The organism is Nonomuraea endophytica (assembly GCF_014203235.1).
Taxonomy (GTDB): domain Bacteria; phylum Actinomycetota; class Actinomycetes; order Streptosporangiales; family Streptosporangiaceae; genus Nonomuraea; species Nonomuraea endophytica.
Map to the genome: position 1 here is coordinate 1 of NZ_JACHIN010000031.1, position 47,038 is coordinate 47,038.

Below are 47,038 nucleotides of genomic sequence, written 5' to 3' on the forward strand. Positions count from 1 at the left end.
GCGGGCGTACGAGATCTTCCAGAAGAAGCAGGACGGCGCCATCAAGATCCTCCTCAACCCCTAAGGCAGGAACCATGCTGCGACAGGCAGCCGCGTGTGCTCGGGCGGTCGAATCCGATCAGCTGCCCGGCCTGCATCTTGGCCAGTTCGTCGGCGTTCATCTGCCCGTATCCCGGGAACGACGTCATGGCGCTGCTGAACCGGGCCGGGTCCGCGAGCACTCGGCGAACGTCCTCGTAGTGGCAGATCACGTACGCGGGCCCGCCGAACGGCGTCTTCACCTGCACGACACCCTCGCTGTCGCGAGCATGTGCAGCGGCAATTCCGGGGCTTGCGTCATCATCTGTCCTTTCGTTCGGTGATCGTGTCGGACCGTCAGGCGCGAGTCTTGGCCAGCAGGTCGATGACCTCGGCGGTGGTGGCGCTCTGGCCGAGGAGTGGGAAGATCCGTTCGATGCTGTGGCGATGCGCCTCGGCGTCCCGATCGGCTAGGGCGTCCGTCACCAGCGTGACGTTGTAGCCGTGTTCGTAGGCGGCGCGGGCGGTGGACTCCACGCCGATGCTGGTGGCGATCCCGGCCAGCACGACCTGTGTGACGCCGCGGCGGCGTAGCTGCAGGTCGAGGTCGGTGCCGTAGAAGGCGCTCCAGGTGCGCTTGGTCACGGTGATGTCGCCGGGGTGGCCGGTCAGGTCATCGACGATGGCGTCCCAGCCCGCGGGCAGGAGGGCGGGTGGGCGCGGGATCTCGGTGCGTCCTGGCGCGGCGTCTGATCCGTCCTCGTTGGCCGTGAGCCGGACCAGGACAACCGGAGCGTCGTGGTGGTGAAAGGCGTCAGCCAGTTCGACCGCACGGGCCACCACCTCTGAGCCGGTGTAGGGGGTGGTGGGGAGGCCGACGACGAGGTTCTGCAGGTCGATGAGGACGAGTGCGGTCGTTGTGTCGATCGCGGTGACGGGCATGCGTGAGCCCCTTTCTGAGGATGTCGTTCGACGAGGCAGCCATGGAGTTTCCGAGGGTGAGGCTCAGAGGAGCCCTTGCTCTCGGGGCCCCGGGTGGTGGACTTCCGAGCGCAAGGGCAAGGTCGGCTCAGGGCTGGGTGTCGAGCCACTCCTGGAAGGTGGGGCCGGCGAGCTTGGCGTGCGGGCTGGGAAGGAACCCGCCGTTGGCGGCGATCTCGGCATCGGGCATGCCGGAGCCGTCGACCCCGACGACCTTGATGCCTCGGCGGGCGCCGAGGAGCTGGGCCGCCTCGGCCATGATCTCCTTTCGCGGGCCGGCGATCTCGGGGATCGGTGTTCCTGGGGCGGGCGCGCCGGGGTCGGTGGCCAGGTCGACCAGTTCTTCGGCCACGGTGCGGCAGGCCACGAGCTGGGTGGGCAGGGCCGGGAGGTAGGCGACGTCGCCCTGCTGCCAGTCCAGGAGCTGGCCGACGAACTCATGGAACTGCGCGGCCCGCAGGATGCGGACGGGGAGCGGGCCGGACAGGAGGAGTTCCTCGTGCACCTTCTTGGCGGCGAGGAAACCGGCGGTGGCCTTGTCGGCGCCGATGATGGACGCCATCGCGATCCGGGCGGCCCCCGCCTTCTGGCCGTACTCGTGCAGATTGCGGGCCGACGTGCGGAAGAACTCCGTCGCGGCGTCCTGGTCGGAGGAGTGCCAGGAGGCGACGTCGATGATGACCTCGGCCCCGGTGAGGGCCTCACCGAGGCCCTCACCGGTGATGACGTCCACGCCGGTGGCGCGAGACATCGGCACGACGTGGTGTCCCCGCTCGGTCAGGACGTCGACGACGTGGCGGCCCAGCCGCCCGGTCGCTCCCGCCACCGCGAACGTGGTGCTGCTCATGCTGTTGTGCCTTTCTTACGCGCTGTAGTTCTGGCCGGGGGGCATGCCGGGGATCGGCTTGGCGATGAGAGCGGCGGGGGTGAAGAAGCCGATGTGGGCGATCGCCATGATGAGCGTCCAGAGCGCCTTGTCGTCGTAGTGCGCCGACGCCCTGGCGTACAGCTCGTCGGGGACGCGCTCCCCGGACGGGTTCGGGGTGAGGACCGCCTCCACCAGCTCCAGCGCGACCCGTTCGGCGTCGGTGAAGTAGGTGGCGTCCCGCCAAGTGGCTACGGCGGTGATGCGCTCCTCTGACTCCCCGATCCTGCGGAGGCTGCCGGTTTCCCGGATGGTGAAGTACGTGCTGCCGAGGAGCTGCCCGGCGCGCAGCTGCAGCAGATGGATGGTGGTCTGCGAAATCGCGCCGTTCTGGAGGGCCTTGTGCAGACCTTCGCCGACTTGCGCCATCTCGGGGAGGAAGGGGAGGGGATTGGGCATGCGCGACCGCTGGCCGGTCGTCGTGGGTGTGGACATGGGAAGACTTCTCTCAACTCGTCGTCGTGCCGTACGGATCGTTCGCGCGGCGTCCTGACGACCACGAGACGTCGGCGCCCCGATCCCTGTAACAGCGCGGCCATGTGACATAGGCCACCTACCGTGGGTGTTACAAAGCGGCGGGGATCCACGTCTTGTGCGTGTGGCAGTGCTGAGAACGAACCGGCAGGAGCGGGGCATGACCGAGTGGAGCGAACAAAGTGCGGACCCAGCCGAGCCGCTCGATCGTGCCGACCACGTTGACTCCGTGGACTCCGCCACCCAGGCGTTCGTCGCCCACCGCAACCTGCTGTTCACCGTCGCCTACGAGATGCTCGGCTCGGCCGCTGACGCCGAAGACGTCCTGCAGGAGACCTGGCTGCGATGGGTGGGCGTCGATCTCGGCACCGTGCGGAAGGACCGCGCCTACCTGGTGCGGATCGTCACCCGGCAGGCGCTGGACCGGCTACGTGTGCTCGGCCGGCGCAAAGAGGCCTACGTCGGGCCATGGCTGCCCGAGCCGCTGCTGACCGCGCCGGATGTGGCCGAGGACGTCGAGCTCGCTGAGAGTGTCTCGATGGCGATGCTGCTGGTGCTGGAGACGCTGCAGCCGATCGAGCGGGCGGTGTTCGTGCTGCGCGAGGTGTTTGATCTGGACTACGACGAGATCGCCGAAGCCGTCGACAAGAGCCCGAACGCGGTACGCCAGATCGCCTACCGGGCGCGGGCACATGTCGCCGCCCGCCGACCCCGCGGCATCGCCTCCCCGGCCGAGACCCGAGCCGCGCTCCAAGCGTTCCAGCGAGCGGTCGAAACCGGCGAGCTACAGAGCCTGCTCGACGTCCTCGCGCCGGACGTCGTCGCCCTGAGCGACGGCGGCGGAGTCAGGCACGCGCTGCTGCGCCCCGTCGTGGGGATCGACAACGTCGCTCGCCTGCTGGCCATCGGCTGGTGGAAACGCGACGCGAAACGCTCGGCCGAGCTGGTTCAGATCAATGGCGGCCCCGGGCTGCTCGTACGAGTCGACGGGGAGATCGACGGAGTGGTGGCGGTGCGTGTGGAGAACGGCCTCGTCACCGGCGCCTACCACGTGCGTAATCCCGAGAAGTTGTCGCGTGTGGAGCGGGAGACCGCCGTGACCCGCTGAGCTTTGCCAGACCGGCAGCGCGGGAACATCGCGAAGTCGGCAAGACCGAGGAGCAACAACGACAACGTAAGCGTGGCGCGATACGCCTCCGTGCCAGCGAACCTCACGACATGATTGGCCAACCCCCACTGGCCTGTGCTCCTCCTATACCGTCGCGGTCCAGGTCGTTGCCCCGTTATCAACCTTGGCGGACTGCAAGGCTGACATCACGGCCGAGATCCGCAGAACGGCGCTGGCCGAATTGGTGGTGATCGGCCAGGCCAGGACGTCGTGACGCCGCCGCCAGCACAGAGGCGGCCGCGCTGTTGCTGTCGGCCGCCTCCATCGCCGCCCGCCGCCCCGATGGGCGGCTGTCGCCGCGCTCGATCAACACCATCGTCGGCGAGATCGGCCGCCTGCACGACGCTCAGATGCCCGACCCCGAGCGCAAGCTCGGCACCCTGCGCCCGCACGACGCCCGTCGTACCTTCGCCTACCAGCTCTCCCAAGCCTCTGGCCACAACCGGGCTGAACTGGAGCGCCGCCTCGGCCACGCCAACGACCGCTACCTGGGCCTGTACACCAACCCACCCGACAACATCGCAGCCACCTACGTCGAAAACCTCTGACCGGCAGAGGAAACGGGATCCAACAGCCACTCACTGACTTACTTGGTCTGTCCGCCTTGAGGTGCTACGTCCGCCACGTTGCCTCCCGCGACCCTGAACGCCCCCAACGCCAACGAACATGGACCGCGTCTCCGCAGGTCAGCGTTATCTGTTGGAAATTTCCCCGGGACTAAGGACACCCCCCACCACCGTCCTCATCAAGGTCGCGCTCGGCGCGCTGCTGACCATCTCGGCGCTGGCAACCGTCGCGATCTTGTGGCCGGAAGGACGCCGTTCGGCCGTGCACGACCTCGGATTCGTCCAAGCCGGGCGCGCCGGCATCAGGCTCGCCCTCGCTCTCATCGACCAGGTTGGACCAGATCCCAGCCCACCCGGGCCCTCCAGCGCGTCCTCAAAGGCGCACCACTGGCCGCGCGAGGCGCAGGTCACGTTCCCCGGAACGCGTCTCTCACGGACGTCGCACGCCCTGTGGGCCTTGCCTAACTTGGGGTGCCTTCTGGCTCCTGCCGCTCTGCCGCGGGGGTTGGGGAGGATGAGTCATCGGCGTAAGGTGGTGGCTGTTCGGGGTCGGTGTCCAGGTCGCCGTTCTCTGCGCGGGTCATTAGAGCGATCGCCTGTTCCCGGTCGTAGGTGCCGGACAGCCAGGACAACACCCATCGGCCACCCGGTTCAGCCTTGGCGACCTGCTTGCAGCTGTCGCTGATGATCCACTCCCCATCGAACCGCAACGTCATGGCCCCAGGCTAGACACCGCTGAACGAAACGCGAGGCGACGAAAGCCGCCCACCGGACCCCGCCTGGCGCCATGAGGGACGTTCATCTAACGACCGCATGCCGAACGCGGCAGACAACCTCCGCAGGGAAGCCGATTCAGCCTGCATGTCCGTGTCTCGCGTTCATCTGGCCGTTCATTTTCCGCTCGTGTTCATCAACATCCGACAGCACGTTTGGTGAACGGAGGTGTGATCATCGTGGCGCTCATCGGCCTGGTCCGGGTCAGCACCGATAAGCAGAACGCCCAGCGCCAGTACGACGCCCTCGATGCGATCTGCCTGAGGGTGTCCGAGGAGGAGGTCAACGGCAAGCTCGCCACCGGTGACCCGGCCCGCGCTGCCGCAGTCGCTGTCGCGTATCCGCGTCGGCGACGTGCTCATAGAACCTCATGCGAGCTCTTCGTGGGTGATCCTGTGCTCTCCTGGAGTTCTACGCCTCTCGCCTGTGTGAAGGAGCGCGCGTGCAGACGATGTCCCCCGCCGTGGAACGGCTCGTCCGGCTCATGCTGCTGCTGCCCTCTGACCCTCACGAGCCGCTATGGAGGAGCGTCACCGACGACTGCGGAGACCTTCCCACCGTCATGTCGATCCCCGGCTGGGTCCGCGACAGCGCCAAGATGTGGCCCGATGGCGCCCCCCGCACTCTGGCTGAAATGGTCCTCACCGTGTTCGGCAATCCGAGCGACATCACTCTCCGTCTGCTGTCGCAGGCAGTCGGAGCCACGACCCCCCGCACCAAAGCTCGCGCCGAGACCGGAGCCGGCACCGCGTGGGCCACTCGCGTCCGTGAGGCCGCCATAGACGTGCTGGCCGAGGCTCCCTCACGGGAAGAAGTGCTGGAGCGAGCAGAATCCGAGTGGGGTTAGGGCACCTGGGCGCGAATACAGCCTGGCCTATCTGGTCCTGGTCGGTCACAGGGCAGGGCACTTCTGCCTGGATTCGTTCATTGTGAAGAGGTGACCACCTCTCCTTCCGCGGGCGGCCCCGAACGGTGTGGGTGCCGAAAATTCATTCATGCAGGTCGCAGGCTCGATGGGCGATCACGCGCTTCCAATCGAGGGGTCGCGTGAGCTGTATCGAAACGGCATGATGATCTCTCGTGCTGCTGCGCTTGACCTACCTCGCCGTGACGAACACCCTCTCGTTCATAACACTGCTGCCGATGACCGATCATGACAAGGAGATCGAGATCCTGGTGCTGCGGCACCAGTTGACGGTGCTGCAGCGGCAGGTGAGCAGGCCCGCGTTCACCCCGGAGGATCGGTTTCTGCTCTCAGGCCTGCTCCACATGTGCCAAGAGACAGGCTCCGGCATCTCGCCTTGCTGATCCGTCCTGCCACCATCCTGCGCTGGCACCGTGACCTGCTCAAACGCCGTCACGCTACGGTCAGCGCACCCCGGCGGCCAGGACGTCCGCGCACCCTCCGATCCATCCGCGCCCTGGTGCTGCGGCTGGCCCGGGAGAACCCCTCCTGGGGCTACCGGCGCATCCACGGCGAACTGGCCGCGCTCGGCATCAAGGTCGCCGCCTCCACCGTGTGGGAAATCCTGCAAGAACACGGCATCGCTCCGTCACCCGAACGCACCCACACCACCTGGGCGACCTTTCTACGCGATCAAGCAGGCGCGCTGCTGGCGAGCGACTTCTTCGAAGTGCGCACCCTGACCGGGGCGAGACTCTATGTCTTCGCCGTCATCGAGCACGCCACCCGGCGCATCCACATCCTCGGCGCCACCGCCCACCCCACCGGCCAATGGGTCACCCAACTCGGCCGCAACCTCCTCATGGACCTACACGAGGCGGGAATCACAGCCATGTTCCTCATCCGCGACCGGGACGCGAAATTCACCACGACCTTCGACGCAGTGCTGGCCGACGCCGGAATCCAAGTCGTCGCCACAGGTATCCGCATCCCGCGCATGAACTCCATCATGGAGCGCTGGATCCAGACCTGCCGCCGTGAAATGCTGGACCGCACCCTGATCTGAACCAGCATCACCTCCTTCACACACTGCGAGAATTCGAGACGTTCTACAACGAACATCGACCTCACCGGCCCCTTAGACAGGCAGCGCCGCTCCGACCTCTGCCCGAACCGAGCACCATCCCAGCCGAGATCAGCCGCCTGGATATCCGCCGACATGATCGACTCGGCGGCATCCTCAGGGAATACGCACATGCGGCTTGACCTGCGCGGATGAATAATCGGCACCCGCAGCGCTACCCGCGTCCTGTGCCATGATCGTCGAGATCGGAACACTCGCCTCGGCGATCCTTCTCCTCGCCGGGGTTTGAGCTTGCCCTTCATCACTGCGCGCCAGGATGAGAAGGGCCCCGTTTGGGCTCATCCGGCGCAATAGAGGGCAAGATCAAGTTCCCGAGGAGGAGGAAGGGTGCGTGTCCGCGGTGGGAGCGTTGCGCACCGACGCGCATCCTGTTCGGCGCGCACAGCACCATGCAGGACTCCGCGTACGCGGCCCGCCGCCTGTCCAAGGTCCTGCCCTCGGCCGAGGTGGAGCTGGCGCCAGGCACTGGACACTCGATCGCGCTGTTCCGGGATCCTCCGCCACGCGGGCCCGCGTCGCCCTGCGAGGTCCGACCGCGCAGGCACAACCAGGCCCCGCTTCTTAAAAACTAATTCTCAAAATAGTTAGATTTCGAGACGGCGATAGACGGTGGCACGGGAGACGCCGAAGCGGGCTGCTATCTCCTCGACGGCGAGACCATCGGCGTAAAGGGAACGCGCCTGCGTCAGCTGCTCTTCGGTGAGCGCGGCAGGGCGCCCGCCGTTCCGTCCCCGGGCGCGGCCGCGCGGCCTGGGCGGGCCCGGTTCGCCAAGGAGCGCCCGAGCCCCGTCGAGGATCAGACCTCGCAGCCGTTCGGCGGGTTCGTCGCGGAACAGCACCACGGGGTCGGCCAGCCCGGCGACCACCTGGGAGGCGCGCACCCGCTGCGCCAGGTCGCCCCCAGGACCGGCCACCAGCTCGTTGGCCAGGGCGATCGCGGCGCGGAAGCGGTCGGCCACCGGAGCCTGCACCAGCAGCGTCATGTCCTTGACCAGCATGGTGAGTGTGCTGCGGTGACGCAGGTGGACGTCGACGTAGCCCTCGATCGCCCGCCACCGCACCTCGTCCGCGCCGCCGCCCCCGGACTCGGCCTCGGCCAGCACCCGCTCCAGCTCATCCAGCAGCGGCAGCGTGACGCGGCGAAGGATCTCGTCCTTGGAGTCGAAGTGGTAGTAGAGGGCGGCCTTGGTGATACCGACACGGTCGGCGATTGCCTGCATGGAGGTGGCGCGGTAGCCGCGGGCGGCGAACAGATCGCTCGCAGCGTCCAAGATCCGCTGAGATGTCATGAAGCTCACTTACCCATGGTCAGTTGGTTCGCTATATTGCTAACCAGCAGTCAGTCTAGTGCGCTGGAGATGATCCGTATGCGGACCAAGGTGTCCTTCACCGCTGCCGACGTCCGGATCCGGGCGGTCGGCGTGCGTGGTGCTCTGCCACGGCTTCAGCGGGACGATGGACCGGCTCGTCGACGTCATCCGCGCAGGCCGTACCCGGAGAACTCGCCGTGACCGCGACCCGGAAGCCGACCAGCACATCCAGACGCTCACAGAAGCTGTGGCAGAACAGCGTCGCTGCTGCGGATGATGCGCTACCGGCCCGCGGAAACCGCGGCACGCTTGGCCTGGTCTGCGTCGCCGCCGAAGATCAGGAGACGCCGCTGGAGACCAGCCGACCGCCCGCCTAAAGGCGAACGGCGCGCCTACCCGGGCACCCATTTCACCTTTTACACCGACCCGGCGTTAGGCCGACCAGATCGATTGGCTGATGGAGAAAGGAAACACATGAGTGAGCAATCAGGTCCGGCCCCACGCAGCCTGACCACGCGGGAACTGGAACAACTCCTGGAAGACCAGCAGTTCGGCGTGCTCGCCACCGTCAAGCGCAACGGCCACCCGGCCATGTCGACGGTGTTGTACCGATGGAGTGCCGCCGAACAGGTCATCCGGATCTCCACCACCGCCGACCGCCTCAAGGCCCGCCAGATCCGCAACGACCCGCGCGTCGCCCTGCACGTACGCGGAGACAACGTGTGGTCGTTCGCCGTCGCGGAGGGCGAGGCCCAGGTGACCGACCAGCCGGAGGAGTTGCTGAGGTTCGCCGGCCAGGTGGATGACGCAGCGGCCTTCCTGGAACAACAAGCACGCGAGCAGCGGGTGATCATCAAAATACCCGTCTCCCGCCTGTACGGCACCGCCCTGGACATCACCCCGGCACCATGACACATCACCTCACAAGGACGTCGCACGTGTTTCGCATGCCGTTGATCGCCCTGCTGGGGGCATGGCCGCTCATCGCCCTGCCTGCCCCGGCCACCGCCACCACGCACAACTGGACAAGGGGGTGGGCGGCCGCCGTACAACATCCCAGCCAGAGCGAGTGGATCTCCAACTGGGCCTACGCGGGGTTCAGGAACCACTCCGTGCGCCAGGTCGTCCGCGTCGGTGCGGGAGGCTCCAGCCTGCGGCTGCGACTGTCCAACGTGTACGGCACAGCCCCCCTCCGGCTGACCGGCGCGAGCATCGGCAAGTCGGCAGGCGGCGCGACGGTGCGGCCGACAACGATGCGGACGGTCACGTTCGGCAGATCCGCGTCCGTGACCATCCCCACGGGCGGGCACGCGACGGCCGACCCGGTAGACCTCCGGGTAAGGGCCGGCGAGCACATGACGGTGACCCTCTATCTCAAGGACTCCACCGGCCCGGCGACCAACCACAACCTCGCGATCGCCACCTCCTACCGGGCCACGGGCGACCACCTGCGCAACCCCGGTGCGGCCCCGTTCACCGAGCGGAGCACCTCCTGGTATTACCTCGCCGGACTGGACGTCTCCACCCGCCGCCCGGCGAAGAGCGAGACGATCGTGGCCTTCGGTGATTCGATCACCGACGGCCAGGCCGCGACCACGGACGCCGACCGCCGCTACCCCGACGTACTCGCCCAGCGGCTGAAGCGCGCAGGCCGCTCGGAAGTGGTGCTGAACAGCGGCATCGGCGGCAACCGGGTACTCAACGACTCGGCGTGCCTCGGCGAGAGCTTCCTCAACCGGTTCCGGCGCGACGCTCTCGACCATCCCAGAGTACGAACCGTGATCACCATGGGTGGCATCAACGACATCATGCACGGCGACACCACACCATCGACCTGCACGACGCCGAACCCGAAAGCGACCGGCGAAGCCCTGATCAACGGCTATCGACAGCTGATCCGCACCGCCCACGCCGAGGGCGTGAAAGTCATCGGCGGGACCATCCCGCCCTTCAAGGACTCCCCGCTCTTCACCGACCGCGGCGAGTCGGTACGCGACGCTGTCAACCAGTGGATACGCAGCGGCGGCGAGTTCGACGGCATCGTGGACTTCGACCGCGCACTGGCCGACCCGGCCGACACCGACCGCATCCGCCCCGCCTACGACAGCGGAGACCGACTCCACCCGAACGACGCCGGGTACCGGGCCATGGCCGAGGCGGTCAACCTCGCCGCCCTCTGATCCCGCGGCATCGGGCGCCGTTGGACATCTTCAGCGACAGAGATATATCGGACTACTGCATTCAGTATGTAAGATCACGAACGAAGTGGAGGGGAGTACTCCTTCGCGGCCGCGTCGTCATCACGGACCCGCCACCGGGGCCCGGCGCGGTCGGTCCGCGACATCGCGGGCGGAGAAGACCTCCGACGGACGTGCCAACGCCAAGTCGGAGGAGCTTTCATGCCCCCACCCTTGCCCGTGCCCGCCTGGCTGTGGGCCGCCACCATCGCCACCCTGCTCGGACTGATCCTGCTCGATCTGATCATCGTCAACAGGAGACCACACAAGGTCACGATCGCCGAGTCCGCGCGGTGGATCGCCTTCTACATCGGCTGTGCCGTCGCCTTCGGCGCGGCCGTGTGGATCTTCGGCGGTGACGATCACGCGGCTTCCTACATCACCGGCTACATCACCGAGTACACGCTGAGCGTGGACAACCTGTTCATCTTCATGCTCATCATGGCGAACTTCGCCGTGCCCGCCATTCACCAGCACCGCGTGCTGCTCATCGGGATCATGATGGCGCTGGTCATGCGCGGTGTCTTCATCGCCGTAGGCGCGCAGGCCGTACAGCAATTCAGCTGGGTGTTCTGGCTCTTCGGCGGCATTCTCATCTACACCGCGTGGAAGTTCGCCTTCGACAGCAAGGACGAGGAGGAGTACGACCCCAACGGCGGCGTCGTCCGGCTGGTGCGCAGGCTGTTCCCGGTCACCGACGACTACCACGGCTCACGGCTGACCATCAAGCAGGACGGCCGCCGCCTGCTGACCCCGATGTTCATCGTCATCATCGCCATCGGCGGCGCGGATCTGGTCTTCGCGGTCGACTCGATCCCCGCGATCTTCGGCATCACCCAGGACGCCTACCTGGTCTTCGCGGCCAACGCGTTCGCGCTGATGGGGCTCAGGCAGCTGTACTTCCTGCTCGGCGGCCTCGTGGAGAAACTCGTCTATCTCACGTACGGCCTGGCCGTCATCCTCGCCTTCATCGGCGTGAAACTCGTCCTGCACGCCCTGCACGAGAACGAACTGCCGTTCATCAACGGCGGCGAACACGTCACCTGGGTCCCCGAAATCAACAACTGGATATCGCTGGCCGTCATCGTCACCGTGCTCGCCGTCACAACAGTGGCCAGCCTGGCCAAGTCCAGGCGCGACACCCGCCGGACAACCGAGCCGCCCGTGGCCGAACACGCCGACCAGCCGCGCGACTGACCGAGAAGCTGGCTCGCCGGTCGGCGGCGAGCCAGCCTCGGACATGGCCGGGCATCGTTAGCGTCTGTGGGCGGGGCGCTGACTCCGGCACAGGCTTGTCATCGGTTGCTGGTCACTTCCCGGCACACGCTGCCGCTGGCTGGCAGGCGATCGGAGTGATCGTGACCGAGGTGCTGGGGTGATCTCCTCAGCGCGGCTCGGCGGCTCCGTCGGGGTCGCTGTGGTGCTGGTCGGCCAGGGCGGTGATTCCTGCTGCGGCAGCGGCGGCGAGGTCGGTGACCATCGCGTCGTCGACGGGCAGGTTGGTGATGTACAGGGCGGCCGCGAGGGAGCCGGCCAGCAGCAGGTGGGCGATCGCGAGGTTGACGGGCCCGGCCAGCTCGCCGCGGGCCACGGCCCGTTCGATGATGCGGGCAAAGGCGGCGTGTTCGGCGGCCAGGTAGGTGTCCTGGAACCGAGTCACCAGTTCGGCATTGACGGCAAGTTCGCTAATCAGGGCCGGTACCAGATATCGGGCCTCCGGAGCGGCCATGAGGACATAAAACGTGCGGGCCAGCGCCAGCAGGTCCCCGTGCAGAGAGCCGGTGTCGGCCACCGGAGGCAGCTGCTGCCCGTGCACGTTGGCGACGAACGCCATCTCGGCCTTGGAGGCGTAGCGGCGGTAGATCGTCGCCTTGCCCACCCCGGCGCGCGCCGCAACCTGGTCGACGGTCAGGTCTAGGTAGCCGACCTCCTCGATCAGGTCACGGGTGGTCTGCAGGATCTTGTGATCCACGCTCACGTCTCGGGGGCGTCCACCCCGTTGCCTTCTCGCTGCCATACGTGCATGATACCGATACGCGAGTATCGAAATTGCTGTTTCGGAACTGACGTTCAGTAATGGAGTTGCCGCCATGTCCAGGAGACTTCCCGGCACCGAGCACACCGACCGCCCGTGGCGGATCCACCAGATCACGCCCGACTTTCTGGTGGAGGACGTGTGGGCGTTCCGCACGCCCGGCGCCGGGCCGGACGACTTCCCCGCCATGCTCGCCGCGCTGCGGGCCGCCGGCGGGCCCAAGGAGGCACCGCCGCTGGTCCGGTGCCTGTTCGCGGTGCGCTCGAAGCTGGCTGCCCTGTTCGGCTGGGATGCTCCCCCGCAGAGCGCAGACGGGCGGGTGCGATCACTGCGCGAGCGCCTGCCGCCCGACCTACGCCAGGCTCCGCTCTGCCAAGACGTCGACGGCATCCCGTTCACCACCCTCTACCAGCTCGGCGACGAGTCAGCACAGGAACTGGCGATCAAAACCCTGCACACCGTCTGCCACCTCGGGTGGGTCCCCGCAGACAACGGCGACTACGAGCTGCGGATGGCGGCCCTGGTCAAACCCAACGGCCTGTTCGGACGGCTGTACATGGCCGGAATCAAGCCGTTCCGGTACCTGGTCGTCTACCCGACGATGACCCGGCAATGGGAACGCGCGTGGCGGGACCACGCTCGCGCACACAACCTCTGACCGAGTCACGCGCCTCCGCCAAGAGAACGGAGAGTCCCAATGATCAAGTGGGCTGGTTGGCTCATGGCGCTAATCGGGGCCGCGCACACATTCCTCGCCCTGACGGTGGAGGAAGCCGCGCGCCACGCCGACGCGTGGTTCAGCGGGGAGCTCTGGGGGGAGGACCTCTCCGCGATGAGCCCGGCCAACAGCGGGTACTGGTTGAGTCTGGCCAGCTTCGGCATCCCCCTCATGGTGGTCGGCCTGATGGTGCTGTGGCTGGACCGCCGCGGCATTGTGCCACCGCCGTTCATCGCGTGGACGCTGGGGATCTGGACCGCGGTCTGCGCCGTGATCCTGGGACCCTCGCCCTGGCCGATCGTCCTGCTCGCCAACGTCCTGCTACTGGTCGGAGCCCGTCGCGCCGCCCGCCAGGACAACCCTGCGCCCCAGGCCGGGCCTCAAGGAGCGTAGCTACATGCTGATCAAGGACCAGGGACGCATGGGGCCAGCTGCTCGGCGTCCATCATGGCCCGCCACTCCGCGCGCTCGTCGGCCTGGTGGGGTGGGGCTGGTTGTCGACCAGGCGGCAGCTCACTGGCCCGGTCCAGGACGCGGGCGGCGATGGCGAGCAGCCCTCGGTAGGGTTGCGGGTGTCAGGGGTCGATCTCGCGTAGGACGGCGTCGGGCTGGGTGCGATCTTGGTGGTTGCGCCGGGGGCGGTGCCCATCGGAGATCAGGCCGGTGACGGCGGCGTCCTTGGTGGCGGGGCGGCGGCCGCGGGCCGGGCGGTTGTCGCAGAGGCACCCTTGGGGGTCATCAAGATCATGGCCAAGTACAGCTAGCGCTTGAGGTAGGCGAGGACGGCCAGGACGCGGCGGTTGTGGTCGGCCGACGCGGTGATCCGGAGCTTGCCGAAGATGCTCGCGGTGTGCTTGGCCACCGCGCTCTCACTGACGTGCAGGCGTGCGGCGATGGCCGTGTTCGACCGTCCCTCGGCCATCAGTTCCAGCACCTCGCGCTCGCGGGGCGTCAAAGAGGCGATCATGCCGCGGGCGTCGCTGCGTGAGAGCAGCTTGGTGATGACCTTCGGGTCCATGACCGTGCCGCCGGCCGCGACCCTGCGGACCGCGTCGACGAACTGATCGGTGTTGGTGACCCTGTCCTTGAGCAGGTAACCGATGGCGCCGTCGCCGTCGGCCAGGAGCTCGTGGGCGTAGAGCTGGTCGACGTCCCGGAGTGCAGCAGGCGCTCGATCGGGCCGTGACCAAAACCGGCCTTCCCGGCATCCTCGCGTCGGTCCGCGACGGCGATGATCAGTGGTTCGGTACGGCGGGCGTGGCCGATACCCGAACCGGTCGCAAGCGCCTGCCCCAAGAGCGCTTCCGCATCGGCAGTATCACCAAGACCTTTACCGCCACCGTCGTGCTGCAACTGGAGGCCGAAGGCAAGCTCAGCCTGGACGACACGGTGGAAGAGTGGCTGCCCGGCCTGGTCCGCGGCAACGGCAACGACGGCCGACAGATCACCATCAAGCAGCTGCTCAACATGACCAGCGGCCTGTTCAACCACCTCAACGACAAGAAGATGCTGGCCCGTCTGGCCGGCCCCGGCTTCCTCAAACACCGCTACGACCGCTACCAGCCGCAGCAGTTGGTGAAGATCGGCACCGCCAACGCGCCCGACTTCAAGCCGGGCCAGGGCTGGACCTACACCAACACAGGCTTCGTCCTCGCCGCGATGATCGTCGAGAAGGCGACCGGCAGGACCTACGCCGAACAGGTCGCACAACGGATCATCCGCCCACTCCGCCTGACCGGCACCCACGTACCCGGAGGCAACGAGGTGCGGATCCGCGGTCCCCACGCGCGGCACTACTCCACGCTGTACTCCCAGGAGCCGAAGCCCACGACCTACGACGTGACCGACCTGAACCCCTCCGCCGGCTGGGCGGCAGGCAACATGGTCTCCACCGCCGCCGACCTCGACCGGTTCTTCACCGCGCTGCTCAAGGGCCGGCTCCTGCCGAAGGCCCAGCAGCGCCAGATGTTCGCCACCAACCCGGTTCCCGAGGGAAAGTGGATACCCAACACCACCTACGGCCTCGGCATGTCGTCGGTGAAACTGTCATGCGGCACGACGGTCTGGGGAATGGGCGGTGCGCTCGTAGGTTCGTGGTCATACGCGTACGGCACCCGCGACGCCACACGCATGCTCGTCCAGAACGTCAACGGCGACTGGAACAACCCCATCGCCGCATTCACCGACGTCCTCGAAGCCGAATTCTGCGCCACCGGATCCCCCTCCTCACCGCAGGAGTAACTCTGCGCGGACGTCCCTTCCCCGGGTAAGCAACAGTTCTTGAGTTGAGGACGCTGGATCAGCCGGGACAATGCCGCGAGCCAGAGCCGGTCGGCACGACCCCATCGCGGCACCTGGTTCTCGTGACGGAGCACCGGCAGCTCAGCCTCTCTCTGGACGCATCAGAGCGGACCAGCACCGCCACAAGCCGCATAAGCACCGAACCACCCGGTAGATCAGCGACAACAGCACCCCGCGATGGGGACAGCCGCCGATCTGATCGCGCAGCAGAATGCCAGCTCAGAGCCCGAAGCCATGTTTTCGAGCGGGACACCATTTCTGCGACAGAACCCGGAGAATCTGGTCGGCGTGAAGGGCACCGGCAGCGTGCTCGTGTCCGGGGACTCACCAGGGGATGACGTCGTCCAGCGAGTCCGGGCCGCGGAAAACGCCGGTGGGCCCATTGGCGGGGATCGTCGCGAGCAGGGTCGCGACAACGGCACCGTCGGCAGTGGTGCGGTCCCCGCGAGGGAAGGTCGCGGCGGCGTTCTGGTCGGTGGGCACCAGGCCCGGGCTGACGGCGTTGACCTTGATGCCCGCGGCGCGGAGCGAATTGGCATAGATCAGCGTCAGGGCGTTGAGGGCTGCTTTGGACGAACTGTAGGCGAGGAACGCCCGGGCCGAGAGCGGGCTCGTCGGGTCGCTCATGAGCGTGAGCGACCCGAGACCGCTGGACATGTTGACGATCCGCGGATTGGGAGAACGGCGGAGCAGCGGAACACAGGCTGATGTGACCGTGACGACGCCGAAGACGTTGACCTCGTAGGTCTCGCGGAGGTGCGCGGCCGTGATGTCGGTGCTCTGGAGACCCCACTCGACCATGACGCCGGCGTTGTTGATGAGCACGTCCAGCCGTCCCGTCTCGGCCTCGATCCGGTCGACGGCGGCCTCGACGGACCCTGGATCGGTCACATCGAGCTGCACGAACCGGATATCCAGGCCACCGGTCCCGCTGGGATCGGCGGCTGGCTCGCCTGTCTGCCTTCCGCCGCAGACCGCGGCCTGCTCCGTTTGGAGTTCCTGGACGGCCGAGTGGCCGAGCCCTGGATTGCGGGCGCCGAGGAACACGGTCAAGCCCTGCTGGGCGAGGCTATAGACGATCTGTCGGCCGATGCCTTTGTTGCCGCCGGTGACAAGGGCGACTTCATTCGCGTTCATGCCCCCACCCCAGCGGCCGGAGCGCCGAAAGGCGAAGACCGATTGGGTGCCGCCCCATACCCTGCTGGTATGCCCGAGCCGGAAATCCGCGAACTGCGCTACTTCTGTGCCGCTGCCGAGGAGCTGAACATCACGCGTGCCGCTGAGCGGCTCGGTATCGCTCAGCCGCCTTTGTCCAGGGCGATACGCCAACTGGAGCGCAGGCTCGGTGTCGCCCTCTTCGATCGCACCCGGCACCGGCTGGCGCTGACCCAGGCTGGTGAGACCCTGGCCAAGGAAGCGGCCGTCGTCCTCGGAACCCTCGATGCCGCGGTGCGCAGGACACAGCGTGCGGGCCGTCCCCGCCGCGGCCTCCTGGTCACCGCCAAGCCGGGGGTGGCCACGGAGTTGCTGCACCGGATCTGCGAACGGTCCGGTGCGGAGCCGGACGCGCCGGAGCTCCGGGTCGTGGTGAGCGGATTCGGCGAACAAGCCGACATGGTTCGCGACGGGCGCGCGGACGTGGCGATCGCGGGGTGCTTCAACGGCCACGGCCTTGACACCGAACTGCTGCGGACCGAACCGCGCATCGCGGCCCTGGCCTCCGGACATGAGCTCGCAACGCGCGAGGTCCTCAGCACCGCCGACCTGATCACCGAGCCGGCGCCCCAATGGAGTGACTCAACCGTCGTCGACCACGACTACTGGCTGGGAAACCCGGATCGGCCGGCTGGCGGCCCTGTCGTGCGGGACACCGCCCAGTTGCTGGAGGTGATCGCCCTGGGCCAGGCCGTCGCGCTGGTGCCGGCTTCGCTGGCCGCCAGGAACGTGCGCCCCGACGTGACCTACCGCCCGGTGCGCGACGCGGCGCCGTACCGGACCCTGGCCCTCTGGCCGGCCGACAGCCGGTCACCCTCGATCGCGTGGTTCGTCAAGACGGCCCTGGAAGGCGCCCGCTGACACAGCCCTCCCCCGCAGCCCAGCTCTCAGGCGCACCGACCGCACTCGTACTGGGCCGACAGCTCGCGGTGGGTTACGCGGGGCTGTGGCGGTGACAGTCAGCGCGGGATGGGCGTGAGCGGCTATCAGGAGTGGGCCCATCAGCTGTGGGAGGCCTGGGACCGCCACCCGTGGCTGCCCGGCGCCACCATCGGCGAGCGGATCATGGGTCCGAAAGAGATCGGCTGGACCGAGGTCGCGGTCGCCGCCCTGGCCGAGACCGGGCTGAACGGAAGCGAGCAGATGGACGCGGTCCTCCTGCTCAGCGGCCACGTCCCCAACACCCGATCCGTCACCTCGGCCGGCACCCAGCCCTGGACCAGGCAGCGGCAGCTCAGCCCCGCCCTCAGTGTCATGCTCGACCAGGCCGGCGACCGCTTTCCCGCGCTGAGCGCCGCCATCGCATCCGCCGGGCCCTCAACCCCCTGCGGAAGCTGTGAGTTCGGCCTCCAACGCCGCCTCGACGGCCTGGAAGTCCTCATCACCCAACGCACACGCTGACCGAACAAACCCTCCCCGCGCGGGCCACCCGCGGAAGGCCGGAAAGCGTGCCCCGCCCAGCCCAGCTCTTCTCACCCGCCGCGAGGTCCAATCGCTGGCGCATCAGGCGGGCGGCGTTCCTGCTGGTCACGACGGCAGCGGAAGGCTGCCACGCCTGACATCAAAAATCTATGCTCGCCGCAGTAGACATTCGCTGCCACTGACGCTAACGTTTCTCCTATCGCAAGGACGGATCGACCGGGCAGCAGAGTACCGGCACCACGATGAACTGCCCGGAGAGCACAACGAAGGACAGGTTGACGGCAGAAGGTCGGACGGGACGGGCCAGCGCAGTGGTTAGGGGCCCTGACCGTGGACGCGCTGCCACAGGTGAAGTTGGACAGTAGGTCGCGAAAATAGAGATGAAGGGAGCGTTGAACGCCATCGGGATCGCCCGTTGCCGGCTGAGTCTCGCCGCTCGGGTACCGCAGTTCCACAGAAGGAAGGTGGTCTACGGTCACACACCGCGATCCCCGCATCGCCGCCGGACAGTTCGGCGGACGCGGAAACAAGTGACCGGCCAGAAGGCCGGGAGATGGTGTTGAACTCTTCGGGGCCCCGGCGCGAGATGCGCCGGGGCCCCCTGTGCGCGTCTGGGAAAGGAATGTATGGATCAACGTCGCTCAGTTGCCGACGGCGACACGCTCGCTCACGGCAAGACCGCCGACCCGGCCGGATCCACGGCCGAAGACCGGTTCGAGAATGAGGATTACCCCGCCTACAGCATGGGCGCGGCCGCTGACATGCTCGGTGTCACGCCCGCATTCCTGCGGGCTCTGGGCGCTGCCCACCTGATCGAACCGCTGCGCTCCAGCGGCGGGCACCGCCGCTACTCCCGCTACCAGCTGCGCCTGGCCGCGCGCGCCCGGGAACTCGTCGACCAGGGCACTCCCGTGGAAGCCGCCTGCCGCATCATCATCTTGGAAGACCAGCTCGCCGAGGCGCTACGCATCAACCAGGAACGCGAACACCCGGCCGGACCCTGACCTCGCAGCGCAAGAAGACAAGAGGAAGTCGCCCGGGCCTATGACCGCCACGGTGAGCACGTCCATCGCGTCGACGCCAGGGGCTGATCATCCGGTTGGGCATCCCGCTTGTGCTGGGGGTGACTACCCACGCTGCTTTGACGGTGACCGTGTGGGCTCGGCCTGTTGGGCTTGCTCGGCGGCGGCCAGTTGGCGGCGCAGGTGCCGGACCTCCTCTTCCAGTTGCAGGATGCGGCGGATGGCGATGAGGGTCATACCCTCATCGGTCATCCGGGTGACGTGCTGGACGGTCGTGATGTCGTTGCGGGAGTAGCGCCGCTGGCCGCCGGCGGATCGGCTGGGGGTGACCACGTCGTGCTGGTCCAGGCGGCGCAGGTAGGCCTGCTGGAGTTGGAGCATGTCGGCGACCTGGCCCAGGGAGTAGAGCGGGGCGTGTTCGTCGTCGAAGGGCAGAGTCATCCGGTGGCCTTCCTAGAAGGGCGGGGCGGGCCGCGGGGACCGCGCGGTGTTCGTGCCGTGGCCCGCCCCTGCCGCGGATCAGGCCTTGATCGCCTTGCCGTCAGTGCGGGTGATCTCGACCTTGCGGGGCTTGGCCCGCTCGAGGACGGGGATGCGGACGGCGAGCACGCCGTTGTGGTAGCCGGCGTCGATCTTGTCGCTGTCGAGATGCTCGGACAGGTAGACGCGCCGGGTGAAGGTGCCCATCGGCCGCTCGCGGACGAACAGCCGCTCGTTGTCGGCGACCTCCTCCTCGCGGCGGGCGCTGACCGACAGGACGCCGCGGTCGACGGTGACCTCGATGGAGTCGGGGTCGATGCCGGGCAGGTCGAAGCGGAGCACGACATCGTCGTCGCGGCGCAGCCCGTCCATCGCCATGGCCGTGCCGTTGGTGTCGCCGAAGGTCTGGCGGGTCAGCCGGTTGAATTGGCGTTCGAACTCCTGGAAGAACGGATCGATCGAGGTCAAAAGCATCAGAGGCCTCCTTCGCGAGACGGTAACCTGCACTTCCAATTGCAGGTTAGTTGCGATGGCGAGTCTATGCAACCGGAAGGCTCGAACCTATCGTCGATGTTGCGGCAGCGGCAGGTTCCCGACAATCCCCGCGCCAGGGACCGGCGAGTCCAGGGCGGGAGGGACCAGGGGAGCCTGGCGTTCGCTGCCGGGACAGGGTCGCATGCGCTGGGCCGCGTGACCCTGTTTCGCTGTCCAGACCGGGGCGGCCGGAAGGGGTGGCTGCCGGGACGGGCAGGAGCGCCGGGAACGGAAAGGACTGGCGTTCCGGGAGCGCTGCCCTCCTCAATCCGCCCGGCGACGCCATCAGTGTTATCACGGGGGCTGCGCGCAGATGGCGCAGGCGGACACCCAGGTGCGGCGGGGCCCGCCTCGACATGAGCGAGTACCAGGAGCGGCACACGGTCAGCCGCCTGGTCGGCGCCCCTCCCGGCTACACCGGGTACGAGGAGGGCGGCCGGCTCACGGAGGCGGTGCGGCGCCAGCCGTACTCGGTGATCGTCTTTGACGAGGTGGAGAAGGCGCACGCGGACGTGCAACACGTTCCTGCAGGTTCCGGACGACGGACGGGCAGGGCCGCAACACCGTGATCATCATGACCTCGAACATCGGCTCCCAGTACCTGCTCGACGGGTCACCTCCGACGGCGAGATCAAGCCCGAAGCCCACGACCGGGTCATGAACGAGCTGCGCTCGCACTTCCGGGCCGAGTTCCTCAACAGGGTGCTGTTCAAGCCGCTGACCGAGGCCCAGATCGAGCGCATCGTGGACTTGATGTTCAACACCGAGGACTCCGTGCCGGGCACTGGACAGTGCGCCGGTATTGCTCGGCGATCCGCCTTGGGTCACGGATTCGGCACAGGCGGGCTGGATCCCGTCATCGTCAAGAGGTGACGACCTCCCCTCCCCCAGGCCGCTCCTCACCGAGCTCTTCCCCGCCGTACCCGGCGCGTCAGCGTCCGGCCCCACGGCCGAGGGAGAGCGTTCGGTGGTCATCGACGGTGACAACCCGGGCACCGTCATCACCGACGATGTCCACTTGCACCCGGTTGCCTCTCCGGTGAAGGCGCTGGCGGGGTTGCCGGACTTCACCGGGCCGTGGCGAGATCCTGGCCCGGCTGCGAGACCGGGGGGACGGCGGTGGCGGGCATGGCCGCGGTGGGCAAGACCGCCCAGGCGTTGGTGGCCGCCCACCACGCCCGGCGCAAAGGCTGGTTCGCCGGTGGGGTGTTTTCCTGGATCTGCACGGCTGCACCCCCCGGCGCGCGAGCCGGTCGCAGCGGGGCAGTTGCTGCGCGCGATGGGCCTGCGCGGTGAGGAACTCCCGGCGACCGGGAAGGAGTTGCTGGCGGTGTATCGGTCGGTGCTGGCCGGGCTTGGCGACGAGGGTCGGGGGGCTGGTGGTGGCCGAGAACGCCGTCCGGGTGCCGCGGCATCAACCGGCTCAAGCGCCACCGCGCGATCGCAACTCGCTTCGACAAGCTCGCCGATCGCTGCGGAGCGACCATCCACATCGCAACCATCAACGACTGGCTCATTTGCCTTTGACACAGGCCCTAGCTCCGGCCCGATGGTCGGCCGCAACGCCCAAAGCAGTATCACGGACTGTGATGCCTTCCACTGACATCTCGTAACGCCCAACAGTTATCGAGTACGCGGACATAGCGTTGAGCGACAGGAGAGTGTCAGCGAGTCGCGATACCCATGTCAGTAGCAGACAGGTGGACGAAGAGGCTCCATGTACAACGGCATTGAGAGCATCACCCGCGCCGCCAGAATGTGACTGGCCGGAAATCAGGGTCTGTGCAGATGCTGCAAATGAGCCGTCCCGCAGCGACGATGTACGCGTGAGCAAGCGCACGCGGAGATTCGGTCGGCGCTCCACAGTCGCCGTGATCGCCTTCTTCGTCGTTGGCGTGCTCGTGCTGTTGGTGTGGCGTTCCTATTCGCCGGAGGAGGCAGTCAACCTCGCGGACTTCGCCGCGGTGGCGTTGGCCGGGGCCACCGCGGTGGCTGCGGTCCTGGCCTGGGCACTGCGCTGGGGTGGTGCGCCCGCTTCCTTACCCGCCGAGGTCGGCAAGGCTGCCGATGTGCTGGCCGGGCTGGTGGAGCGTCAATGGCGCGAGGAGGCCAGAAACCGTCTTCTCGATGACCCGGCGCCCATCTCCGTACGCTGGAAGCTGGCCAGTGACCCGACAGTAATGAGCAGTCCTCGTCTGATTGGCGGCGAACAGGAGTCTGACCTTGATGTGAGCAGTGACGACATCGCCCGCTTGGGGGCTGCCTTCCGATCTCTCGCCCGCCGCCGGATCGTCATAGCGGGCGGCGCGGGAATGGGGAAGACCACGCTCGCCGTCCAGTTGCTGCTGCATCTTCTCGCCACCCGCCCGACGGACGAAGCATCTGCCGGGCCGGGGCAGATCGTGCCGGTGCCGGTGCTGTTCCCGGTCTCCGGCTGGGACGTTGAAGCCCATCCCCGGCTCCAGAGCTGGCTTGCCGCCCGGCTGCATCTGGACTATCCGGCGCTTCGCGCGCCGGAACTCGGTACGAGCGCCGCTGAGCTTGTCCACGGTGGGCACATCCTGCCTGTCTTGGATGGCCTTGATGAGGTGTCGGCGCCGATGCGAGTCCGGATCATCGAGGCACTCAACAGCTCGCTCGGTGAGGGCGACGGGATGATCCTCACCAGCCGCCGCATCGAGTTCACAGCCGCGGTCCGTGATGCGGGGCGCCCGCTCACCGGTGCCGCGGTCATCGTCGCCAGGCCGCTGTCGCGAGCTGCCGCCGCCGATTACTTGGCGGCCTGCCTGCCCGATCATCCACCGCCAGCCTGGACCGAGGTGCTTGCCGCGCTGCGTGCGGGCTCCGTGCCCGCCCTGGCTGAGTTGTCTGGAACGCCCATGTGGTTGTGGTTGGTCCGTACGGTGTTCATGGCTCCCGGCGCGGACCCCCGGCCGCTGGCCGGCCTTCTGGGGCAGGACGCCACGGCGTTGCGCGCCCATCTGCTCGACCGGCTCATCCCGGCGCTCATCAAGACGCGCCCGCCAGACGACGCCGGCTCCGACCAGTTTCGGCCCCGCCGCCGGTGGGATCCTGATCGCACTCGCGATCACCTGTCCTATCTCGCCGGCGTGCTGCATGGCCGCAGTACCTACGACCTGGCTTGGTGGCGGTTGTCCTCTGATACGACGCCTGATGACGAGCGACGCCGTGTGGCCGGTCGCATCAAGCTCGTCGCCGGCTTCGCGGTCGGCCTCCCGGTGGGGCTGGCGTTCGGGCTGCCGGTCGGCCTGGCGGTGGGACTGGTGGCCGGACTGGCGCTCGCCTGGTGGCTCTCGGCCAGGTTCGCTCCAGGGCGTCGCCGCAAGCTCATCGCCGCGATCGTGGCAGGGATCACTTTTCTCCTCCCAGTCAGCCTTCCGATCGGGCTTGCGCTCAGTCTGGAAGCCGGCTTTCCGGTGGGGCTCATGGGGGAATTGTCCATCGGACTCACGGTGGGGCTCGTCGGCGCGCTGGCGATCAGGTTCGCCTCGGCGGCCTGGGTCAAAGTCGCCGCGGCGATCGCCACCTGGCTCACGTTGTCGTTCGGCGCAATCTTCGCAGGTGATGCTGGGGGCGCCGTGATAGCCGGGCTCGTGGGCGGGCTCGTGACCTTGGCCGCCCCGCACGTTCAGCGGTGGTTCGACCAGCCACCCGGGTACGCCGACCTCCGGCTTTCCGGTCGGATGACCGCCCTCGCCCGACGTCTGCGCATGGCGCTCGCGTTCATCGTCCTGTTCCCCTTCATGATCGCACTCATGCTCAAGATCGCTTACGTACTCACCGACGGGCGCCTGCTCACGGCCCAGGACGGGATCGTAAGCGCGGCAACGGTCTCGTTCGCGGCGCTGCTGTGGGCAGGTGCGGGGACCGGCCTGCTCGCCAAGGCGACGATCGAGTGGCTGGAACAACCAGCGTCCCGTGCCAAGGCCACCTCCCCGCTGGCGATGTGGAAGTCCGACCGCAGTCTCACCCTGCTGCGGACAACAGCCGCAATGCTCCTGGGCGGACTGGCGTTCGGGCTCCTGGAGGCCGCTGTGGGAGGGGTCAAGGAGGGCGTCACGGACGGGCTTGCGCCCGGGCTCGCAGTGGGGCTGGTGCTCGGACTCAGGCAGGGCAAGCACCATGCCTGGCTGATCTGCAAGATCACCAATTGGCGGCTGGCCTGGACGGGGCACCTTCCTCGTGACCTGATGGCGTTCCTGGACGACGCCCACCGTCTTGGCCTGTTGCGCACCGCGGGGCCGGTGTATCAGTTCCGCCACGCCGTGCTGCACGACTACCTCGCTGCCTCTGCGGTGAATTCGTCGCGGTAGGTGATCCGCGCTGCTGACCATGTAGCCGCCGGTGATCTGGACCTCTTGCTCATATCGGTTTCTCGATGCCCGTCGTCATCTGTCAAGACGAGCGCGGTGAAGGGGGTCACTCTGAGGAAAGAACGCTGGATGGTAGGCGTGCCCACGTCGCCGATCTGCGTTTGCTGACATCATTGAGCCGTGTTCGTGACCGGCTTACGCCACCTCAAGATCTGGGTCACCGACCTGACCCGCAGCCGAGCCTTCTATGAGCAGGTCTTCGGCCTGGAGCATGCGATGAGCTTCGAAGACAGCGACGGCGTGGTTCGCGGCATGTCGTTCCGCATCCCGGGCGTGGACTTCGAGCTGGCCATCCGCGAGAACCCGGAACTGGCGAAGGCCCTGTACGACGCCGATCCGTTCGCGCTGGCCACCACCCGCGAGGGACTGCAGCAGTGGGTCGAGCACCTCGACCGGCTGGGCATCTGGCACCCGCCGATCGTCCGGGCCTCACGCGGCTGGGCCTGCGGCTTCCGTGATCCGGACGGGATCCAGATCAGGTTGTATGCCTACGACGAACAGGTGGCGCAGACCGCCGGAGAACAGGTGCGCTCCGGAGACCTCCCTCAGGCCTGACCGAGAGACCAGCCCTCTCACGTGTACGAGGCACCCGCTGGGCGAGGGACCAGAACGAAGGCGTCGCACCCGGCTACTCGGCCGGCTTGGCTGACGATCGCCATTTGCCTCACTGGCGGGCACCTGACTCGTTACGTTTCGGTTCGAGCGCTTGTGACGCCACCCTCGCCGCGGGACTTCGATCGTGCCGGAATCTGACCGAACGTGTGGGTGAATACCGCCGGAGCCAGCGGTGTCACCGGGTTCGCGCCCAAGACGATCACCTCGTGGCTGGCCCGCGATAAGCCCGTCAAGGCGCCGTTTCCGCAGCCGCGCCGGATCTTGTACCGGCTGTACCGGCCGCTGTCGACGCGGGAGCGCTGGTTGCGCGACTACACCGGTGAGCAGCCGCGCGACCCGGGGGCCCTAGCGCTTCGTGACGGATCCTGCCCTTGCCGACCGGTCAGAGGGCACGCGGGGTGTTGCACCAACGGAAGGTGCCGCCCCCGCCGCCGAGGACCCCGGCGAGCTCGCCGAGTTCGTCGGCCGGGCCAAGCGCTCCTACCAGCAGTCCTGGCAGGGAGCGGGCCGAGCTGGGCTTCCGCGTGCACCGCCTGGCCGAGGCGCACAGCACGTCCTGGCCGCCTTCAGCATTCCCCGCCTGGGACCGGGACGAGCCCGTACCCGCCCGACCATGCGGTGGCCGACCATCCCGATTCGACCTCGACCTCTACAAACGGCGAAACGTCGTCGAACGCCGCTTCAACCGGCTCAAGCAGTTCCGCAGCCTTTGGCCACCCGCTACGACAAGATCGCGACTTCCTGCACCGCAGTGGTCACCGTCGCGTCGCTCCTGCTCCGGCTGTGATCATTTGAAGACGCTGCCTAGGTGGAGGCGGTGGTGGATGACGTCGTGGGCGACGTCGAGGATGGGGCGGTCGTTGGTGTAGGCGTAGGCGCGTAGGCGGGCCAGGGCGTCGGTGAGGGAGACGCCAAGGCGGTAGCTGAGGGCGCCGGTTGCCTGGTGGATCAGAGCGCGGTGCAGGGGTAGCGGGTCGTTGCTGCCGATGTCGTGGACACCGTCGGGGGTGAGGAGGATGACGGTGGCGGCCTCGGCGAGGGCGAGGGCATCGGTCATCTGGGCGCGGTGTAGGGGGCCGGGGGTGCCACGGCGGCCGGTGAGTACTCCGAGCCGGATGACGCCCAGGTGGAGCGGCAGGGCGAAGACCGCGCGAACGGGATGGTCGTGGAGGGCGGGCAGAAGGGCGGGCCAGCGGGTTTCGGGCATGGCGTGCAGGTCGGGCACGATCGTGGGCCGGCCGGTGTGGGCGGCATCCAGGGTGGGGCCTTCTCCCAAGGTGTACTGCAGGTCGTCCAGGGCGATGCCGGGGGTGTCGGCAGGGTCGGACCAGACGAGTTCGAGGCCGGAGTGGTTGATCAGGGAGATGGTCAGGCCGTCGAGGGCCAGTGCCGCCGCGCACCGCGCGGGCGGCAGTGCTCCCAATCCTTGGGCGCTTTGGGAGGCGGCGGCGAGAAGTGCGGCGAGATCTGACGCGGTTGTGGACACGACGTGGCCTCCTTAGCTGGATGAGACGGAATGAGGTGGAGGGGGCGGCGCACCGGGAAGAGGGCGGTGGCGCAAGGATCAGACATCAGGGCGAGGGGCGGCGGGAATGGCGAACAGTTCGGTGCCTGCGCTGCCCTGCATGACCTGCTCGCAGAGCAGGGTCAGCGACCGTTGATGGGCGCGGGCGTGGGCACGGATCCGCGCGAAGGCGTCCTCGGGCGAGATGCTCAGGCGGGCGACCAGGTATCCCTTGGCCTGTTCGATCACGATCCGGCTGTTGAGCGCCGTCTGCAGTTGCCCGACCCGTTCAGCCTGGTCGTTGGCGAGTCGCTGGTGCAAGATCCCGATGGTTGCCGCGTCGGCGAGCGCCTGTCCCAGGCGCACGCTGGCCGGATCCAGCGCATCGGGGTGGATGTGGAAGAGGTTCAGCGACCCGATGCTCTCCTCCCGCAGGCGCAGGGGAACCGCGGCCACGGTGCCGAACCCGGCATCGCGGGCAGCCTGGCTGAAGCGCGGCCAGCGTTCACGAGCCGCTGGCCCGCTCAGATCCATTGGGCCGATGCTTTCGTGCTGGTAGCAGCAGTCCCGGCACGGGCCCTCGTCGAAGTCCAGTTGCACCTGTTCCAGTTGGTGCACGCTTCCGGTGGAGGCGGTGACGTCCACCAGCCGCCCGTGAGCGTCGATCATGACCACTCCGGCCGCCGCCACGTTCAGCAGATTGACCACATGATCGGTCAGAACGTGCAGGAAGTCGATCAAGTAGAAGCCGCCGGTCAGGGTGTCGGCCAGGTCCAGGAACGCTCGTGCCAGCCGTTCGTCTCGCTCCGGTTGCGCCATTGCGATCACCTCACCGCATCCGACCAGGACGCCCCTTCAACGACCGACAGAGCGTCGGGAAACGCACCGCACTGTCATCATCCGCCGCTCGGCCCCGAGCCGGAAGGCTCACCACACCAATCCAGCCTTCGAGAGGGCCCATGGAAATCCATCGCAGCGACTCCCCCATAGTGCTGGGCGTATGACGCCGATCGCTGACGTCGACGCGTCGGCGTGGATCTCATAGTCGGCGCCGCCCACCTGATCGAACCGAACGCTCCAGCGGCGGCCACCGCCGCTACTCCCGCCGACCGTGCCTGGCCGCGCGCGCCCGTGACCTCGTTGACCAGGGTACGCCCGTGGAAGCCGCCTGCCGCATCGTCGTCTTGGAAGACCAACTCGCCGAGGCGCTGCACATCAACGCCGCCTACGAAAACGAACGCCAACCCGGACACACCACCGGAAACTGGCCCCGGCGGCTTCGTCACCCTGCGGCCTGGCCGTCGACCGCGCCGACCAGGCCACACCGCATCCCGCCCATCAACCGCAGATCCCGAAGTCTCCTGCCTCACGCTGAGGGCCCGCACGCCCGATCTGCCACCACACCCTCAACCAAAGGTGTGCCGCGCGGACACAGGGGTCGTCGGCCGGCCCGTACCACCCGCATTCAGGTGGCACCCGCCTGCCGGGGGCAAAAGTGGTCCCCACAGCCAGCAGCGCGGCTGTGCCCCTCCAAACACCCTCGATTCATCGGCCCAGTAGGGCAGCGATCCTCTCGGGTGGCCGGTCGGCGGGGTCCAATGAAGGGGTGACCAGACGACGCTTACGACACGCAGTCGGCCCTCTCCTCCTGCGGACAAGGGTGGCTGCGAGATGGCTGTGGCAGGGGGCTCGCAAGTACTTCCTGCTCACGCTGGCTGCTTGGATTCTCACTCTGATGCTGGCGCAGATTCTCTACGCGGTACACGGCCGTGTGCCCGTGTTCATCGTGTGGGTCTTCCTGGTCGAGTTCGTGGCTTTGGGTGCTTTCGCGGCACGCTTTGCGAACTGGTACCAGTATCTGCGCCTGGGATGGGCCGCTGATAGGCGAGCGAAGGAAGAAGCCGTGCGAGGGCCTCTCAGCAGCAAGATCGAAGAGCTTCAGCAACAGGTCAAGGACCTCCAGGCCGCGCTCGTTGACCAAGGCAAGCGGGCAGCGCAGGAGCAGGTGAAGCTGGCGTGGATGTTCTACCTGCTCGGGGCAGCCACCTCGATCCCGATCGGCATCTTCGTCAACCACATCAGCTGACCCGCGCCACCGGCCAACGGGAATGATTGGGCCGACTGCTGGTCCGGGCCGAACTGCGCGTACATTCCAGGCCCTGACGGGATGGCCGGCTGGGCTGTCCGATGTCCGGGCAAACGCTGCGACAGTGGTAGGGCACGTGGGCGGTCGTCTGGGCCGGAAAGATCGCCGGTGAGCCCTCTTGGTGAAGGAGTGGGAGTGTCATGGCTGAGATGAGCGGCCTGGAGCAGATGCTGACCGGCTTGCTGGATGCCAGTCACACGACAACGCTGGATGACCTTCCCGACTTGGTGGCCGGCCACGCCGCTCAAGCCGGCCTGGACCAGGTCGTGATCTATGTGGCCGACCTGCAGCAGAACGTCTTACGCCCGATGACGGCGACCAGCCACGCCGCTTCGTCCGCGCATCAGCCAGTCCGTCGGCGACCGCCCGGCGGGAACGGCGGCCATGATGGCGAGTTGCGGATCGATACCACGCTGGCCGGACGTGTCTTCCAGGAGGTGCGGCCCTTGTCACAGCGCGGCGAGGACGGGCGGCAGCTGTGGTGGCTGCCGCTGCTGAACGGCACCGAAAGGCTCGGCGTGCTGCAACTGCCCGGCCCGGAGAGCGAACCCCCGCCGGTCGGCCGCCACCTGGCGTCGCTGCTGGCGTTGTTGCTGGTCAGCCATCGCACCAACAGTGACACCTACCCCAGGCTGGTGCGCTCACGGACGATGAACGTCGCCGCCGAGATGCAGTGGCGGCTGATTCCACCACTGACCTGTGTCACCCCGCGGGTGACCATCGGGGCGGCGATGGAACCGGCTTATGAGATCGGCGGAGACACCTTCGACTACGCCTTCCGTGGCGACAGCCTGCATCTGGCCATCTTCGACGCCGAAGGCCACGACCTGAGGGCGGCCCTGACCGCCAATCTGGCCATGGCCTCCTGCCGCAACCATCGCCGCCAGGACATGGACCTGGCCGCCAACAGCACGGCCATCGAACAGGTGCTGATCGAGGAGTTCGGCCGCACCACCCGCTACGTCACCGCCGTCATGGCCACCCTCGACCTGCGCGACGGGACGCTCACCTGGATCAACCGCGGCCATCCGCCACCCGTGCTCATCCGCGGCGGCCGGTGGAGCACCACCATGAGCGGCCCGCCCTCCCACCCCATGGGCATGAATCTGGACATGCCCGTCACCGTGTACCGCGAACAACTCGAACCGGGCGACCGGCTGCTGCTCTACACCGACGGCATCATCGAAGCCGGCGGCGCGCGCGGCCGCGAGTTCGGGCTGGCCCGGTTCGTGGACTTCATCATCCGCCACCACAGCGACAACCTGCCCGTCCCCGAAACCCTCCGCCGCCTCATCTTCAGCATCCTCGACCACCACGACGGCGGCCTCGGTGACGACGCCACCGTCCTGCTCACCGAATGGCGAGCCGGCGCCGAGGAGCAGATGCTGGCCCACACCACAGGCCCGCTGCCATCCTCGTGAGGCTCGATGGCGCTGCTGCGGGCGAGAGCCCAGGCACGCCAAACAGGCGCCCGGATGGAAGGCCGGTCACACCACACGCCTATGGCGAGCTGTGCAGATCGCGCTCGGAGAACATGCCGATCAGCCGGCGCGCCGGCATGCCGACATCGGTGGGACAGCGCAAACGCTGGTCGGCATTGAGGTGGTAGCGGTTACGGCGGCCGATCCGCTCACGGGTGAGGTATCCCGCCGAGTGCGGGCAATCTCCACCCGCACGCGGGCACGGTGGATGAGAAGCGTCCAGCCAGACGCGACACGATCGAGCGGATCAACGCTCACCGCCCCACCTTCCAGCCGTCTCGGCGGACGGCTTCGGTTCCGTGTCGTTCACTCTCCACGAACGTGAAGCAGCTTTCACGTAACACCCCGCCGAGGTTACGGTGGTCACAGGCAGGCAGTCCCGTCATACCGCGGGCTGCTGGGCCCCAGACAGCCCCGTACGTCACAGCCAGGTTCGGTGGGCGGCCTGGCACGCTCACCAATCTCGGCCTGGTGTTGTGCATCGGTGCTCGCGGCGACCGGGCCAACGGCCTGAGCGGTCGCGGACGGCCCACCGGTGGGCTCCGGCCGCCTGTGGGCGACGAGGTGGTGCCCGCCATCGGTTGAGTCTCTGCCCGGGCGGCCACGAACACCCACGTGGGAACGTTCCATATGCGAGGCCTGCCGGACCTGTCCTACCGTCTTCGGCAGCGGGCCCGCACCCATCGTTGGTTTCCACAGAGAGGTTCTCCATGACCATTCTTGTGACAGGAGCGACCGGCACCGTGGGCAGGCACGTGGTCGATAGGCTCGTCGCGGCCGGACGGCCCGTCCGGGCGCTCACCCGCAACCCCGAGAACGCCGGGCTGTCCGTCGGCGTCGATGTCGTCCAGGGCGACCTGAACCGTCCGGGCGACCTTTCGTTCGACGGGGTGCGAGGCGTGTTCCTCATCGCCGGCCTCTTCGACCCAGATCATGCGACCGACCTGGCACGAGTCTTCGTCAACCGCGCCGTGGCGGCCGGGGTGACCCGGATCGTGTGCATGTCCGGCGCTGCCGTCACGGCACGGCGAGCCGGGAGCTTCGAGATGCTGCACGCAGTGGAACAGGTCGTCGAGGAGTCCGGGGCGACCTGGACCCACGTGCGGCCCGGCGAGTTCGCCGTCAACAAGCTCGATGTCTGGGGTGAGTCCATCCGCAAGGAGGACATGGTCCGCAACGCCTACCCTGACGGCGTCGGCGTCCCCATCCACGAGAAGGACATCGCCGAGGTCGTGGCGATCGCTCTGCTGCGGGACGGCCACGGGGGCCAGGCCTACGACCTGACCGGGCCCGAGGCGCTCACTCATCGGCAGCAGGCGGAGACGATCGGCGCCGGGCTCGGCCGCCCGATCGCGTTCGAGGGGCTGACGTTCGGGCAGGCCCGCCAGGCCTACATCGAGGCCGGGATCCCCATGGAGATCGCCGAATACGTCCTGTGCTACCAGGCCGAGTACGCCGACGAGCCCCCGCAGGTCTCACCCACCTTCGAGCAGGTCACCAGCAGGAAGGGCCGCACGCTCGCACAGTGGGCGGCCGACCACGCCGACGAATTGGCCCCGGCCACCTGACGTCCGACGACATGAGGCGGGCGGTGCCGCCAGGCCCCGCCCGCCGCACCTTTCCCGCTATGAGGGCCGCCGCCCTGCCCGTGATCCCCCACCCGTGACAGTGCGCCATCGTTTCCCAGCCGGCAGTGCATGTGTCAGAACCCACGGATCGCCGCACTTCTCAGTTTCGGGGTGCTGGAGCCACCTGCGGCCCCAAGGGGTGGGCCAGCCATCGGGTGGCTTCAGCGTTGCTGAGTCCCACATCTGGTGCGCGTTCGCGTGTACCGGGTGGTGCACTCCCACATGCACGCCGACACGGCGCACGCCGGATGAGCGGGTCGGATGAGCGGGTCGGTGGAGCCCGTCCCGGCCGAACGCGCAGCCGAGGTCATCGCCGGCGGATGGCGGCCCGGCGGCCACGCTTCGTAGTCTGTCCGAGCGCCCGAGGCCGCTGGAGCGGGACGCCTCGCCGTTCACCAGCTCGGTGCCGCGTGAGCGCGCGCTGGGTGGAGCGGGTGCGGGCTCCGGTCGGACATCGACCCGGCGACCGTGTTCGAACCGGGCCTGCGCGACGCGGGCTGACTCCTACGCAACGTTCTCGCCTCGGCGGGATACCGTGCGCTTCGCCATGATGCACCTGAACGGCGTGCGTCGCTGGCATTCCTGTAGGGAAATCCTGTCGTCCGGAGCGGTGTTTCATCGCCCAGTGTCCGGTTCCCGGGCTGTTCGGGGCTGGTAGAAGGCTTGTCGGGAAACCTTCTCATGCCGACAGGCTGTGAGCGTACCGCCCCAAGAATCATTTGTCCTTGGGGCGGGAACCACGCTCGACCGGGGCGCGAGGCTGACTCAGCCGGCCTGCCTGTTGGCCTGCTTGGGCAGGCAGAACATCAGGGCCCACATCAGGGCGAGGACGCTGCCGACCCACCACAGCACGGTGATGAACGCGTCGCGGTTGAGCCCGGCGTCGGGTGAGCCGTCGGTGGTGGCGAAGAACACCAGGGCGGTCAGCGCGGTACCGAGGGCGATGCCCAGGTGCATGGCGGTGTTGAACAGGCCCGAGCCGGCCCCGGCAGCCTCGTGCGGGACCTTGGCCAGCGACATGTCGGCGAGCGGGCCGCCGACCATGCCAAGGCCGAAGCCGATCATTACCACCGGAATGGTCAGGCCCCCCTGACCTGCGTCGGCCTGGAGTCCGTAGGCGGCCATCGCAGCGATGGTGACGAGGGCTCCGGTCTGGGGCAGGCGGCGGGCGAAGCGCCCGGCGCTCTTCGCCGCGATCGTCGCGCCGGCAAGCTCTCCCAGGGAGAGCAGGACGAAGGCGAGGGCCGCGTGAAAGGGGCTCATGCTCAGTCCGCGCTGGAGGTAGAGGGTCCAGGTCATGAAGAACAGCCCGCACAGCAGGCCGTGCATCAGCTGCGCGGCCAGGCCGCCAGAGAACTGGCGCCCCTGGAAGAGGGACAGCGGCACGAGGGGTGCGTTGTTCTGCTTGCGCTGCTGGTGGCGCAGGAAGACTCCGAGCGCGAGGAGTCCTGCACCAAGCAGGGCGAAGCACCACAGCGGCCAGTGATGGAGGTGCTTCTCGGTGAGAGGGAAGATGATCATGACGATGGCCAGTGCGGACAGCAGCATGCCGGTCAGGTCGGGCCGGTCGGCCTTCGGGACGGTCGACTCGGGGATGAACCTGCGTCCCAGGAGGATCACGGCGAGGCCGACGGGCACGTTGATCAGGAAGATCGGCCGCCAGGACAGGCCGAACACATCGGCCTCGGTGAGCAGTCCGCCCATCACCGGGCCCAGGACGCTGGCGAGGGACAGGACGGCCCCGTACAAGCCAAACGCTTTGCTGCGGTTCTGGCCCTCGAAGGTGACATGGAGGGTGGCCAGAACCTGCGGGATCATCAGGGCCACTCCCACGCCCTGGAGCATGCGGGCGCCGATCAGTACACCGGGACCGGTGGCGAGGCCGCACAGCAGCGAGGCCGTGGTGAACACGACGGTGCCGATGAGCAGGATCCTACGCCGGCCGTAGAGGTCGCCGAGGCGCCCGCCGGTGATCAGCCCGATGGCAATGGGCAGTGAATAGCCGGTGGTCAGCCACTGCAGTGCGTCCGGTCCGGCGCCGGTCGTTTCCTGGATACGGGGCAGGGCCGTCAGCACGACTGATTGGTCGAGGATATCCATGAGCTCGGCGGTCAGCAGCACCGAGAGGGCGACCCGGGCGGCCAAGGTCATCTTCGACGGCCCAGGTGCTGGGTGGTCTGGATTCTGGGTGGTGGGCTGCTGCTCGTCGCCGAGAGCGGAAGAAGACACGACGGAACTCCTGATCCAAAGGAATCGGGGAGACCTGCCGACAGCCGCACCGGGGCCGGAAAACCCCAAACCCGGGCAGACGGCAGAGCTGCACCTGGGACGGAAATCTGCGGGGAAGGGTGACGCAACTCAGGCCAGCGCGACGTCCGCCCCGAACGCGTGCGACACAACAGCACGCGGGGACCACGGACGACTACATGGCCTGGTTAATAGGACGTCACCTCAAGATCGACACAGAAGGAACAGGAAGTCTGATGCTGCCGCCGATGTCTACCGCGCAGCAACCTCGCCACGATACGACACCTTCAGCACCTATCCACACAGCAGATGGCGCGTCCGGCTCCACGCGACTGGCTTTGATCGTGAGTGCTGCTTGCCGAACGGCACGCCGGCCAGGTGCGACTGCTCGATGAACACCCGCGCCGGGCCACGCCCGGCCTCGACCCGTCTCCGGCTTCCGCTTGGCGACGTAGGCGCGCACGACCTGGTAGGACATGTCGTCCATCGCGTGCTCGTCGATCGACCGGCGATAGATCCGGACCCGGGTGACGCTGCTTCCTCGGCGCATCCAGATCAGCCAGCGGCATCTGGTCGATCACCGGCTTGAAGGCATCCGGCTTGGAACGGCGAGGCGCGTACGGTTCAGCGCGGCATACAACTCGACCTTCGACTGACCAGGCGGCATCGGGGGTGCTCCTTTACTGAGCACATCCAGCTTGACACCGCAACCCCGATGGTGACGTCAGAATTCGCGAACAACTTACGTCACCAACTACCGGCAGAACCGCCGCGACCGTGTCAACACGACGGCCATGAAGACCTATTTGGCGGCTGGGGACATGTTCGGTTGCGACATGAGGTCGCACGTTTTCAGTGGTCACGAGGAAGGTGGCCCGGGACGAACCCGAGGATGCCGCCGACCAGGAGTGCTGCCCATCGGACCGGGCTGCGCCCGCGTGTCGCGCGGCCCATGGTATGTGCCTCTCCGGGAGACGACGGCCAGGGCGTACGCCCGCGGCTAGCCGTACTGCGTCGTTTATGCGTCGTTTAGCGCCGTTGCTGAGGGCAGGCGTGAGGTTATGACGCTGCTGCCGCGCATTCTCGGCGCGATCACCGTGCTCTATTCGGCCGCGATCATCGTGCGGCCCAGGCTCCTGGCCGGGCCGTGCGACCTGGTCGACAAGGCGGGTGAGCCACTGCCCGGCGTCTCGACGCTGATCGCTGCGGTGGGCGCGCGTGATCTGGCCATCGGCGCGGCCATGGTGGCCGCACCCGAGGGAGTGGCGTTGCGCACGGCCATCGCCGCGCGGGTGGCATCGGATCTGAGCGATGCCGCGGTGTTCGGCAGCACGTTGCCCACCCGCGGCGCCCGCACGCGGATCGGCGTCTTCGCCCTGGTCTGGGCCACGGCCTGCGCGCTGAGCATGCCGGCGTGGAGGCGCACGGCGTACGGGCGACCAATGTCCCGTCACGACTAGAAGGGAACCATCTGTATGAGCTCCATCACCGAATCCGTCGACGTCGCGGTCCCCGTCCGGACCGCCTACGACCAGTGGACCCAGTTCGAGACCTTTCCCGAGTTCATGGAGGGCGTGGAATCCATCACCCAGCAGAGCGACACCATGACCCACTGGAAGATCAAGGTCGGCGGGGTACGCCGCGAGTTCGACGCCCGCATCACCGAACAGCACCCCGACGAGCGGGTGGCCTGGGAGTCGATCGACGGCCCGCGGCACGCCGGCGTCGTCACCTTCCACCGGCTCAACGACGACCACACCCGGGTCACCCTGCAGATGGACACCGACCCCGAGGGCGTGGCCGAGAACGTCGCCGACGCCGTCGGCCTGCTCACCCACCGGGTCAAGGGCGACCTGCGGCGCTTCGGCGAGTTCATCGAAAAGCGCGGCGGGGAAACCGGCGCCTGGCGGGGCGAGGTCAACGGCCCTCACCAGAGCTGAGCCGAGCCCCTCTCGTCCGGGCCTGGGCCGATACGCCCTCCAGAGCCGGCGCATCGCCCAGGCCCCCTGCCTACCAGGGCGGGATGCCACGATAGGCAGGTGACACAGCACGTCCATCCGGCCGGGCCCGCCTTGGATCCGCCGACGTTCGCCGCCGGCGCGGTGGCGCGCCGGCTGGGCCTGCCGCTCTCCACGCTGCGCAGCTGGAACAACCGCTACGGCATCGGGCCCAGCGATCACCAGCCCGGCCGGCACCGCCGCTACACCGAAACCGACATCGCCGCCTTGATCGTCATGCAGCGGCTCATCGCCCAAGGCAGCCCGCCCGCAGCCGCCGCCCGTGCCGCCCAGGACCGGGGGCCCGGCAACGTCCCCATGGACCGCGACCTGATCGCCCGGCTCGTCGACGCCGCGCACCGGCTCGACAGCCACACCACGATCACCACGATCTGCCAGGCCCTGCACACCCACGGGGTGGTCGACACCTGGCAGCACCTGTGCATGCCCGCCCTCAACCGGGTGCAGAAGCGAGTTTCCGGCCACGGCGACTGCGTCGACGTGGAACACCTGCTGTCCTGGTCGATCACCACCAGCCTGCACCAGGCGGTCACCGCCGCCGCGGGAGCGCCGGTCGCGATGCTCGCCTGCACCGCGCGCGAACACCACAGCCTTCCGCTGGAAGCCCTCAACGCGGCCCTGGCCGAACGAGGGGTACCCGCGCTCACGCTCGGCACCGACGTGCCCGACCAGGCACTCGCCGACGCGGTCGGCCGCGCCCGGCCGAAGGTCGTGGTGTTGTGGTCGCACACGCCGGCCACCGCGTCGCTCAACGCCCTGCAGATCACCAACGGCGCATCGATCATGGTGCTCGCCGCGGGGCCAGGCTGGGCTGAGACGCCCCTGCCCGGCCGCGTCATCGCCGTGAACGATCTGCCACAGGCCATCGGCCTGATCACGGAAGGCGCGCAGAACCGCTGATATCCACCTGTACGTTGCGGGAGTCAGGAGCTTCGTCGGCGGGATCGGCGGCCGGCGGCCGGTGTCGCAGAACGGGTAGGAGCGGCTGCGCCCGGGCCGTCGAGCCCATGGCGTGCCGCGTTCCAGACCGCCGCGGCGCATACCTGATCGCTCACGTTCGGCGCCTCCCGTCCGGCGGCCAGGGCGGCTTCTGCCGTGGTGACCAGGGCCCTGGTCAGGGCCGCCTGCAGTACCGCCTCCTCGACCGTTCCTGCCGCGTCGGCCGCGCGGACCTCTACCGTCGCCAGCCCGACGCCCGGCCTGGCCAGCCAGAACGACATCGCCTCGTCCACCAGCACCCCGCGGGCCACGAGCCTGGCCGCCTGCCGGTCGTAGGCGGCCGCCGAGTCGAACCAGGGCGGCACCCCGGAACCGGGAAAGCGGACTGCTGGATGATCCGCCAGCTCGCATACCCCGAGTCTCGTCCCCGATCGAACGGGGAGTCGGCCGACAGCGCCACCAGCGTCGGCAGCCAGGGGCGCAGATGGTTCATCACCGCGACGGCCCTAGGTACGCATCATGTCTGACGTGCGCATTTGCCTCGTTCACCCGCGTGCCGGCTGGGATGACCGGAGGTGCGACCGGAGCTGCTCGGCCAGCGCGTCCGGGTCGCTGACGGTGACGGTCAGCCCCGGGTGACACAGGAGTCCGGTCGGCTCGCCGCCGCGTACCGGCTGATGGAAGGTGACGCAGAGCCCACGCCGGGTGTTGGTGCCGAAGCTCAACCCCCGGTCGGCGAGCGAGACGTGAGGTCCGATGACTTTGAGTGCGGTGTACGGTCCCGTGACCTTCGCTCCGCTCACATTGTGCAGGCCAGTTGTCAGCTGCCACGGCCCGAACCGCACCCGCAGGGCCCGCTCGGTCACGATCAGCCCGCAGTTGCCGGGCCGGATGCCCAGCAGCGAGAGTGGCCATCGATAGCGCGGGTCGAAATCGAAACCGAAACGCGCCTGCCAGGGATTTGTCATGAAGCCGAGCTGCCCACTCCACTGGCTCCAAAACGACGCGCCAACGACGCAGGCCCTCCGTCGGCCGGTGGCCACACGTCACCAATACCCTCCATCCGCCGCCCGGATCAGCGCTTTCGCACGGCAGGCGGACCGCGTCCCGCAGAGGGCACGTCTCGTTCTGGGGCCGCGCGTCCATCGTGCGGGAGCGGCCGGGCCGGGCAACGGCCTGATCGGGCGCGGCTCAGCCGGTGGGTGGGTAGGGGTCGGTGCCGGGGGTGATGGTGCGCTTGTCGCGGACCTTGCCGTCGGTGCCGTGGATGACGAGCTCTCCGCCGCCGCTGTTGTGCACGATTTCGCGGGCGCGCTCGATCGCTTCCTCCTGAGTGGCGAACACCTCACTCGCTCGCGTGGCGCCGGGCTCCAGCACCTGCCAGCCGTCCGCGTGCGGCAATACCTGACGGTCACTCATCTGCTTCTCCGATCTTTTGTACGGCGTCACTGAGCAGGCGCCGGGATGGGGGCGGCGGGGGGACGGCTTGAGCGTGCAGTTGATCACGAGAGCTCGCACCATGACCTCCTTCAATAGGAATGGGACCTACCCGGCGCAGGGCGGACAAACAGGGTCACCCTCAGAGCCGGAACGGCCAAGAGCGACAAGGGCTCTGCTGGGTCATGCGCCTGTGCCGGGCCCATGGGGTGGGCGCAGGCTCATGGCTCGTATCGCATCGGAAACGCTCGTCGAAAGGCTCGTCGACTGCGGAGTGGACACGGTCTTCGGGCTGCCGGGCGACGGCATCAACGGGATCATGGAGGGGTTGCGCCGTCACCGGGACAAGGTGCGCTTCGCCGAACCGCACTCCGGTTTCGCGCCGTGGCACAGGCGTGCCGCGGGTTCGGCGCCAAGGTCAGCAAGGTGGCCGACGTGCCGTCGGCCATCGCGCAGGCGTCGCCACCACCCTGTTCGAGGACCGCATCCGCAAGCTCGGGAAGGAGCACGGCCCACTGTGCGCCGTTCACCCCGATCGCAGGTTTGAAGCTCGTGGGTGTGGAACGCACAGGAGATGGATGAACTCGAGCGCGTCGACGCCTACTGGCGGGCGGCGAACTATCTGTCCGTGGGACAGATCTACCTTCTGGACAACCCACTGCTGACCGAACCGCTCACACCCGAGCACATCAAGCCCAGACTGCTGGGCCACTGGGGCACCACGCCGGGGCTGAACCTGTGCTTCGCCCATCTCAACCGGGTCATCCTGCAGCGCGAGCAGGACATGATGTACGTCCTCGGCCCCGGCCACGGAGGCCCGGCGGCAGTCGCCCACGCCTGGCTGGAAGGCTCCTACAGCGAGCGTTTCCCCGAGGTCACCCGCGACCTCGCGGGCATGCGCCGGTTGTTCCGGCAGTTCTCCTTCCCCGGCGGCATTCCCAGCCATGCCGCCCCCGAGACGCCCGGCTCCATCCACGAAGGCGGCGAGCTGGGATACTCTCTCGCGCACGCCTATGGTGCCGCGTTCGACAATCCCCGCCTGGTCGTGGCCTGCGTCATCGGCGACGGCGAAGCGGAGACCGGGCCCCTGGCCGGAAGCTGGCACGCCAACAAGTTCCTCAACCCTCGCCGTGACGGCGCGGTGTTGCCGATCCTGCACCTGAACGGCTACAAGATCGCCAATCCGACCGTGCTGGCCCGCATCCCCGAGAGCGATCTGCTCGACCTCATGCGCGGGTACGGCTACCGCCCGCACGTCGTGTCCGGCGACGAGCCGCGAGCCGTGCACGCACAGTTCGCCCAGACCCTGGACACCGTCTTCGACGAGATCGCCGAAGGCGGCCGGCCGCCCATGATCGTGTTGCGCACGCCCAAGGGATGGACCGGACCGGAAACGGTCGATGGACTGCGGGTCGAGGGCACCTGGCGAGCCCATCAGGTACCGCTCGGCGGCGTGCGCGACGACGACGGGCACCGCGGGCTCCTTGAGGACTGGATGCGCTCCTACCGGCCCCGGGAACTGTTCGACGCCGAAGGCCGCCCGCGGGCAAGCGTCTCGTCGATGGTGCCGGCCGGGGCGTACAGGATGAGCGCCTCTCCCCACGCCAACGGCGGCGAGCTGCTGCGTCCGCTGAGCATGCCCGACTTCCGTGACCATGCGGTGGAGGTCAAGACGCCTGGCACGACCTTCACCCAGCCGACCGCGGTCGTCGGCGCCCTGCTTCGCGATGTCATCGCCGCCAACCCGCGCACGTTCCGGTTGATGGGGCCTGATGAGGTCGACTCCAACCGGCTGTCGTCGGTGTACGAGGTGACGGCGAAGGCGTGGAACGCGGCCACCGACGAGGTGGATGAGCATCTGTCCCCGGACGGCCGGGTGATGGAGGTGCTGAGCGAGCATCTGTGCCAGGGCTGGCTGGAGGGCTACCTTCTGACCGGTAGGCACGGGCTGTTCACCTGCTACGAGGCGTTCATCCACATCGTGGACTCGATGTTCAACCAGCACGCCAAGTGGCTGGAGGCGGCCAGGAAGATCGCGTGGCGCAGCCCGGTGGCGTCGCTGACGTACCTGCTGTCGTCGCATGTGTGGCGCCAGGACCACAACGGGTTCAGCCACCAGGACCCCGGCTTTCTGGACGTGGTCATGAACAAGAAGGCCGAGGTCGTACGTGTCTACCTGCCGCCGGACGCCAACACCCTGCTCTCGGTGACCGACCACTGCCTGCGTTCGCGCGACTACGTGAACGTGATCGTGGCGGGCAAGCAACCGGTGCTCGACCTGTGGCCGATGGAAGAGGCGATCACGCACTGCGCCCGCGGCCTGGGCATCCTGCCGTGGGCGGGCACCGACGAGGGCCAAGAGCCCGACGTGGTGCTCGGCTGCGCGGGCGACGTGCCCACCCTGGAAACGCTCGCCGCGGCGGCGCTGCTGCGCGAGCACCTGCCCGACGTGCGGGTACGCGTCGTCAACGTGGTGGACCTCATGCGACTGCAGCCGCCGTCGGAGCATCCCCATGGCCTGCAGGACGCCGAGTTCGACGCGCTGTTCGGCGTGGACAAGCCGGTGATCTTCAACTTCCACGGATATCCGTGGCTGATCCACCGCCTGGTCTACCGCCGTGCGGCCCACCCCCACTTCCATGTGCGCGGTTACCGGGAGGAGGGCACGACCACGACTCCCTTCGACATGGCCATGCTCAACGACATCGATCGCTACCACCTGGTCATGGACGTGATCGACCGGGTGCCCGCTCTGGCGGCAGCCGCCGCCGGACTACGCCAGGAGATGGCCGCCGAACGGCTGCGCGCGCGGGCCCACACCCGCGCGCACGGCGAGGACCCCGCGCATATCAGCGGCTGGCGCTGGCCCTACTGACGCCGTCCGACGCCTCCAAGGCTTTCAGCGTGGTCAAGGCCAGTTGCAGTTCCTCACGGGGCTGGACGGTCAGGACGGCCACGGCCGCGTCCGGCGCGCTGATCAGCCGGTCCTGCTCGGCTTCCGTCACGACGGGCGGCCGGACACCGAGCGTTCGAAGACGGGCGCACACGCCGGCCCTGACTTCGGGCTGGTCCCAGCCGATCTCCCCGGTGAAGACGACGGCGTCGAGCCTGTCCAGGCTCGCCGTGGCGGCGGCGATCTCGCGGGCGGTGCGATGCGCGAACACCTCCAGCGCCAGCGCGGCCTCGGGCGCGGCCGACTTCACCAGATCCCGGGTGTCGCCGGACAGCCCGCCGGACAGACCGAGCAGGCCGGATTCCCGTTCGAGCCCCTGGCGTAGCTGGTCCAAGGACAGCCGCCCATCCGACAGCAGCCACATCAGCATGCCGGGATCGACGCTGCCCGAACGGGTGCTCATCGGCAGCCCTTCCAGCGGGGTGAAGCCCATCGAGGTGTCCACGCTGACCCCCTCCCGGACCGCGCACACCGACGAGCCGCCACCCAGATGGGCCAGTACGACGTGCAGGTCGGAAGGGGCACGGCCGAGGAGCGAAGCGGCACGTGGCAGAGCCCAGGCATAAGACAGGCCGTGAAAACCGTAACGTCGCAGCCCGAACCGCTCACGCCACGAGGCGGGCACCGCATAGGTGAACGCCTCCTCCGGCAACCCGGCGTGAAAGGCGGTGTCGGGACACAGCACATGCGGGACCTCCGGCAGGCTCCGCCGGGCGGCTTCGACCAGCGCCAGGGCGGGCGGCACGTGCAGAGGCGCCAGATCGGCGTGTTCACGCACCCCCGCGAGCACCTCCTCGCAAACCACCGTCGGTTGCCGTACGGCAGGCCCACCGTGCACGAGGCGATGCCCCACCGCCCCCACCGTGATGCCCGCGTCATCCAGGAAGGCACGGATCGTCTGCTGGACCGCCTCGATCTCAGGTCTCCGCTCCCGATGCTCCTTACGCAGAACCCGGCCCTCGCGGACCAGGTGAAGCTGAAGGCTGGAAGAGCCTGCGTTCACTGTCAGCACGACGTCATCCATACGCCCCCTGTGCCCCGCACGGCCTGCTCGAAGCCCTCTTCATGCCGCCCCTGTCCCAAGGGGTGCGGTCAGGATGTACGGCCGGGCATGGCGACGCCCCCGGACCGGCTGGGTCCGGGGGCGTCCCGTGCCTCGGCGTCCAGCGCCGCCCTGGCGGTCTACGCCGTCGGGTAGCGGCCGTAGTAGTCGCCGACCTGACGCTGGTAGTCGGTGTCGCGGTACGTCTTCTCGTCGTACTCCGGCGCGTCCTTGATCTCCTCCTTGGTGCGAGCGAGGTAGACCTTCTCCTCCTGCGGGTCGATCCGGGTGATGGTGCTGGCCGGCATGACGACCTTCTTGCCGAAGATCCAGAAGCCGGTGTCGACGACCAGGTAGCTGGCGCCGACCTCGTTGCTTTCCTCGTCCACCGACCCGATCTTGCCGTCGGTCGCCTCGACGTCGTAGCCGATCAGGCTCGAGGTCGGGTCGTGACCGGCGTCGTCGCGGTAGTTCCAGGTGTTGCCCATGGATATCCACTTTCGAGATAGCCGAACGTTGCGGTCGGTCTGCTACCCGCCCTGGACACGCGAAACGCCCCCTGCCGGCACATCGGCCGGCATGCGACAGGGAAAGACTTCCTCCGATGCCGGCACGACGACCTGTCGTACCTGATCGCCGAGAGCTTCCCTCCGCTACACGCGCCCGCCCGCTGCCGGCCTGCTCCGCGCACGAGCACACGTCCGCTCCCGGCAGGCTGTCCGGGAGAGCTACCGCGGCGCCGCCGTAGGTCCGCCGCCCGAGCCCACCGGCGCTGGGGTGGAGGCGCACCGCGCATAGCTGCCTTGACCAGGCAGGATTGAACAGGCAGCGTCGGGTAGGGATCTGGGCATGGCTCAGATCGGATACACGATGATGTGTGAGCAGACGCCGGCCCGGCAACTGGTCGAGGACGTCGCCACGGCGGAGGAGACCGGCTTCGACTACGCGGTCATCTCCGATCACTACTTTCCTTGGCTGGAGGAGATGGGGCACTCGCCGTACGCCTGGTCGGTGCTCGGCGCGGCCGCCCAGGTCACGCAGAACCTTCCGCTCATGACGTACGTGACCTGCCCGATCATGCGCTATCACCCGGCGGTCGTCGCGCAGAAGGCGGCCACGATGGCCGAGCTGTCCCAGGGCCGTTTCACGCTCGGCCTGGGCTCCGGTGAGAACCTCAACGAGCACGTGATCGGCCGGGGCTGGCCGTCGGCCGACACGCGGCACGCGATGTTCGCAGAAGCGCTGCGGATCATCCGGGATCTGCTGGGCGGTGGCTATGTCACCCGCCGCGGCGAGTTCTTCGACGTCGACTCGGCCAAGCTGTACGACCGGCCTGAGGCGGGTGTGCCGCTGGCGATCGCGGCCTCGGGCCCGCGCTCGCTGAGCCTGGCCACCGAGTACGGCGACGCCCTGGTGGCCGTCGACCCCGACGCCGATCTGGTCGGCGGCTTCGCCCGGCAGGGCAAGCCGGTCTACGGCCAGTTGCCGATCTGCTTCGACCCCGACCGGCAGGCCGCCGTCGAGCGGGCACACCGGCTGTGGCGCTGGTCGGTGGCGGGGTGGAAGGTGATGGCCGAACTGCCCGGCCCGGTGAACTTCGCCGCCTACGCCGACAGCGTCCGCCCCGAGGACGTGGCGGAGAAAGTGCCGTGCGGCCCGGACGTCGAGGCGGTGGTGAAGGCGGTGCGCGCCTACACCGAGGCCGGGTTCACCCACGTCGCGCTGGTCCAGATCGGCGCCGACCATCAGGACGCCTTCCTCGACTGGTCGGCCAAGGAACTCCTGCCCGCACTCCGCGAAGGTCTGTGAACTCTCCGTCGCGGCGGTCGGCTGGTACGGCGCCTGCTGGAAGGCGAGCCTAACGCTGTGGTTCGTCCAGTTCGACGGGGGCAACGGCTTCACCGCGGGTCCTTGCAGGACGGCGCCGTCGGTGTCGCGGTAGACGGCGCGGTGTTCTCCGTTGGTCTTGATGACGGTTGCCTGTCCGTCGGCCGGCCGTACCGGATCTCCACGGCGACGAAGAGCCGGGCAGCGCCAGCAACCGATCCGCGATCAACCACGCCAGCGCGTCTCGCGGCCTGATCACTTGTGCCCTTTGCCGCCGCCTTTGCCGGGCGAGCGGAGCTTGTGCCCGTGTTTGACTTTGCCGTTGTCGCCGGTGGTCTTCTTGGCCCGCCCCGGAGGCTGAGGTCTCGCTCCGGCGGGCTCTTCGGTCTGGCGCCAGGTGGCCGGAGTGCCGCGTCTGGCGGACGCGGGCTTCAGCTCCAGGACCGCGCCGGGCGAGGCGGGCGCCGTCGTGGCAGGCGTGTCGGCGAAGGGAGGTCCGGCGGCGGGAGTGTCCTTCGGCGTGCCTGACCAGGAGATGACCGCCAGCGCCCCGGCGATCAGCACGGTCACCGCCGCCGCGGGTCGCGCGTACGTGAGCCGCGTCCCGCGCGCGTGGCGCGCGGGCGCCGAAGCACGGATCGCGGTGAGACGGGAGCCGACCGGGTGGGCACAGGCCGGGGTGGGTTTGGGCGGGGGTGGGGCCACGGCGCCGGTGGTCGGTGGCTGCTCGCTGTGCGGGACGGTGATGCTGTGCAGGTGCCGGCGAGCGTCGTCGACGCCGGTACGGCGGGCCGGGTCCTTGGCCAGCAAGCCGGTCAGGAGGGGCGCGAGCGGACCGGCGCGTACGAAAGGGACTGGATCCGCGGTGAGGACGGCGCTGAGGGTCGCCAGGGCGCTGCCCTGCTCGAACGGGCAGCGGCCCTCGACCGCGGTGAACAAGGTGACGCCCAGCGACCACAGGTCGCTCTCGGCGGTCGGGGCCGCGCCGCGGGCGCGCTCCGGGGAGATGTAGGCGGGGGTGCCGACCACGATGTCGGCCTGGGTGAGGCCGTTCTGTGCGGGCGGTTCCAGGGTGGTGGCCAGGCCGAAGTCGGTCAGTACCGCGTGCCGGCCGGCGTCGGCCAGGAGGATGTTGGCCGGTTTGACGTCGCGGTGCACGATGCCCGCGGCGTGCGCCGCTTGTAGCGCCAGCAGCACCTGAAGGCCGATCCTGGCGACCTCGGCGGGTGGCAGCGGTCCTCGTTCGGCCAGGACGTCGGCCAACGTGGGGGCCGACACCAGCTGCAGCACGATCCACGGCCGCCCGTCGGCCTCCACCACGTCGTAGACGGCGGCGATGTGCGGATGCGACAACCTGGCCGCCAGACGGGCCTCGCTCATGGTACGGCCCAGCAGCGCCGCGCGTTCGCACGGCGGCCGCCGCTCCAGAATGACCTCCTTGACCGCGACCGGGCGATCGAGCAGCTCGTCGTGGCCGCGCCAGACCCTGCCCATGCCGCCGCGGCCGAGCTCGGCCTGCAGCCGGTAGCGGCCGCCCAGTACCCAATCCCCAAACCCCTGCAAACCCGGCATAGCGCACCATCTACCCGATCAACGCCCACCCATTCGGCGACCGGCGTCCGAGACCGGCCACGGCCGTTGATCTGGCTTCAGGTCCTCTCTCCGCTGCCGATCGCCCCACACAACGTCGTGAGCTCTGCACGTTCGCTGCGCAGGCAATGCGACCGGCACGAGCAAACCCGGGACCTCGCCACCTGGACCGGCGGGGCACGCGACCGTCTTGCGGCGTTCATCCCGGGCATCGAAGGCGCCCGAGCACTGTCCCCGCGTGACGACGACTTCGCCCGCTGGTGGACCGCGCACGACGTCCGGCACAAATTTCCGGCGCCACAACCTTCGACCATCCGATCGCCGGCCGTATCCCACTGGACGGGGAGTTCCTCACCGGTACGGCGGAGCCCGAGCAACAGCTCATGGTGCTGACCTCGGCTCCCGGCTCGCCCGCCGCCGAGGCTCTGCGTTTCCTCGGCTCGTGGGCACAACCTCCGCAACCGACCTGAGACGACGGCGATGCGGCCACGACTGCGGACCCTCCGCCTCCGGGCGTTGATCAGAGCCTGTCACCCGGTGCGCGTCTTCTGCCATCGGCTACGGCGAGTTGTGCAGGTCGCGCTCGGCGAACATGTCGATCAGCCGGCGGACCGGCATGTCGGCTTCGGTGGGGTAGCGGAAGTGCTGGTCGGGGTTGAGTTTGTAGTGGTTGCGGCGGCCGATCCGCTCACGGGTGAGGTAGCCGGCCTCGTGCAGGTCTTTGACGATGGTCTGCACGGTACGTTCGGTGATGCCGATGCCGGCCGCCACGTCACGTACCCGTGCTTCGGGGTCGCGGGCGATCTCCAGCAGCACGCGGGCGTGGTGGGTGAGGAAGGTCCAGCGAGGTACGACAGGTTCCGGTTGGTCAGAGCTCACGTTCTTCACGCTTCCCCGTCGTGGCGGACAGTGCCGGTTTGGTGACGTTCACTCTACTTTAAGATGAAGCGTCTTTCACGTAACGCCTTTCAGGCGTACTCTCGTCGTCA

At 68.2% G+C, this 47,038-nt stretch carries 47 protein-coding genes and 3 pseudogenes; 26 read left to right on the forward strand and 24 right to left on the reverse strand.

Going from position 1 to position 47,038, the window contains the following annotated elements:
- Nucleotides 1-53 precede the first annotated feature (53 nt).
- From HNR40_RS52320 to HNR40_RS52335, 4 genes are all read right to left on the reverse strand, one after another.
- Nucleotides 54-287, reverse strand: coding sequence for a hypothetical protein (locus HNR40_RS52320; RefSeq protein WP_184976234.1), 234 nt, complete (start codon nt 285-287; stop codon nt 54-56).
- An 88-nt stretch (nt 288-375) separates the two neighbouring features.
- On the reverse strand, nt 376-960 hold the full coding sequence (locus HNR40_RS52325) for an isochorismatase family protein (RefSeq protein WP_184976236.1): 585 nt from the start codon (nt 958-960) through the stop codon (nt 376-378).
- 127 nt (nt 961-1,087) lie between these two features.
- A complete protein-coding gene (locus HNR40_RS52330; RefSeq protein ID WP_184976238.1) occupies nt 1,088-1,846 on the reverse strand; it encodes an SDR family oxidoreductase in 759 nt (252 codons plus the stop codon).
- Nucleotides 1,847-1,861: 15 nt separating this feature from the next.
- Nucleotides 1,862-2,359 carry a carboxymuconolactone decarboxylase family protein gene (locus HNR40_RS52335; protein WP_184976240.1) on the reverse strand — a complete coding sequence of 166 codons (498 nt, stop codon included), beginning with the start codon at nt 2,357-2,359 and terminating at the stop codon, nt 1,862-1,864.
- A 199-nt stretch (nt 2,360-2,558) separates the two neighbouring features.
- On the opposite strand from HNR40_RS52335, the gene HNR40_RS52340 reads away from it, so the two are divergent.
- Nucleotides 2,559-3,506, forward strand: coding sequence for an RNA polymerase sigma-70 factor (locus tag HNR40_RS52340; RefSeq protein WP_184976242.1), 948 nt, complete (start codon nt 2,559-2,561; stop codon nt 3,504-3,506).
- Between the two features lie 305 nt (nt 3,507-3,811).
- Complete coding sequence (locus tag HNR40_RS52345) at nt 3,812-4,114, forward strand: tyrosine-type recombinase/integrase (protein ID WP_184976244.1); 303 nt, start codon at nt 3,812-3,814, stop codon at nt 4,112-4,114.
- A 479-nt stretch (nt 4,115-4,593) separates the two neighbouring features.
- On the opposite strand, the gene HNR40_RS52350 is transcribed toward HNR40_RS52345, so the two are convergent.
- Together HNR40_RS52350 and HNR40_RS52355 are read right to left on the reverse strand one after the other, a co-directional pair.
- On the reverse strand, nt 4,594-4,848 hold the full coding sequence (locus HNR40_RS52350; protein ID WP_184976246.1) for a hypothetical protein: 255 nt from the start codon (nt 4,846-4,848) through the stop codon (nt 4,594-4,596).
- Nucleotides 4,849-5,022: 174 nt separating this feature from the next.
- Nucleotides 5,023-5,268 carry a hypothetical protein gene (locus HNR40_RS52355; protein ID WP_184976248.1) on the reverse strand — a complete coding sequence of 82 codons (246 nt, stop codon included), beginning with the start codon at nt 5,266-5,268 and terminating at the stop codon, nt 5,023-5,025.
- An 80-nt stretch (nt 5,269-5,348) separates the two neighbouring features.
- Between HNR40_RS52355 and HNR40_RS52360 the strand changes: the two genes are divergently transcribed.
- From HNR40_RS52360 to HNR40_RS54065, 3 genes are all read left to right on the forward strand, one after another.
- Complete coding sequence (locus tag HNR40_RS52360) at nt 5,349-5,753, forward strand: hypothetical protein (RefSeq protein WP_184976250.1); 405 nt, start codon at nt 5,349-5,351, stop codon at nt 5,751-5,753.
- Nucleotides 5,754-5,986: 233 nt separating this feature from the next.
- The gene (locus HNR40_RS54060; protein WP_221341901.1) at nt 5,987-6,214 is read left to right on the forward strand and encodes a hypothetical protein; all 228 of its coding nucleotides are present in this window, start codon (nt 5,987-5,989) and stop codon (nt 6,212-6,214) included.
- Complete coding sequence (locus HNR40_RS54065; protein WP_376773622.1) at nt 6,178-6,876, forward strand: helix-turn-helix domain-containing protein; 699 nt, start codon at nt 6,178-6,180, stop codon at nt 6,874-6,876. Before HNR40_RS54060 ends, HNR40_RS54065 begins: the two co-directional genes overlap by 37 nt.
- A 662-nt stretch (nt 6,877-7,538) precedes the next feature.
- Here HNR40_RS54065 and HNR40_RS52370 read toward each other — a convergent pair.
- Nucleotides 7,539-8,243, reverse strand: coding sequence for a TetR family transcriptional regulator (locus tag HNR40_RS52370; protein WP_184976252.1), 705 nt, complete (start codon nt 8,241-8,243; stop codon nt 7,539-7,541).
- A gap of 495 nt (nt 8,244-8,738) precedes the next feature.
- Here HNR40_RS52370 and HNR40_RS52375 point away from each other — a divergent pair, with 495 nt between their 5' ends.
- From HNR40_RS52375 to HNR40_RS52385, 3 genes are all read left to right on the forward strand, one after another.
- Nucleotides 8,739-9,176: a pyridoxamine 5'-phosphate oxidase family protein gene (locus tag HNR40_RS52375; protein WP_184976254.1), complete on the forward strand. Its 438-nt coding sequence runs from the start codon at nt 8,739-8,741 to the stop codon at nt 9,174-9,176.
- A gap of 35 nt (nt 9,177-9,211) precedes the next feature.
- Nucleotides 9,212-10,444, forward strand: coding sequence for an SGNH/GDSL hydrolase family protein (locus tag HNR40_RS52380; protein WP_184976256.1), 1,233 nt, complete (start codon nt 9,212-9,214; stop codon nt 10,442-10,444).
- Nucleotides 10,445-10,663: 219 nt separating this feature from the next.
- Nucleotides 10,664-11,698, forward strand: a complete 1,035-nt coding sequence (locus HNR40_RS52385) for a TerC family protein (RefSeq protein WP_246510888.1) — start codon at nt 10,664-10,666, stop codon at nt 11,696-11,698.
- A gap of 187 nt (nt 11,699-11,885) precedes the next feature.
- On the opposite strand, the gene HNR40_RS52390 is transcribed toward HNR40_RS52385, so the two are convergent.
- A complete protein-coding gene (locus HNR40_RS52390) occupies nt 11,886-12,479 on the reverse strand; it encodes a TetR/AcrR family transcriptional regulator (RefSeq protein ID WP_221341903.1) in 594 nt (197 codons plus the stop codon).
- Between the two features lie 112 nt (nt 12,480-12,591).
- On the opposite strand from HNR40_RS52390, the gene HNR40_RS52395 reads away from it, so the two are divergent.
- Entirely contained in the window at nt 12,592-13,194 is a 603-nt protein-coding gene (locus HNR40_RS52395; RefSeq protein ID WP_184976258.1) for a DUF2867 domain-containing protein, read from the forward strand.
- Between the two features lie 39 nt (nt 13,195-13,233).
- Nucleotides 13,234-13,647: a DUF6463 family protein gene (locus HNR40_RS52400; RefSeq protein ID WP_184976260.1), complete on the forward strand. Its 414-nt coding sequence runs from the start codon at nt 13,234-13,236 to the stop codon at nt 13,645-13,647.
- Between the two features lie 367 nt (nt 13,648-14,014).
- Here HNR40_RS52400 and HNR40_RS52405 read toward each other — a convergent pair.
- Nucleotides 14,015-14,404: pseudogene (locus HNR40_RS52405) on the reverse strand (LuxR C-terminal-related transcriptional regulator); the annotation flags it as partial.
- Between the two features lie 8 nt (nt 14,405-14,412).
- Here HNR40_RS52405 and HNR40_RS52410 point away from each other — a divergent pair.
- Nucleotides 14,413-15,495 carry a serine hydrolase domain-containing protein gene (locus HNR40_RS52410; RefSeq protein ID WP_184976262.1) on the forward strand — a complete coding sequence of 361 codons (1,083 nt, stop codon included), beginning with the start codon at nt 14,413-14,415 and terminating at the stop codon, nt 15,493-15,495.
- A gap of 384 nt (nt 15,496-15,879) precedes the next feature.
- Here HNR40_RS52410 and HNR40_RS52415 read toward each other — a convergent pair whose 3' ends face one another.
- Nucleotides 15,880-16,692 carry an SDR family NAD(P)-dependent oxidoreductase gene (locus tag HNR40_RS52415; RefSeq protein ID WP_184976264.1) on the reverse strand — a complete coding sequence of 271 codons (813 nt, stop codon included), beginning with the start codon at nt 16,690-16,692 and terminating at the stop codon, nt 15,880-15,882.
- A gap of 69 nt (nt 16,693-16,761) precedes the next feature.
- Here HNR40_RS52415 and HNR40_RS52420 point away from each other — a divergent pair, with 69 nt between their 5' ends.
- The 3 genes from HNR40_RS52420 to HNR40_RS52430 all read left to right on the forward strand — a co-directional run bounded on the left by HNR40_RS52420 (nt 16,762) and on the right by HNR40_RS52430 (nt 19,196).
- Entirely contained in the window at nt 16,762-17,631 is an 870-nt protein-coding gene (locus tag HNR40_RS52420; RefSeq protein WP_184976266.1) for a LysR family transcriptional regulator, read from the forward strand.
- A 114-nt stretch (nt 17,632-17,745) separates the two neighbouring features.
- Nucleotides 17,746-18,171, forward strand: coding sequence for a TetR/AcrR family transcriptional regulator C-terminal domain-containing protein (locus HNR40_RS52425; protein WP_221341905.1), 426 nt, complete (start codon nt 17,746-17,748; stop codon nt 18,169-18,171).
- A gap of 764 nt (nt 18,172-18,935) precedes the next feature.
- Nucleotides 18,936-19,196 (forward strand): helix-turn-helix domain-containing protein, encoded by a 261-nt coding sequence (locus tag HNR40_RS52430; protein ID WP_246510893.1) that lies wholly within the window; start codon nt 18,936-18,938, stop codon nt 19,194-19,196.
- A gap of 123 nt (nt 19,197-19,319) precedes the next feature.
- Here HNR40_RS52430 and HNR40_RS52435 read toward each other — a convergent pair whose 3' ends face one another.
- Nucleotides 19,320-19,655 (reverse strand): MerR family transcriptional regulator, encoded by a 336-nt coding sequence (locus HNR40_RS52435; protein WP_184976272.1) that lies wholly within the window; start codon nt 19,653-19,655, stop codon nt 19,320-19,322.
- 78 nt (nt 19,656-19,733) lie between these two features.
- The gene (locus HNR40_RS52440; RefSeq protein ID WP_184976274.1) at nt 19,734-20,168 is read right to left on the reverse strand and encodes an Hsp20/alpha crystallin family protein; all 435 of its coding nucleotides are present in this window, start codon (nt 20,166-20,168) and stop codon (nt 19,734-19,736) included.
- 407 nt (nt 20,169-20,575) lie between these two features.
- Here HNR40_RS52440 and HNR40_RS56990 point away from each other — a divergent pair.
- Nucleotides 20,576-20,984: pseudogene (locus HNR40_RS56990) on the forward strand (AAA family ATPase); the annotation flags it as partial.
- 311 nt (nt 20,985-21,295) lie between these two features.
- Here the strand turns inward: HNR40_RS56990 and HNR40_RS52450 are convergent.
- Entirely contained in the window at nt 21,296-21,454 is a 159-nt protein-coding gene (locus HNR40_RS52450; RefSeq protein WP_184976276.1) for a hypothetical protein, read from the reverse strand.
- A 600-nt stretch (nt 21,455-22,054) separates the two neighbouring features.
- Here HNR40_RS52450 and HNR40_RS52455 point away from each other — a divergent pair.
- Both HNR40_RS52455 and HNR40_RS52460 read left to right on the forward strand, forming a co-directional pair.
- On the forward strand, nt 22,055-24,562 hold the full coding sequence (locus HNR40_RS52455) for an NACHT domain-containing protein (protein WP_184976278.1): 2,508 nt from the start codon (nt 22,055-22,057) through the stop codon (nt 24,560-24,562).
- Between the two features lie 180 nt (nt 24,563-24,742).
- Nucleotides 24,743-25,177, forward strand: coding sequence for a VOC family protein (locus HNR40_RS52460; RefSeq protein WP_184976280.1), 435 nt, complete (start codon nt 24,743-24,745; stop codon nt 25,175-25,177).
- 847 nt (nt 25,178-26,024) lie between these two features.
- On the opposite strand, the gene HNR40_RS57750 is transcribed toward HNR40_RS52460, so the two are convergent.
- Together HNR40_RS57750 and HNR40_RS52475 are read right to left on the reverse strand one after the other, a co-directional pair.
- Nucleotides 26,025-26,723, reverse strand: a complete 699-nt coding sequence (locus HNR40_RS57750) for a GAF and ANTAR domain-containing protein (RefSeq protein WP_184976284.1) — start codon at nt 26,721-26,723, stop codon at nt 26,025-26,027.
- A gap of 78 nt (nt 26,724-26,801) precedes the next feature.
- A complete protein-coding gene (locus tag HNR40_RS52475) occupies nt 26,802-27,560 on the reverse strand; it encodes a GAF and ANTAR domain-containing protein (RefSeq protein WP_184976286.1) in 759 nt (252 codons plus the stop codon).
- A 916-nt stretch (nt 27,561-28,476) separates the two neighbouring features.
- Between HNR40_RS52475 and HNR40_RS52480 the strand changes: the two genes are divergently transcribed.
- The 3 genes from HNR40_RS52480 to HNR40_RS52490 all read left to right on the forward strand — a co-directional run bounded on the left by HNR40_RS52480 (nt 28,477) and on the right by HNR40_RS52490 (nt 31,936).
- On the forward strand, nt 28,477-28,827 hold the full coding sequence (locus tag HNR40_RS52480) for a hypothetical protein (protein WP_184976288.1): 351 nt from the start codon (nt 28,477-28,479) through the stop codon (nt 28,825-28,827).
- 200 nt (nt 28,828-29,027) lie between these two features.
- Nucleotides 29,028-30,308: a PP2C family protein-serine/threonine phosphatase gene (locus HNR40_RS52485; RefSeq protein ID WP_221341907.1), complete on the forward strand. Its 1,281-nt coding sequence runs from the start codon at nt 29,028-29,030 to the stop codon at nt 30,306-30,308.
- 770 nt (nt 30,309-31,078) lie between these two features.
- Nucleotides 31,079-31,936: an NAD(P)H-binding protein gene (locus HNR40_RS52490; protein ID WP_184976290.1), complete on the forward strand. Its 858-nt coding sequence runs from the start codon at nt 31,079-31,081 to the stop codon at nt 31,934-31,936.
- An 825-nt stretch (nt 31,937-32,761) separates the two neighbouring features.
- On the opposite strand, the gene HNR40_RS52495 is transcribed toward HNR40_RS52490, so the two are convergent.
- Nucleotides 32,762-34,225 (reverse strand): MFS transporter, encoded by a 1,464-nt coding sequence (locus tag HNR40_RS52495; RefSeq protein ID WP_184976292.1) that lies wholly within the window; start codon nt 34,223-34,225, stop codon nt 32,762-32,764.
- A 1,079-nt stretch (nt 34,226-35,304) separates the two neighbouring features.
- Between HNR40_RS52495 and HNR40_RS52500 the strand changes: the two genes are divergently transcribed.
- The 3 genes from HNR40_RS52500 to HNR40_RS52510 all read left to right on the forward strand — a co-directional run bounded on the left by HNR40_RS52500 (nt 35,305) and on the right by HNR40_RS52510 (nt 37,161).
- The gene (locus tag HNR40_RS52500; protein WP_184976294.1) at nt 35,305-35,703 is read left to right on the forward strand and encodes a hypothetical protein; all 399 of its coding nucleotides are present in this window, start codon (nt 35,305-35,307) and stop codon (nt 35,701-35,703) included.
- Nucleotides 35,704-35,718: 15 nt separating this feature from the next.
- Nucleotides 35,719-36,183, forward strand: a complete 465-nt coding sequence (locus HNR40_RS52505) for an SRPBCC family protein (RefSeq protein WP_184976296.1) — start codon at nt 35,719-35,721, stop codon at nt 36,181-36,183.
- Between the two features lie 99 nt (nt 36,184-36,282).
- Nucleotides 36,283-37,161, forward strand: coding sequence for a MerR family transcriptional regulator (locus HNR40_RS52510; RefSeq protein WP_184976298.1), 879 nt, complete (start codon nt 36,283-36,285; stop codon nt 37,159-37,161).
- A 23-nt stretch (nt 37,162-37,184) separates the two neighbouring features.
- On the opposite strand, the gene HNR40_RS52515 is transcribed toward HNR40_RS52510, so the two are convergent.
- The 4 genes and pseudogenes from HNR40_RS52515 to HNR40_RS52525 form a co-directional block, all read right to left on the reverse strand.
- Nucleotides 37,185-37,565: a glutamate-cysteine ligase family protein gene (locus HNR40_RS52515; RefSeq protein WP_246510890.1), complete on the reverse strand. Its 381-nt coding sequence runs from the start codon at nt 37,563-37,565 to the stop codon at nt 37,185-37,187.
- A gap of 80 nt (nt 37,566-37,645) precedes the next feature.
- Nucleotides 37,646-37,693 (reverse strand): annotated as a pseudogene (locus HNR40_RS58090) (hypothetical protein); the annotation flags it as partial.
- 52 nt (nt 37,694-37,745) lie between these two features.
- Nucleotides 37,746-38,168: a hypothetical protein gene (locus HNR40_RS52520; protein WP_184976301.1), complete on the reverse strand. Its 423-nt coding sequence runs from the start codon at nt 38,166-38,168 to the stop codon at nt 37,746-37,748.
- 223 nt (nt 38,169-38,391) lie between these two features.
- Nucleotides 38,392-38,721, reverse strand: a complete 330-nt coding sequence (locus HNR40_RS52525) for a DUF2188 domain-containing protein (protein WP_246510891.1) — start codon at nt 38,719-38,721, stop codon at nt 38,392-38,394.
- 490 nt (nt 38,722-39,211) lie between these two features.
- Between HNR40_RS52525 and HNR40_RS52530 the strand changes: the two genes are divergently transcribed.
- On the forward strand, nt 39,212-41,512 hold the full coding sequence (locus HNR40_RS52530) for a phosphoketolase family protein (protein ID WP_184976303.1): 2,301 nt from the start codon (nt 39,212-39,214) through the stop codon (nt 41,510-41,512).
- Here the strand turns inward: HNR40_RS52530 and HNR40_RS52535 are convergent.
- Together HNR40_RS52535 and HNR40_RS52540 are read right to left on the reverse strand one after the other, a co-directional pair.
- Complete coding sequence (locus HNR40_RS52535) at nt 41,487-42,602, reverse strand: acetate/propionate family kinase (protein WP_312896874.1); 1,116 nt, start codon at nt 42,600-42,602, stop codon at nt 41,487-41,489. The two genes, HNR40_RS52530 and HNR40_RS52535, sit on opposite strands and share 26 nt — an antisense overlap.
- 170 nt (nt 42,603-42,772) lie before the next feature.
- The gene (locus HNR40_RS52540; RefSeq protein ID WP_184976306.1) at nt 42,773-43,120 is read right to left on the reverse strand and encodes a PRC-barrel domain-containing protein; all 348 of its coding nucleotides are present in this window, start codon (nt 43,118-43,120) and stop codon (nt 42,773-42,775) included.
- 361 nt (nt 43,121-43,481) lie between these two features.
- Between HNR40_RS52540 and HNR40_RS52545 the strand changes: the two genes are divergently transcribed.
- Entirely contained in the window at nt 43,482-44,441 is a 960-nt protein-coding gene (locus HNR40_RS52545) for a TIGR03557 family F420-dependent LLM class oxidoreductase (RefSeq protein WP_184976308.1), read from the forward strand.
- A 273-nt stretch (nt 44,442-44,714) separates the two neighbouring features.
- Here the strand turns inward: HNR40_RS52545 and HNR40_RS52550 are convergent, their stop codons facing one another.
- On the reverse strand, nt 44,715-46,031 hold the full coding sequence (locus HNR40_RS52550; RefSeq protein WP_184976310.1) for a serine/threonine-protein kinase: 1,317 nt from the start codon (nt 46,029-46,031) through the stop codon (nt 44,715-44,717).
- A gap of 278 nt (nt 46,032-46,309) precedes the next feature.
- Here HNR40_RS52550 and HNR40_RS52555 point away from each other — a divergent pair, with 278 nt between their 5' ends.
- Nucleotides 46,310-46,519: an MmyB family transcriptional regulator gene (locus HNR40_RS52555; RefSeq protein WP_184976312.1), complete on the forward strand. Its 210-nt coding sequence runs from the start codon at nt 46,310-46,312 to the stop codon at nt 46,517-46,519.
- A gap of 88 nt (nt 46,520-46,607) precedes the next feature.
- On the opposite strand, the gene HNR40_RS52560 is transcribed toward HNR40_RS52555, so the two are convergent.
- The gene (locus tag HNR40_RS52560) at nt 46,608-46,928 is read right to left on the reverse strand and encodes a helix-turn-helix transcriptional regulator (RefSeq protein WP_184976314.1); all 321 of its coding nucleotides are present in this window, start codon (nt 46,926-46,928) and stop codon (nt 46,608-46,610) included.
- Nucleotides 46,929-47,038 lie beyond the last annotated feature (110 nt).

What these genes read in the sequence shown, in the direction of transcription:
- HNR40_RS52325 (WP_184976236.1), bottom strand. Translation starts at nt 960, where the DNA reads ATGCCCGTCACCGCGATCGACACAACGACCGCACTCGTCCTCATCGAC.
- HNR40_RS52330 (WP_184976238.1), bottom strand. Translation starts at nt 1,846, where the DNA reads ATGAGCAGCACCACGTTCGCGGTGGCGGGAGCGACCGGGCGGCTGGGC.
- HNR40_RS52335 (WP_184976240.1), bottom strand. Translation starts at nt 2,359, where the DNA reads ATGTCCACACCCACGACGACCGGCCAGCGGTCGCGCATGCCCAATCCC.
- HNR40_RS52340 (WP_184976242.1), top strand. Translation starts at nt 2,559, where the DNA reads ATGACCGAGTGGAGCGAACAAAGTGCGGACCCAGCCGAGCCGCTCGAT.
- HNR40_RS52350 (WP_184976246.1), bottom strand. Translation starts at nt 4,848, where the DNA reads ATGACGTTGCGGTTCGATGGGGAGTGGATCATCAGCGACAGCTGCAAG.
- HNR40_RS52355 (WP_184976248.1), bottom strand. Translation starts at nt 5,268, where the DNA reads ATGAGCACGTCGCCGACGCGGATACGCGACAGCGACTGCGGCAGCGCG.
- HNR40_RS52370 (WP_184976252.1), bottom strand. Translation starts at nt 8,243, where the DNA reads ATGACATCTCAGCGGATCTTGGACGCTGCGAGCGATCTGTTCGCCGCC.
- HNR40_RS52375 (WP_184976254.1), top strand. Translation starts at nt 8,739, where the DNA reads ATGAGTGAGCAATCAGGTCCGGCCCCACGCAGCCTGACCACGCGGGAA.
- HNR40_RS52380 (WP_184976256.1), top strand. Translation starts at nt 9,212, where the DNA reads ATGCCGTTGATCGCCCTGCTGGGGGCATGGCCGCTCATCGCCCTGCCT.
- HNR40_RS52385 (WP_246510888.1), top strand. Translation starts at nt 10,664, where the DNA reads ATGCCCCCACCCTTGCCCGTGCCCGCCTGGCTGTGGGCCGCCACCATC.
- HNR40_RS52395 (WP_184976258.1), top strand. Translation starts at nt 12,592, where the DNA reads ATGTCCAGGAGACTTCCCGGCACCGAGCACACCGACCGCCCGTGGCGG.
- HNR40_RS52400 (WP_184976260.1), top strand. Translation starts at nt 13,234, where the DNA reads ATGATCAAGTGGGCTGGTTGGCTCATGGCGCTAATCGGGGCCGCGCAC.
- HNR40_RS52415 (WP_184976264.1), bottom strand. Translation starts at nt 16,692, where the DNA reads ATGAACGCGAATGAAGTCGCCCTTGTCACCGGCGGCAACAAAGGCATC.
- HNR40_RS52420 (WP_184976266.1), top strand. Translation starts at nt 16,762, where the DNA reads ATGCCCGAGCCGGAAATCCGCGAACTGCGCTACTTCTGTGCCGCTGCC.
- HNR40_RS52430 (WP_246510893.1), top strand. Translation starts at nt 18,936, where the DNA reads ATGGGCGCGGCCGCTGACATGCTCGGTGTCACGCCCGCATTCCTGCGG.
- HNR40_RS52435 (WP_184976272.1), bottom strand. Translation starts at nt 19,655, where the DNA reads ATGACTCTGCCCTTCGACGACGAACACGCCCCGCTCTACTCCCTGGGC.
- HNR40_RS52440 (WP_184976274.1), bottom strand. Translation starts at nt 20,168, where the DNA reads ATGCTTTTGACCTCGATCGATCCGTTCTTCCAGGAGTTCGAACGCCAA.
- HNR40_RS52475 (WP_184976286.1), bottom strand. Translation starts at nt 27,560, where the DNA reads ATGGCGCAACCGGAGCGAGACGAACGGCTGGCACGAGCGTTCCTGGAC.
- HNR40_RS52480 (WP_184976288.1), top strand. Translation starts at nt 28,477, where the DNA reads ATGCTGGCGCAGATTCTCTACGCGGTACACGGCCGTGTGCCCGTGTTC.
- HNR40_RS52485 (WP_221341907.1), top strand. Translation starts at nt 29,028, where the DNA reads ATGGCTGAGATGAGCGGCCTGGAGCAGATGCTGACCGGCTTGCTGGAT.
- HNR40_RS52490 (WP_184976290.1), top strand. Translation starts at nt 31,079, where the DNA reads ATGACCATTCTTGTGACAGGAGCGACCGGCACCGTGGGCAGGCACGTG.
- HNR40_RS52500 (WP_184976294.1), top strand. Translation starts at nt 35,305, where the DNA reads ATGACGCTGCTGCCGCGCATTCTCGGCGCGATCACCGTGCTCTATTCG.
- HNR40_RS52505 (WP_184976296.1), top strand. Translation starts at nt 35,719, where the DNA reads ATGAGCTCCATCACCGAATCCGTCGACGTCGCGGTCCCCGTCCGGACC.
- HNR40_RS52520 (WP_184976301.1), bottom strand. Translation starts at nt 38,168, where the DNA reads ATGACAAATCCCTGGCAGGCGCGTTTCGGTTTCGATTTCGACCCGCGC.
- HNR40_RS52525 (WP_246510891.1), bottom strand. Translation starts at nt 38,721, where the DNA reads ATGGTGCGAGCTCTCGTGATCAACTGCACGCTCAAGCCGTCCCCCCGC.
- HNR40_RS52530 (WP_184976303.1), top strand. Translation starts at nt 39,212, where the DNA reads ATGGATGAACTCGAGCGCGTCGACGCCTACTGGCGGGCGGCGAACTAT.
- HNR40_RS52540 (WP_184976306.1), bottom strand. Translation starts at nt 43,120, where the DNA reads ATGGGCAACACCTGGAACTACCGCGACGACGCCGGTCACGACCCGACC.
- HNR40_RS52545 (WP_184976308.1), top strand. Translation starts at nt 43,482, where the DNA reads ATGGCTCAGATCGGATACACGATGATGTGTGAGCAGACGCCGGCCCGG.
- HNR40_RS52550 (WP_184976310.1), bottom strand. Translation starts at nt 46,031, where the DNA reads ATGCCGGGTTTGCAGGGGTTTGGGGATTGGGTACTGGGCGGCCGCTAC.